We start from the raw sequence: 56,898 nt of genomic DNA, 5'->3' as shown, positions 1-56,898 counted from the left end.
CAGGAAGTCGATGTCCGAGACCCGGCTGAGCACCGAGCCGAAGATGATCAGCGCCGGGAAGGAGAGCGCCTCGGGGATCGAGATGAGGCGCAGCCGGTGCAGGGCGGTAGCGGTCTTGATGTCCACGAGGGCACCTTCGGTGGGAGGGTCGTGACGGCTTGTGAACGCGGGCACAAGCGCACCCCATTGTGGCATCGGCCCGAACGGCGCCCGGTGCCGGGGGCGTATGTATCCGGTCACGTTCCGCCCCCGTCCGGCCGGGCCCGGACGGGGGTCGTCCCGAGCCCGTCCCGGTCCTGTACCGGGTGTGCATCAAGGAGAGGTCCGGGGGCCGCTTCCGCCCCGGTGCCCTGTGCGGACCGGACATCTACGGATAGCGTCTGGCGGGTGGCGATGTTCCGACTCCAAGGCAGAACGCTGGCCGTCGACCTGAACGGCGATGCCGTCAGGGCGAAGAACGGCTCGATGGTCGCGTACGACGGCCGGATGACGTTCAAGAAGATGACCGGTGGCGGCGACGGTCTGCGCGGCATGGTGACGCGTCGGCTGACCGGGGAGCACATGGCGGTGATGCAGGTGTCCGGAAAGGGCACCTGCTACTTCGCCGACCGCGCGAGCGAGATCAGTCTCGTCCCGCTGTACGGCGACAAGCTCTACGTCGAGGCGAGCAATCTGCTCTGCACCGACGCGGGCCTGCGCACCGGCACCACCTTCACCGGCCTGCGCGGCGGGGCGAGCGGCAACGGGCTGTTCACCACCACCGTCGAGGGCACCGGCCAGGTGGCGATCATGTCGGACGGTTCGGCCGTGGCGCTGCGGGTCTCGCCGCAGTACCCGCTGTTCGTCGACCCCGGCGCCTATGTCGCCCATCAGGGCGATCTCCGGCAGCAGTTCCAGTCCGGGGTGAACTTCCGGACACTGATCGGCGAGGGGTCGGGCGAGGCGTTCCAGATCCGGTTCGAGGGCGAGGGGATCGTCTACGTCCAGCCCAGCGAGCGCAACACCCTCGGGGGCGATGTCTGATGCCGTTCCGCGAGATCAACGCGAAGATGGTCGAGGCGACGGTGGTTCCCGGCCAGAGGCTGTTCAGCCAGCGGGGCGCGATGCTCGCCTACCGCGGCGAGGTGTCGTTCACGCCGAACATCCTGGGCGGCCAGGGCGGTGTGATGTCGATGATCGGCCGACGGGTGGCCAACGAGGCGACGCCGCTGATGACGGTCGAGGGGAACGGCACGGTGATGTTCGGCCACGGCGGCCATCACATCCAGGTGATCGACCTGACCGGGGACACCCTGTACGTGGAGGCGGACCGGCTGCTCGCCTTCGACGGCTCGCTCCAGCAGTCCACGATGTTCATGGGCTCGCAGGGCGGCGTGATGGGGATGGTGCGCGGCCAGGTGACCGGTCAGGGGCTGTTCACCACCACGCTGACGGGGCACGGCTCGGTCGCCGTGATGGCCCACGGCGGGGTGATCGAGATGCCGATCGCCCCGGGGCACGAGGTGCACGTGGACCCGCAGGCGTACGTCGCCCACCGCGGCGACGTGCGCAACCGGCTCTCCGCCTCCGTCGGCTGGCGCGAGATGGTGGGGCGCGGCTCCGGCGAGGCGTTCCAGCTGGAGCTGAGCGGGAACGGCACGGTGTACGTCCAGGCATCGGAGGAGAAGCTGTGAGCACGCCCGTGGTCTTCGACGCGATGACGCTGCCGTCGGACGACAACGTCAACGCGTACACCTTCTGCGTGGAGCTGGCCGGGAGCCAGTGGCTGCTGCAGAAGGGCAAGATGATCGCCTACTACGGGCACATCCAGTTCGACGGCGTCGGCCACGGCCGGTTCGAGCACCTGCTGCGGACGAGCTTCCACTCGCCGTTGCACGCGGGCGAATGGGTGGTGGCCGAGGGCAGCGGCAAGATGCTGCTCGCGGACCGCGCCTTCGACGTGAACTCGTACGACCTCGACGACGGGAACCTGACGATCCGGGCGGGCAACCTGCTGGCGTTCCAGCCGTCGTTGGCGCTGAAGCAGTCGATCGTGCCGGGGTTCCTCACGCTGATCGGCACGGGGAAGTTCGTGGCGGCGTCCAACGGGCCCGTGGTGTTCATGGAGCCGCCGCTGCGGGTCGATCCGCAGGCGCTGGTGGGCTGGGCGGACTGCCCCTCGCCGTGCCATCACTACGACCACGGCTATCTGACCGGTGTGCTCGGCGGCCTGCGGTCGATGACCGGGATCGGCGGGACCTCGGGCGAGGAGCACCAGTTCGAGTTCGTCGGGGCGGGCACGGTCCTGCTCCAGTCGACCGAGACCCTGGTGCCCGAGCAGCAGCGGGGCGTGACGCCGCTGCAACCGGGCGTTCCGTGATACCACGGGTGCCCCGGGTGCCCCGGGTGCCGTGAGGGGCGTGTGCGACGTGGCCGGAAGTCGACGCGATCCCCGCCCCCGTCCGGTCAACTCGGCTCCTCGCGCCGTCCGGTCGGCGCAGGATCTCCGACATCGCTCCGGTTGGTGAGCGGTAGTCTGCGGAGTGTGACGTCGAACGTCTGCGCTTCGCTCCCGGGGCCGGACCCGGGCACGCGCCCGGCGTCACACCTCCCCACTTCGTCCGGCTTTCAACTTCTTAGGTAGAATCCATACATGGAGACCGAGACGGCCACCCGCTGGCTGAACGACGCGGAGCAATGCGCCTGGCGCACCCACCTGGACGTCAGCAGACTGCTGATGCACCAACTGGAGAAGGACCTCCAGCCGTTCGGCCTCACCAACAACGACTACGAGATCCTGGTCAACCTCTCGGAGTCGGAGGACCAGCGCATGCGGATGAGCGACCTCGCCACCGCGACGCTGCAGTCCAAGAGCAGGCTCTCGCACCAGATCACCCGCATGGAGAGCGCGGGCCTCGTCCGCCGCGAGAACTGCGAGTCCGACCGGCGCGGCCTGTACGCGGTGCTCACGGAGGAGGGCGCGGAGACGATGCGGAAGGTGGCACCGCACCACGTCGCCTCGGTGCGCAAGCACTTCATGGACCTGCTGACGCCGGAGTCCCTGGCGAATCTGCGCGCGGCGCTGGACCCGGTCGCCGAGCACCTGCGGGGGCGGCGCGGCAGGGCCTGACCCGCACCGCGGCGGCGACGGCCGTGCCCGCGAGGACGGCAGGCACCACGAGCTGGACGTGGACGCGAGGTCGGCGAAGGTCACGGCGGACCGGGACGGCGACGGCGACGGCGACGGCGACTGCGACTGCGACTGCGACTGCGACCACGGGAACGACCGGCACGACGACGGCGACTACGGGGACGACCGGCACGACCGGGACGACGGCTGAGAGCCTGCCGGGTGATCTCCGGTCGGGCGGCCGGAGGTGACGGCCCGGTGAGCAGCAGGGGGTGGACCGGGTTCAGGGCATGAAGGCCGACAGCACCGTCCCGTCCTCGAAGGACACGAACATGACGTTCCCGCGGGCGACGAACGAGGTGAGCGCCGGATCGGGCCCGTTCCCGCTCCGATCCGGCAGAGGCCATCCGGTCGGCGGTTCGCCCACGACATCCGGCTCGCCCTCGGCGGCCATGTCGACGGAGAGCACCTTCCTCTCGCCCACGACGAGGGCCTTGGAACCGGCCAGGACGGGTGTGCCGGTGATGTTCAGGTCAGGCGTCCCGGCGTCCTCGTACGTGGCCCAGTACTGCCGCCCGTCGGACAGACCGAACGCGTACGTCCGCGTCCCGCTGCTCACCACGACCTTGCCGTCGTCCGATACCGCGGGCGGGTGGGCGACGTCCACCCCGGCGGCGACCGACCGGCGGTTGCCGGGGTCCGTCGCATCGACGACCGTCAGGCCGTCCGGCCCGGAGCAGAGGAGCAGACTCCCCTTCAGGACCGGCCTGAGGCAGGTGACCTCACCTGCCTCGATGTCGCCCAGCCGACTGCCGTCCCCGCCCCGGAAGACGGTAACCCCGTCACCGGCCGCCACCAGCCGCCCGTCGGCGAAGGCCAGCGCGGCCCCGGCGGCCGGGTCGTCCCACTCCTCGTCCCACACGAGCCCGTGCGCGCCGGTGAGGCGACGGGCGAATACGTGGGCGGGGCCGGTGCCGTCGGACGCGGTCGCGTAGTACAGGACTCCGCCGGACTCGACGGAATCGGTCACCGGGCCGCCCTCGGGCAGCGGTTCCCGCCACCGCTCGGTGCCGTCGGTGAGACCGCGGGCGACCAGGGCGCCGTCCTCGAAGGCGTACACGGTGGATCCGGTGGCGGCGGCCACCGCGACCGGGCCGGCCTCCTCGCCGACCGGTTCGCCCTCCCAGCGCTTCCTCCCGTCGGCGGCGTCCAGCGCGGTGACGCGCCGCGGCCCGCCGCAGACCAGCGTGGCGTCCGCGAGGACGCACGGCGCCGGGCCGCCCTCGATCTCGGTCCGCCACGCCTTCCAGCCCGCCGGCCTGGCGGCGAGTTCCGTGGCGGCCGTACCGAAATCCCCGGTGCGACCGGCGTCCGCTCCGGGGACGACCACGGTTCCGGTCCGGGCGGCACCGGAGCCGCCCGCACCACCGCCGTCGCCGTTGCCGTTGCCGTCGCCGCCGTCGAGGAGGCCCGGCAGCAGGACCGTTCCCAGCGCCGCGCACACCGCCACCGCGACTGCCGCCACCCCGATCCGCAGCGCCCGCCGTCCGCCGCCCGGCGCGGCCACCGGCCCGCCGGGCGGCGCGACGAGAGTCGCGGGGTGCCGGGCCGGGGCGTCGAGAACCGTGGCGTCGTGGGCCGGGGCAACAAACGGTGCCGACGCCCGCGCGGCGGCCTGCGCCCCGGCCGCGTGCTCGTCGAGCAGCCCCCGTACCCCGTCCGTCCAGGGGAAGGCGCCCGGCGCCGTGACGGCGGCCCCCCGCCCCGGCAGCAGCAGGTCGGCGAGTTCCCGCGGCGTCGGCCGGTCCGCGGCCCCGGTGCGCAGACACGCCTCGATCACCCCGCGCAGCCGCGGCGGCACGCCGGACAGCTCGGCCTCGCCGCGCGCGATCCGGAAGATCACCGCCGCCATGTCCGAGTCGTCGAACGGTCCCCGTCCGGCCGCCGCGAAGGCGAGGACCGCCCCCAGGCAGAACACGTCGGACGCCGGAACGAGCGCGCGCGAGCCGTTGACGTGCTCGGGCGAGATGTAGCCGGGGCTGCCCACCACGACCCCGGTCCGGGTCAGCTGGGTCGCGTCGAATGCCTGGGCGATCCCGAAGTCGATCACCTTCGGGCCGTCCGCGCCGAGCAGCACGTTGCCCGGCTTGAGATCACGGTGGAGCACCCGCACGGCGTGCATGTCGGCGAGCGCGCGGGCGAGCCCGGCGCCCGTCTCGCGCACGACGTGCTCGGGCATCGGCCCGACGCGGGTCACCGCCTCGGCGAGCGAGGGGCCCGGCACGTACTCGGTCGCCAGCCAGGGCTGCGCGCCGCCCGCGTCGCCGCCGACTAGGGCCGCGGTGCGCGGGCTGCTGACGGCGCCCGCCGCGTCGATCTCCCGGCGGAAACGGATGCGGAAGCCGTCGTCGAGATCGAGGTCCGGGCGCACGGTCTTCAGCGCGACCAGCCCGGCGAACGGATCGGCCGCGCCCGCCGGGCGGGCCAGGTACACCTCGCCCATACCGCCCGCGCCCAGCAGGCCGAGCAGTTGGTACGGGCCGATCGTCCGGGCCCGGCCGGGCGGAAGCGGCTCGATCACGGTGCGGCTCCTCGGCCGGTCGTCGACGGTTTCATCGGGTCCACTCGCACTCGGGTCGCTCGTTCGGTCGGGTCGCTCGGCCCCGCCGGGCCGGACGGGGCACGGCGGTCACCCGGGGCGTTCGGTCGGCCGGTCCCGCCGGGCGGGCGGGGCACAGCAATCACCCGGGCAGGGGCACGGAGACGGTGGTGCCGTCGTCGTACACGACGTGGACGACGCCGCCGACGGGCAGCACCTGCGGGTCGAGCAGCTCCTTCTCCAGGTCGATGCCGTCGGGGACGGGGTCGTACGTCGGCGTCGGGCTCGGGCCGGGGGCGCCCGCCGGGCGCGTCCGGCCGAGGGACCCCAGGGTGCCGTCGGAGCCGATCGGGACCGTGTACAGGGTCGTGCTGTCCGCCCATATCAGCGTGTCGGCGACGATCATCGGGTCGGAGACCGGGTTGCTCATGCCCGGGGCCGTCTTCCCGCCGAGCGGGAACCTGCCGAGGGTCCGGCCGTCGTCCCGCCCCACGACGACGAGTTCGTCCGGCACGTCGGACGCGGAATCGCCACCCCGGCGCAGCGTGATCACCCGGTCGTCGAGTGCGGTCAGTCTCGCCCCGGCGGCCAGATCGCCGTCCAGCGGCACCCTCCCCCGGGCCTTGAGGGTCCCGGTCGCGTACCGCAGCACGATGGCATCGGTCCCGAAACCGGACGGGTCGTCGTTGCGGACGGAGGTGTCGCAGAAGGCCGAATCGCCCCGGACGCGCAGTGTCGCGCAGCCGCTGTTCGTCGGGTCGCCCGCGGACTGCACGGCCTCGCCCCCGGCCGTGCCCAGCAGGGTGCCGTCCTTGGGCCGGAACGCCTTCGGCGCGTCCTCGCCGATGGCGTACACCACCGAGCCGTCGGTGGCGACCGGCCAGAAGTTGCCCTTCTGGGCGTTGGAGATGGTCTGCGGGGCCAGCGGCTTCTCCCACTTCCGGGCGCCCGTGGCCAGGTCGTGGGCGGCCAGGGACGCACCGTCGGGGACGGCCGTGGTCGCGGCGAGGACCAGGCCGTCGAGGACGAGCGGCGCGCTGTCGAGGTCGTGCGCGCCGCCGGACGGGACCTCCCACCCGACCTTGCCGGTCTTCGCGTCCAGCGCCTGCAACCGGCCGCCCGCGGCGAGCAGCACGGTGTCGTCGTACACCGCGGGCCGGGTGGCGTCGGCCGGCATGAAGAACTGGCCGCGCGGCCCCCAGCCCGCGAAGCGCGAGCCCTGTCCGGTGTCCAGCGTCCACATCCGGTGGCCGTCGGCCGTCGACAGCGCCTCGTACGTGCCGTCGACGAGCCGGCAGACGAGCACCTCGCGCCCCGTGGCGCAACCGACCGGGGGCCGGGCGAACTTGGCCTTCCAGGATGCCTTCCACCCGGCCGGGCGGACATCGCGGCCGTACGGGACCGTGCCCGATCCGTCCGGGCCGCCGTTCTCGTCCACGCCCGCCACGATCCCGTCCGTCGCGGGCGCGGTCGTCCCACCGGGGGTGCTCCGGCTCTCGCGCCGGGCGAGGACGCCCCCGATGACCGCGCCCAGCACGACCAACGCGGCGAGCACCGCCACCGGGACACGGCGGGAACGGCGCCGGGGCGCGTCGCCGGGACCGGGTCCCCGGGTGGCCGCGACATGCAGACCGGGCGTGAAGTCGTTCCCCCGGGTGGGGAGTTGATGGGGAGCCGCGCGGACCCCGGTGGCGACCTCGGTGGGGGTGCGGCCGGGCAGCAGCGGTCCGTCGAGCGCGACGACCCGGGCCAGCTCGCGTTCGTGCTCGGCGATCTGACGCACCACCGGCTCCGGCCACCGCTCCCCGGCCCCGGCCGCCAGCCGCCCGGCGAGTTCCGCGGCGGTGGGGCGGGCGGCCGGGTCGGCCACCAGGCAGTCCGCCAGGACCGTCCGCAGCGCCTCGGGGACACCGTCGAGATCGGCCTCGACGTACTTGACCCGGTAGAGCACGGCCGCGACCGGCCCGTCCCCGAAGGGATCGCGGCCGGTGGCGGCGAAACACAGGACGGAGGCGAGGCAGAAGACGTCGGAGGCGGCGGCGACGCGTCCACCGCCCGCCACGTGTTCCGGCGACATGAAGGCGGGGCTGCCGACCATGCGGCCGGTGGTGGTGAGCGGGGTCGCGCCGACGTCCCGGGCGATCCCGAAGTCGATGAGGCGCGGCCCGTCGGCCGCGAGCATCACGTTGCCGGGCTTCACGTCGCGGTGGACGATCCCGGCCGCGTGGACGGCCGCCAGGGCGCGGGCGAGCCCGGCGCCGAGCAGCCGCACCTCGGCCTCGCCCATCGCCCCTCCCCCGCGCACGGCGGCGGACAGGGTGGGTCCCGCCACGTATCCGGTGGCGAGCCAGGGCACCTCGGCCTCGGCGTCCCCGTCGAGCAGCGGGGCGAGGTACGGGCCGGCGACGGACCGGGCGACGGTGATCTCGCGGCGGAAGCGGTCCCGGAAGCCGGGGTCCCCGGCCACGTCGCGGCGGACCGTCTTGACCGCGACCGGCACGCCGTCGCCGTCCCGCAGTCCGAGGAAGACCTCCCCCATCCCGCCCGCGCCGAGCCTGGCCCGTATCGCGTGGGGACCGATCCGTCCCGGCGAATCCTCGCGCAGCGGACCCAGCATGCGTCGCTCCCCCCGTCGGTACGCACGGAACACCGGTACGCACGGAGCGCCGCGGGCCCGTCGCGTGTGTCCGGCGGCAATCTTGCCACGGACACGACATCGGACGTGGTGTCGGGAGCGGCGGCGCGGACGCCCGTCGCGGCACCGGGCGACGGACCGGCGGCCACGACCGGCCGGATGCCCGCACCGGGGCCCGCACGCCTCCGTACCGGGCCCGCGCACCACCGCCGCGGAACGGCCGCGGATCGACGTCGCGAAACCGCCGGGCACTGCGGCGACGGCCGTCCGCACGTCGGCACACCGGCGCACCGGCGTCACCCGGGAGGGGCTGCGGCCGACCGGGCCGTGGCTCAGCTCTCGGTGAGGGAGGCCACCAGTTCGTCCGCCGCCGCGTACGGGTCGAGTCCCCCCGCGACGATGCGTTCGGCGAGCGCGCCGAGGTGGCGGTCGCCGTGCAGGTCGCCGATGCGCTCGCGCAGCCGCGTGACGGCGATGGTCTCGACCTCGCGGGCCGCGCGGGCCGTGCGCCGCTCGGCGAGGACCCCGCGCTCCTCCATCCATGCCCGGTGCTTCTCCAGGGCCTCGACGACCTCGTCGATGCCCTCGCCCCGGGCGGCGACGGTCTTCACGATCGGCGGCCGCCAGTCGCCGGGGCCGCGCGCCTCGCCGAGACCCAGCATGTGGTTGAGCTCGCGCGCGGTGGCGTCCGCGCCGTCCCGGTCGGCCTTGTTGACCACGTACACGTCGCCGATCTCCAGGATTCCGGCCTTCGCCGCCTGGATGCCGTCGCCCATGCCCGGCGCCAGCAGGACGACGGAGGTGTCGGCCTGGGAGGCGATCTCCACCTCCGACTGGCCCACGCCGACCGTCTCCACCAGGATCACGTCGCAGCCCGCCGCGTCCAGCACCCGGATCGCCTGCGGCGCCGACCAGGCGAGCCCGCCCAGATGCCCGCGGGTGGCCATGGAGCGGATGTAGACGCCCGGGTCGGAGGCGTGCTCCGACATCCGCACGCGGTCGCCGAGCAGCGCCCCGCCGGAGAACGGCGAGGACGGGTCGACGGCCAGGACGCCGACCCGCCTGCCCGCCTTGCGGTACGCCGAGACCAACGCCGACGTCGACGTGGACTTGCCGACGCCGGGCGAGCCGGTCAGGCCGACGACGTACGCGTTGCCCGTCAGCGGCGCCAGGGCCGCCATCACCTCGCGCAGTTGCGGCGATGCCCCCTCCACCAGGGAGATGAGCCGGGCCACGGCCCTGGGCCGGCCGGCTCGTGCCTGCTCGACCAGGGTGGGGACGTCCACCATCACCGCTCCGTTCACTCGCTGTGTGCTCCACGTGTACGACGTACGGCCCGTCCGGGCCGTTCCCGCTCGCGGCCCCGGGCCTTTCCCGCTCGCGGGCCGCGAGCGGGAAGGTACCGAGAGGGCCCGGGGACTACTTCGGGACGCGGATGATCAGCGCGTCGCCCTGGCCGCCGCCGCCGCACAGCGCCGCCGCCCCGGTGCCGCCGCCGCGCCGCTTGAGCTCCAGTGCCAGGTGCAGCACCAGACGGGCGCCGGACATGCCGATCGGGTGGCCGAGCGCGATGGCGCCGCCGTTGACGTTCACCTTCTCCGAGGTGACGCCCAGGTCCTTCATCGACTGGACCGCGACCGCCGCGAACGCCTCGTTGATCTCGATCAGGTCGAGGTCCCCAACCTGGATGCCCTCCTTCTTCACGGCGTGCGCGATCGCGTTGGAGGGCTGCGACTGGAGCGAGTTGTCCGGGCCCGCCACGTTGCCGTGGGCGCCGATCTCGGCGATCCAGTCCAGGCCCAGTTCCTCGGCCTTGGTCCTGCTCATCACGACGACCGCGGCGGCGCCGTCGGAGATCTGCGAGGAGGTGCCCGCGGTGATCGTGCCGTCCTTGGCGAAGGCCGGGCGCAGCTTGCCGAGGGACTCGGTGGTGGTCTCCGGCCGGATGCCCTCGTCCTTCGCGAAGAGGACCGGGTCGCCCTTGCGCTGCGGGATCTCCACCGGGGTGATCTCGGCCTCGAAGATCCCGTTCTTCTGGGCGGCGGCGGCGCGCTGGTGGGAGAGCGCGCCGATCTCGTCCTGGTCGGCGCGGGTCAGGCCCAGGCGGGTGTTGTGGATCTCGGTGGACTCGCCCATCGGGATGTTCTCGTAGGCGTCGGTGAGGCCGTCGTGGGCCATCGAGTCGAGCATCTCGATGGCGCCGTACTTGTGGCCCTCCCGGGACTTCGGGAGCAGGTGCGGGGCGTTCGTCATGGACTCCTGGCCGCCGGCGACGACGACGTCGAACTCGCCGGCCCGGATCAGCTGGTCGGCGAGCGCGATCGCGTCGAGCCCGGACAGGCACACCTTGTTGACGGTGAGCGCCGGGACGTTCATCGGGATGCCGGCCTTGACCGCGGCCTGGCGCGCCGGGATCTGGCCCGCCCCGGCCTGGAGCACCTGCCCCATGATCACGTAGTCGACCTGGTCGCCGCCGATGCCCGCCCGGTCCAGCGCCGCCTTGATGGCGAAACCGCCGAGTTCGGCCGCGGAGAAGCTCTTCAGCGAGCCGAGGAGACGACCCATGGGCGTCCGCGCGCCCGCGACGATCACTGAGGTGTTACCAGTCGTTCCTGACATGAGGCGCAGCCCCTTGGGATGAGGTGTGAACGAGGGTTTACTCGAATGTACTGAGCGGTACCCCGCCCGTCATCCGGCGGCGAGTGTGATCGCGCGCACGTTGCGTAACCATCGGCGGAGCGCTGCACTTGTTCCATGCTGACGCGAATCGACCACATCGGGATCGCCTGTTCCGACCTCGACAGGACCGTCGAGTTCTACCGCTCGACCTACGGGTTCGAGGTCTTCCACACCGAGATCAACGAGGAGCAGGGCGTACGCGAGGCCATGCTCAAGATCAACGATACGTCCGACGGCGGCGCTTCCTACCTCCAGTTGCTGCAACCGATCCGCGAGGACTCGCCCGTCGGGAAGTGGCTGGCGAAGAACGGGGAGGGCGTCCATCACATCGCCTTCGGCACCGCGGACGTCGACGCGGACGCGGCGGACATCCGGGGGAAGGGGGTCCGGGTGCTGTACGACGAGCCCAGGACCGGGTCCATGGGGTCCAGGATCACCTTCCTGCACCCCAAGGACTGCCACGGCGTGCTCACCGAACTGGTCACGTCCGCAGCGGAGCACTGACCTCCGCATACCTGGCCCGGTAGAGTGGGCAATTCCGGGCCGGGGCCGGGTCGGGGTCGTGCCGCGTCCCCAGCCGTTGATCTGTCACCATTCCCCGGGGGACCGTTCACCGGCGAACGGTACTCGTTGGAGAGTTGCGACCAGGGTTGGGGTCTCCCCTGCTCGAACAACGTTGAGAGCTCGGGGAAGGATGGGACCGCGCAGTGCGGGGCTACGAACGCCAGGAGAGCCACCGAGCTGACGACGACCATCTCTCGCGGTTCGAAGCCGAAATGGAGCGGCTGAAGACCGACCGGGAGAAGGCCGTACAGCACGCCGAGGACCTCGGTTACCAGGTCGAGGTCTTGCGCGCCAAGCTGCACGAGGCTCGGCGCAATCTCGCGAGCCGTCCCGCCTACGACAGCGCGGACATCGGCTACCAGGCCGAGCAGATGCTCCGCAACGCGCAGATCCAGGCCGAGCAGCTGCGCACGGACGCCGAACGGGAACTGCGCGAGGCCCGTGCGCAGACGCAGCGGATTCTCCAGGAGCACGCCGAGCACCAGGCGCGGCTCCAGGCGGAGCTGCACAACGAGGCGGTCCAGCGGCGTCAGCAGCTCGACCAGGAACTCGCCGAGCGCCGCCGCACCGTCGAGTCGCACGTCAACGAGAACGTCGCCTGGGCCGAGCAGCTCAGGGCCCGGACGGAGTCCCAGGCACGGCGGCTGCTGGAGGAGTCCCGGGCCGAGGCCGAACAGGCCCTCGCGACGGCGCGGACGGAGGCCGGCAGGCTCGCGGAGGAGACCCGGCAGCGGATGGGCTCCGAGGCCGAGACGGCCCGGGCCGAGGCCGAGTCGATCCTGCTGCGCGCCCGCAAGGACGCCGAGCGGATGCTGGACACCGCCTCCACGCAGGCGCAGGAGGCCACCAGCCACGCCGAACGGCTGCGCTCGACGGCGACCGCCGAGACCGAGCAGACACGGCAGCAGACCGCCGAACTGAACCGGCTCGCCGAGCAGCGCATGCAGGAGGCCGAGACCCGGCTGCGCGAGGCCCGGCTGGAGGCCGAGAAGGTCTCCGCGGAGGCGAAGGAGGACGCCGTCAAGCGGCTGGCCGCCGCCGAGTCGGAGAACGAACAGCGCACCCGTACCGCACGGTCGGAGATCGCCCGCCTCGTCGGCGAGGCGACCAAGGAGGCCGAGGCCCTCAAGGCGGAGGCCGAGCAGGCGCTCGTCGATTCCCGCGCCGAGGCGGAGCGGCTGAAGTCGGAGGCCGCCGAGAAGGCCCGGTCGGCCGCCGCCGAGGACGCCGCAGCACAGCTCGCCAAGGCCGCCAGGTCCGCCGAGGAGGTGCTGACCAAGGCATCCGAGGACGCGCGGTCCACCACCAGGACGGCGAGCGAGGAGGCCGAGCGGATCCGCCGCGAGGCGGAGGCCGAGGCCGACCGGCTGCGCGGCGAGGCCGCCGAGCAGGCCGACCAGCTCAAGGGCGCGGCCAAGGACGACACCAAGGAGTACCGGGCCAAGACGGTCGAGCTCCAGGAGGAGGCGCGCAGGCTGCGCGGCGAGGCCGAGCAGCTGCGTTCCGACGCCGTCGCCGAGGGCGAGCGGATCCGGGGCGAGGCCCGGCGCGAGGCCGTCCAGCAGATCGAGGAGGGCGCGAAGACCGCCGAGGAGCTGCTGGCGAAGGCGAAGGGCGACGCGGAGGAGCTGCGCACCACCGCGAGCACGGAGAGCGAGCGGGTCCGTACGGAGGCCGCCGAGCGGGCCGCCGCGCTGCGCAAGCAGGCCGAGGAGGCCCTGGAGCGCGCCCGTGCCGAGGCCGAGCAGCTGCGCGCCGAGGCCGAGGAGCAGGCCGAGGCCGCCACCACCGCGGCGGAGCGGTCGGCGGCGGAGCTGCGCGAGAAGACCGAGGGCGCGGTCGCGGCCCGGCAGGCCGAGGCCGCCGAGGAACTGACCCGACTGCACACCGAGGCGGAGACCAAGGTCACCACCGCCGAGCAGACGCTCACGGACGCCCGCGCCGAGGCGGAGCGCATCCGTCGCGAGACGAACGAGGAGTCCGAGCGGCTGCGCACGGAGGCGGCCGAGCGGCTGCGGACGCTGCGCGAGCAGGCGGAGGCCGAGACGGAGCGGCTGCGCGAGGAGGCCGCCGCGGACGCCTCGCAGTCGCGGGCGGAGGGCGAGGCCACCGCCGTACGGCTGCGCACCGAGGCCGCCACCGAGGCGGAGCGGCTCAAGACCGAGGCGCAGGAGACCGCCGACCGGCTGCGGTCCGAGGCCGCGGCCGCCGCGGAACGGGTGGCCGCCGAGGCCGCCGAGGCGCTGGAGGCCGCACGCGAGGAGGCGAACCGGCGGCGCCGGGAGGCCGAGGAGACCCTCGGCTCGGCGCGCGCCGAGGCCAACCAGGAGCGCGAGCGGGCCCGCGAGCAGAGCGAGGAGCTCCTCGCCTCCGCCCGCAAGCGGGTCGAGGAGGCGCAGACCGAGGCGCAGCGCCTGGTCGAGGAGGCGGACGGCCGGGCCACCGAGCTGGTCGCCGCCGCCGAGCAGGCCGCGCAGAAGGTGCGGGACTCGGTGAGCGGCCTCCAGGAGCAGGCCGAGGAGGAGATCGCCGGGCTGCGGTCGGCCGCCGAGCACGCCGCGGAGCGGACGAAGTCCGAGGCGCAGGAGGAGGCGGACCGGGTCCGCACCGACGCGTACGCGGAGCGCGACCGGGCCGGGGAGGACGGGGCCCGGATCCGCCGGGAGGCCCAGGAGGAGTCCGAGGCCGCGAAGGCGATGGCCGAGCGGACGGTCGCGGAAGCGATCGCCGAGTCGGAGCGGCTGCGCGCGGACGCCGCGGAGTACAGCCAGCGGATGCGCACCGAGGCGTCGGACTCGCTGGCGTCGGCCGAGCAGGACGCGGCGCGCAGCCGCGCCGAGGCCCGCGAGGACGCCAACCGGATGCGGTCCGAGGCCGCGGCGCAGGCCGACCGGCTGGTGGGCGAGGCCACGAGCGAGGCCGAGCGCGTCGGCACCGAGTCGACGCAGCGGGCCACCCAGCTCGTCGAGGACGCGACACAGCAGGCGGGACGGCTCGTCGAGGAGTCGACGCAGCGGGCCACCCAGCTCGTCGAGGACGCGACGCAGCAGGCGAAGGCGCTGTCCGACGAGGCGAGCCGGCGGGCCGCCCGGACGACGGGCGAGGCCGCGGACGAGGCCGAACGGCTGCGGGCGGAGGCGGCCGCCACCGTCGCGTCGGCACAGGAGCACGCGGCCCGCACCCACGAGGAGTCGGAGCGGGTCCGCACCGAGGCGGAGGCCGCGGCCGAGCAGATGCGCGCCCAGGCCCGTCAGGAGGCCGATCGGCTGCTCGACGAGGCGCGAGAGGCGGCGGCGAAGCGCCGCGCAGACGCCGCCGAACAGGCGGACCAGCTCGTCGCCAAGGCCCAGGAGGAGGCGCTGCGGGCCGCCACCGAGGCGGAGAAACAGGCCGACATCATGGTCGGCGCGGCGCGCAAGGAGGCCGTGCGGATCACGTCGGAGGCCACCGTCGAGGGCAACTCCCTGGTGGAGCACGCCCGTACGGATGCCGACGAACTCCTGGTCGGCGCGCGCCGGGACGCCACGGCCATCCGGGAACGGGCCGAGGAGCTCAGGGCCCGGATCGAGGGCGAGATCGAGGAACTGCACGAACGCGCCCGGCGGGAGACCGCCGAGCAGATGAAGACGGCGGGCGAACGTGTCGACAAGCTGATGAAGGCGGCGACCGAGCAGCGCGACGATGCCGAGGCGAAGGCCAAGGAGCTGCTGGCGAACGCCAATTCGGAGGCGAGCAAGGTCCGGATCGCCGCGGTGAAGCGGGCCGAGTCGCTGCTGAAGGAGGCCGAGCAGAAGAAGGCCACGCTGGTCCGCGAGGCCGAGAAGCTGCGGGCCGACGCCGCTGCCGAGGCGAAGCGTACGGTGGACGAGGGCAAACGCGAACTCGACCTGCTGGTGCGCCGGCGCGCGGACATCAACACCGAGATCTCCCGCGTCCAGGACGTGCTGGAGGCCCTGGAGTCGTTCGAGACGCCGTCGAACGGCAAGGGCTCGGGCGGTGGTTCCGGCAACGGCGTCAAGGCCGGGGCGGCGGCGGGTACTCGGTCGAGTGGCAAGTCGTCCGAGAAGTAGCGTTACGTCATGTCCGCGTCCAGGTAGGGAGGTTCAACCCTCCGAGTAGCAAGAGTTACCCGGGGCGGCCACTCAAAAGGGGTGTCATTCTCCAGACCAAACAGGCATCCACTCGATGACACGCCGTTCCGGCCCCTAGGATTCCCCCTAACACCTCACCGGTCTCATTCGACAGGAACCCCATGAGCGACCCTTCCTCCCCCTTCGGCTTCGAGCTCGTGCGACGTGGATACGACCGCGGTCAGGTGGATGACCGCATTACCAAGCTCGTCGCCGATCGTGATAATGCCCTCGCCCGCATCACGTCTCTGGAAAAGCGCATCGAGGAACTCCACCTCGAAACGCAGAACGCCCAGGCGCAGGTGAACGACGCCGAACCGTCGTACGCCGGTCTCGGTGCGCGTGTGGAGAAGATTCTCCGCCTGGCCGAGGAGGAGGCGAAGGACCTGCGCGAGGAGGCCCGTCGCGCCGCCGAGCAGCACCGCGAGCTCGCCGAGTCGGCCGCCCAGCAGGTGCGCAACGACGCCGAGGCGTTCGCCGCCGAGCGCAAGGCGAAGGCCGAGGACGAGGGCGTGCGCATCGTCGAGAAGGCCAAGGGGGAGGCCGGCTCGCTGCGCACCGAGGCCCAGAAGGACGCCGCCCAGAAGCGCGAGGAGGCGGACGCCCTCTTCGAGGAGACCCGCGCCAAGGCCGCCCAGGCCGCCGCGGACTTCGAGACCAACCTGGCCAAGCGCCGCGACCAGTCGGAGCGCGACCTCGCGTCCCGTCAGGCCAAGGCCGAGAAGCGCCTCGCCGAGATCGAGCACCGCGCCGAGCAGCTCCGCCTGGAGGCGGAGAAGCTCCGTACGGACGCCGAGCGCCGGGCCCGTCAGACGGTCGAGACCGCGCAGCGCCAGTCCGAGGACATCGTGGCCGACGCGAATGCCAAGGCCGACCGGATCCGCAGCGAATCGGAGCGCGAGCTGGCGGCGCTCACCAACCGCCGCGACTCGATCAACGCCCAGCTGACCAACGTCCGCGAGATGCTGGCGACGCTGACGGGTGCCGCGGTCGCCGCCGCCGGTGCCCCCGCCGACGACGAGTCCGCGACCCGCGGCGTCCCGGCTCAGCAGACGCGCTGACCCGTAGCGTCGAAGCCGTTCCGCTTCCACGCCCCGACGCGCCCGGCTCCACCTCTGTGGTGGCGCCGGGCGCGTGGCCGTTCTAGCGTGAACTCATGATCGAGCTCGATGGCCTCACCAAGCGCTTCGGGAACAAGGTCGCCGTGGACCGGCTCTCCTTCCGTGTCCGCCCCGGGATGGTGACGGGGTTTCTGGGCCCGAACGGGGCCGGCAAATCCACCACGATGCGGATGATGCTCGATCTCGACAACCCGACCAGCGGTTCCGTGCGCATCGACGGCAGGCACTACCGCGAGCTCGACGAACCCCTGAAGTACATCGGCGCGTTGCTGGACGCGAAATCGATGCACGGCGGGCGCAGCGCGTACAACAACCTGCTCTGCCTCGCCCAGAGCAACCGCATCCCGGCGAGCCGCGTCGCCCAGGTGCTGGACACCGTCGGTCTGACGGCGGTCGCCCGGAAGAAGTCGAAGGGGTTCTCCCTCGGCATGGGCCAGCGGCTGGGCATCGCGGCGGCCCTGCTCGGCGACCCGCGGGTGCTGCTCTTCGACGAACCGGTCAACGGGCTCGACCCCGAGGGCATCCACTGGATCCGCACCATGATGAAGGCGCTCGCCGCCGAGGGCCGGACGATCTTCGTCTCGTCCCATCTGATGAGCGAAATGGCACTGACCGCGGACCATTTGATCGTGATCGGACAAGGCCGGCTGCTCGCCGACACCTCGATGGCCGACTTCATCCAGCAGAACTCCCGCAGCTATGTGCGGCTGCGCTCCCCGGAGCACGAACGGCTGCGCGACGTGCTGCACGCGGAGGGGCTGGTCGTGGTGGAGGCGGGCGGCGGCACGCTGGAGATCGACGGCGCCACCAGCGAGGGTCTGGGCGAGCTCGCCGCCCGGCACCGGATCGTGCTGCACGAGCTGAGCTCGCAGCGGGCCTCCCTGGAGGAAGCGTTCATGCAGATGACGGCGGATTCGGTGGAGTACCACGCGCACGCGGAGGTCGGCGGGGCACCACCACCGTCGGCGGGGCCGCGCTGGGGCGAGCAGTACGACCGGCGGTCCGGTGCGCCGGATCCCGGCGGCACCCCCGGCACCACCACGGACATCACGGGCACCACCGGCAAGGGAGTGTGAGGGCGATGTCATCGGTACCCGCGGCCCTGACCTCGGAATGGACCAAGATCCGTACGGTCTCGTCGACCGTCTGGACCCTGATCTGCGCGTTCGGCGTCACCGTGCTGATGAGCGCGGCGCTCTGCGCCCTGATGAACGCCCAGTTCGACGACCTGCCGCCGATGGAGCACGCCACCTTCGACCCGACCTTCGTCAGCTTCTCCGGCATGGTCCTGGGCCAGTTGGCCATGGTCGTCTTCGGCGTGCTGGTGGTCGGCACGGAGTACAGCTCGGGCATGATCCGCACCTCGCTCGCGGCAGTGCCCCGGCGCGGCACGTTCCTCTTCAGCAAGATCGCGGTGGCCGGTGCGCTGGCCCTGGCGGTCGGCCTCGTCACCGGCTTCGTCTCGTTCTTCCTCGGACAGGCCCTGCTCGGCGCCCACCGCACGGACATCGGCGCACCGCATGTCCTGCGCGCGGTGGTCGGCGCCGGCCTCTACATGGGCCTGATCGGGATCTTCTCGATGGGTGTGGCGACGATGCTGCGCAGCTCCATGCTGTCGCTGGGCATCCTGATGCCGTTCTTCTTCCTGGTGTCCCAGATCCTGTCGGTGGTGCCGGGCGCGAAGAAGGTCGCCCAGTACTTCCCCGACCGGGCCGGGTCCAAGATCATGCAGGTGGTGCCCGACGCGATGAACAGCGGGCAGAGCCCGTACGGGCCGTGGGGCGGGCTCGGCATCCTGGTGGCGTGGGTGGTGGCCGCGCTGCTCGGCGGCTACCTCGTCCTGAAGAAGCGCGACGCGTGAACCCCGCCGGACCCGGGCGGCGGAACGAAGGGGCGTACCCGCCCCGAGGAACGCGCGAGGCGTGACCCCCCTCGCCCCGGGAGCGCGGCACCTCGACGGCGCGGCGCACCGGCGGCACGGCACGGGCACGGCGCGGGCACGGCGAGCGCCGACGACGCCCCGCACGCCCCGTCACGACGGCGACGCGCTGCGGAACGGCTTGGCACCCGCCGTCAAGGGCTCGATATCCTCGTACCTCTTACGGGGGTGTGCGGCCGGACGGCCCGGCCCCGACGACGTACAAGAGTCGATGGGGCTGAAGCATGATCGAGGCAGTCGGCCTGACCAAGCGCTACGGCGCGAGGACGGCCGTGCACAACCTTTCCTTCCAGGTACGGCCGGGCACTGTCACCGGATTCCTCGGTCCCAACGGGTCGGGCAAGTCCACCACCATGCGCATGATCCTGGGCCTGGACCAACCGACGTCCGGCCATGTCACGATCGGCGGCCACCCCTTCCGACTCCTGCCGAACGCCCCGCGACTGGTGGGCGCGCTGCTGGACGCGAAGGCGGTGCACGGCGGACGCAGCGCCCGCAACCACCTCCTCTCGCTCGCCCAGCTGGCCGGCATCCCGGCCGCCCGGGTCGACGAGGTGCTCGGCGTCGTCGGCCTGCACGAAGTCGCCCGGATGCGGACCAAGGGGTTCTCGCTCGGCATGGGCCAGCGGCTCGGCATCGCGGCGGCCCTGCTCGGCGACCCCCAGGTGCTGCTCTTCGACGAACCGGTCAACGGGCTCGACCCCGAGGGCATCCTCTGGGTCCGCAACCTGATGAAGACGCTGGCGGCGGAGGGCCGTACGGTCTTCGTCTCCAGCCACCTGATGAGCGAGATGGCGCTCACCGCCGAGCATCTGATCGTGATCGGCCGCGGGCAGCTGCTCGCCGACATGAGCGTCGAGGACTTCATCGCCGCCAACTCGGCGGGCTTCGCCCGGGTGCGGATCGCGGACGGCGCGCCGGAGCTGCGGGAGAAGCTCACCGCCGCACTGACCGAGGCGGGCGGCCAGGTCCTGCCGGAGCCGGACGGGGCGCTGCGGGTCACCGGCCTGACCCTGCCGCGGATCAGCGACCTGGCCCACGGGGCGGACATCCGCCTGTGGGAGCTCTCGCCGCACCGGGCGTCCCTGGAGGAGGCATACATGCGGATGACGCAGAGTGCCGTGGACTACCGCTCGACGGAGGACCAGAAGGCCGGGCTCCAGCAGCCCGTGCCCGGCGGGGAGGAGCCGCCACCGGTCCCCGAGATGCCGCAGCAGAACTGGTACGCCCCGCCGCCGCCCGGAAGGGACCGGAACGCGGCGGACGCGATCACGCCCGCAGACCTGACCAAGAGCGAGACCAGCGAGGACGCCCGATGACGACACCGCCGACCCCGCAGGCATCGGACCGGCGGCAGCCGTCGGCCGCCGGGCAGGACCGGCCGGCCGCGCCGGGCGAACTGCTCTACGCCTCCCCCATCCCGGTGCGCCCCGCCACCTTCACCGACGCGCTCGCCGCCGAATGGACCAAGATCCGCTCGGTGCGCTCCACCATGTGGACACTCGGCGTCATGGTCGTCCTGGTGCTCGGCATCGGTGTGCTGCTGAGCATCACGCTGAGTCTGACCCAGACCCGGATGATCGAGGTCCCGGAGCTCAGCTTCGGCTTCTTCGGGGTGCTCCTGGGCTCGCTCTGCGTGATCACGCTCGGCGTGCTGACCGTCACGTCCGAGTACGGCACCGGCCTGATCCGCACGACGCTGACGGCCTGCCCCGACCGTTCCCGGGTGCTGACGGCCAAGGCGGTCGTCTTCTTCCTGCTCACCTTCACCGTCACCACGGTGACGACCGCGATGGTCGGTGCCGTGCAGAGCGCGATGCTGGACGGCGTGGCGGCCGACGGGAACGACTGGCTGCGCGCCACGGTCGGCGTCGGCCTCTACCTCGCGACGCTGGGGCTGCTCTCGCTCGCCGTCGGCGCGCTGGTCCGGCATTCCGCCGGGGCCGTCACGATCATGATCGGCGTGGTGCTGCTGCCGCTCGTGCTGGGCATCTTCATGTTCGCGGACTCCCTGCTCGGCCTCCAGCGCGCGCTGTTCATTTACTCGATCCCCAGCCAGCTCAGCGTCTTCTACGACGCCTCGGTCACCAACTCCGGTCCGACCGGCTGGGACCCGTTGTGGATCATGATCGGGGTGACGGCCGTGGTCATGGCCGTCGCCTACGCAATGCTGAACCGCCGGGACGTGTGACCCGGGCGGCCGCCGACGGTTCGTCCCCGGAGGCCGTCCGGCCGGTGGGGAGCTCAGTACCGAGGGGCGTTCCTGGACCGCTGCACCTGTGTGGTGCGGCGGTCCTTCGCGTTCCAGCATGCCTTGTGCCAGTGCCTGCGGTCGTCGACCCCGCCGTACTCGGACCAGGCCACCAGGTGCGGAACGCCGGGCGGGATCTCCTGGTCGCAGCCGGGGCAGCGGTACCGCTTGCCGGCCGCGCTCGCGCCGCTCACGGGGCGGACCGACCACTCCTCCCCGCGCCACTCCTCGGTGCGTCCGCCGCCGCCGTACCGGTCCCCCGGCTCCGCTGCTCGCTCGTGAACACTCTCGCCGCCTCGGGGGCGGTTGCGGCGCGGGGACACAGGACACCTCACAGACAGACCGGGCAGTTCCCGTCCAGGGTAGGGCCATTCGGCCGATCGGTGCGTGCCGCAGAGTACGGGAACGGCGCCTCCGACGGAGTGAGTTACCGGAAAATCGCACCACCCTGACGGCAGACCGTGCCCTTGGCACGTGTCAGACGTTGTTGCCCGTAGGGGAAACCGCGTAGGCCGCAAGGAGGCAATTGGCGATGCGCGTGGGAACGTTCGTACTGGCAGCCCAGTTTCCGGGGCAGGCTCCGGAGGAGGCGTTGTATCGCGCGATCCGGTCCGCCGAGGTCGCGGAGGAGTCGGGGCTCGACTCGGTCTGGCTGGCGGAGCACCACTTCGTGCCGTACGGGGTCTGCCCGTCCGCCGTCACTCTGGCCGCGCTGCTGCTCGGCCGCACCCGGCGGATCCGGGTCGGCACGGCGGTCAGCGTGCTGCCGACCCAGCACCCGGTCGCGCTCGGCGAGCAGGCGGCGTTGCTCCATCTGACCAGCGGCGGCCGTTTCACGCTCGGCGTCGGCCGGGGCGGGCCCTGGGTGGACCTGGAGGTGTTCGGGGGCGGCCTGGAGGCGTACGAGAACGCCTTCCCGGAGTCGCTGGAACTGCTGCTCGACTGGCTGACCCGGGCGCGGGTCGCCGGGAAGGGCCCGCGGTACGACTTCCGCGAGGTCGCGGTGGTCCCCCGCGCGGACGAACCGCCGGCCGGGGACGCGGGCGACGGGCCCTGCGGCCCCGAGGTGGTCGTCGCGTGCACCTCGCCGAAGACGGTGCGGCTCGCCGCGGCGAACGGCCTGCCGATGCTCCTGGGAATGCACTGCGGGGACGAGGAGAAGGCGGAGATGATCACCCTGTGGCGCTCCGCCGCCCTCGCGGCCGGCCGTTCGCCCGAGAGCGTCCGGGCGGCCGGGCACGTGTCCGCGGGCGTGGTGCAGATCGCCGACCGCCCCGAGGAGGCGGTGGAGACCCTCGTCAAGGCGATGCCCGGCTGGCTGCGGCAGGGTCTGGACGCCCATGTGACGGTCGACGGCCGGCACCGGATGATGCGCGACCCGGTCGCCTACACGGAACTGCTCTGCGGCCTTCATCCGGTGGGTCCGCCCCGGCTCGCGGCGGACCGGCTCGCCGCGACCGCCGAGCGGACGGGCATCACCCGCTTCGCGCTCCTGGCGGAGGGTTCGGGGGATCTGGCGGCCACGGAGGAGAACGTGGCGCGACTGGGCACCGAGGTCCTGCCGCTCCTCGCCTGAGACCTGGGAAGGGACCGGCGCGGGGAGTCCGCCGGGCGTGCGGGGCCGCGGGACGCGACCACGGCCGTTGCAGGTGCCGGGCCGCAGCTCCGGAGCCGATCGCGCCTCCCCGGTCCGGAACAGCGGTGGCGTTCGGGGGCTGTTCGGCGGATCACGACCGAACAGCCCGCGATCCGCCGAACAGGTTTCAGCAGTCCCGGAGTTCGGGCGACTGATTGAGCAACTGCCCCCTCACCGAGGTGAATCGGGCCAGCCGCTCGTCCGACGAGGCATCGAGCGGGAACACGGCGACGCGGTGGCAGTTCTGGAAGGCCAGACGCACCCCGAAGTGCCGCTGCAGGGCACCGCGAATCGCATCACTCGCGAGGGCGCGCAGCAGCTGGCCACGGGCCTGCTCGTCCGGCGGGGGCGTCTGGTTGTCGGCGAACTCTCCGCCGTCGACCTTCAACTGGGCCACCAGCGAGCTGATCATCTCCCAGGCGTAGGGCAGGGAGGTCCGGACGCAGTCGACGAAATCCGCTTCGTCGACTTCGCCTCGCTCGGCCTGTTCCAACAGCGCCGGTGAGACGTCGAGCGACATGGGTTCTCCTCTCGCGACCCCGACGCCGGGCCGGGGCCTTACGGGCAGGGCAGGAGGACGGCGACGCGGCGTGCACGCACGGCGACCTCCTGATTACACGGTAAGGGTGCGGTCCATACGGCACCAGGAGATTGGGAACACAACCGGCCATCGGCGAAGCCGAGCAAAGAGGGGCAAGACCGAAAACGTCCGGTTCGGTCCGTGCCCGGGGGTCGAGGGCCGCGGGGGGAGAATCGCGTGGAACACCCGTCGTCGAGTAGCGTTGCCGACCATGCGTCTCGTCATCGCCCGCTGTTCCGTGGACTACGCCGGCCGGCTCACCGCCCACCTGCCCTCCGCCCCCCGCCTGATCCTGGTCAAGGCGGACGGGAGCGTGTCGATCCACGCCGACGACCGGGCGTACAAACCGCTCAACTGGATGTCGCCGCCCTGCACCCTCAAGGAGGGCGCCGACGACACCGCGGGCGTCTGGACCGTGGTGAACAAGGCGGGCGAGAAACTGATCATCACGATGGAGGAGATCCTCCACGACTCGTCCCACGAGCTGGGTGTCGACCCGGGTCTCATCAAGGACGGCGTCGAAGCGCATCTGCAGGAACTCCTCGCGGACCGGATCGAGACACTCGGCGAGGGCTACACCCTGATCCGCCGCGAGTACTTCACCGCGATCGGACCGGTCGACATCCTCTGCCGGGACGCGGACGGGGGGACCGTGGCCGTGGAGCTGAAGCGGCGGGGCGACATCGACGGCGTGGAGCAGCTGACCCGCTATCTGGAACTGCTCAACCGCGACCCGCACCTCGCCCCCGTCAAGGGCGTCTTCGCGGCGCAGGAGATCAAGCCGCAGGCCCGGGTACTGGCGACCGACCGCGGTATCGACTGCGTGGTCCTCGACTACGACGCGCTGCGCGGCATCGAGGACGACAAGCTCCGCCTGTTCTGAGCTCTCCCCTCCCCCTCCCTGTTTCCCGCGTCCTTCCGGACGCCGAACGGCGGACGCCGGACACCCACGAGGTGTCCGGCGTCCGCCGTTCCGGGGTCGCACGGCATCCGGCCCACGGCCCCCGGCCGCTTCGCGGCGTTGCGGGGCCGACCGCGCCCTCCGGCGCGGCTCTCAGGCCGCCACCGGGTCGCCGTCCGTGCTCTCCTGCGACGCCGAGGACGAGGACGGCCCGCTCGCCGAGTCGGAGGTGTCCGGCGAGGACTCCGGGGGTTCCTCCGTGGTGGGGTCCGTCGGGTCGGGCGTGCCGCTCTCCGTATCGCTCGGGCTCGGGCTCTGCGAATGCGTCGGCGTGGGCGGCTTCGTCGGGTCGGGCGTTCCCGTCGACGGGCCGGAGGGCGACTCCTCGTCGGAGGGCGTGCCCGACGAGGGGCCGGAGTCCGGGTCCGTCGGATCGGCGGACGGCGTGCCGCTCCCGCTCGGCGCGTCCTGGCTGCCGGACGGACCGGGCGTCGCCACATCGCCGCCGGACGAGGTGTCCCGCGGCCCTGATCCGCTCTCCGTCCCGTCGTCCGGGTCCCCGTTCCCGCTGTCGTGACTCGCCGACTTCTCGGTCGTGACACCGGGATTGCCCCGGGGTTCGCCGTCGGACGTGAGGCCCAGCACCACCACGGTGCCGAGGACGGCGGCGAGGAGCGTGCCAGCCCCCACCGCGACGAGATTGCGCCGGGCCGTCGTGACCAGCCCGAACGGGCCCCTGCGCGCGCCGCGGGCGGCGGCCGGGGCACCCTGCCGGGAGATCACCGCGGTGGTGTCCGCGTCGTACCCCGGTCCCAGCCGCTGCGTCACCGCCGCCGGCCCGATCGGCGGCGTCGGCTTCTCGTACCGCTCGGCCGGCGCCTCCTCGATCGTCGTGACGGGGCCGCCCGGCAGCGGACCGGCGGACGGCGCCCCGCCGGGGAGCGGTCCGCCGGAGAGGTCGGCGACCAGAGCGAGCGCCCGGCGTCCGGCCACCGCGCCCGTCTTGTCGGCGAGCGCCCCGCGCATGCCGATCGACGTCTCCAGCTCCGCCCTGGCCCGGTCCGGGTTGCCCGCGCAGAGCGCGAGGACGCCCAACTCATGGTGGAAGTACGCCTCTTCGGCGACCTCCCCGGCGATCCTGGCGGCCTCCTGTCCGATCCGCAGGGCCTTCTCCCAGGCGCCCCAGTGCAGCCCTGCGGCGAACGCGGGGGCGGCGCTGCGGGCCAGCAGCACGGCCGCGCTGGTCTGCCCTGCCCCGTCACCGGGGACGAGCCCCGCCATGGCGGCGACGAGGGCGTCCGCCTCGGCCACCGCGCGATCCGGGGTGACCGAGGGGTGGCCGGCCCACCAGGCGTAGTGCTGGGCAGCCGTCCGGGCCCGTTCCGCGCCGGCCTCGCCGTATCCGGCCGCCTCCAGTTGGGTGAGTGCCCCGGCCGCCAGCCGGTAGCGGGAACCGGCCGGGGAGAGCAGCCCGCAGCCGGCCAACTCCCCCAGCGCGGCGTCCGCGTGGGTGTCCCCCACCAGGGCCGGCAGATGCGCCTGGTGCGGCACCTCTCCGCCGAGCGCGACCGCGAAGCGCAGGGTGTCGCGGGCGGGTCCGCTCAGCCGCGACGCGAGCAGCGCGGCGGGCGCGGCCCCCTCGCCGAGGCTGGGCAGCGGCACATGCGCACCGTCGGTGGCCTCGTCGTGTCCGAAGGGCGGTTCCGCCGGGCGATCGGCGGGGGCGTCGTGCGGGTCACAACGGTCGTGGTCGCCTGGCTCGGCGCGCAGCGCGTCGCGCTGGCGCAGCAGGGCACCCGCCTGGACGAAACGCAGCGGCAGCCCCTCGGACTCGAACCAGAGGTCCCCCGCCCAGTTGGTCTCCTCCTCGGTGAGCGGACGCTCCACCACCCGCGTCAGCAGGTCGATGGAGCAGTCGCGGCCGAGCCCGGCGAGGAAAACTTCTTCGAGCTGCGACTCCGCGGTGGGCGCGGCGATGTCCGGGGTCGCCGCGAACAGGAAGGCGCACTCCGGTGTGACGTCGAGGAGTTCCTCCAGGGCCGCCCCGCCGAACTCCAGGTCGTCGAGGACGACGACGGCGCCTATGCGTCGGACGTGGTCGAGGAGGTCCGGGCGGTCGGGGCGGTGCAGCGGGGCGTCGTACACGGCCTCGAAGAGCGCGTGCAGCAGATCGGTGGCGGTCCGCCGGTGTCCGGAGAGCCGTACGACGCCGTCCGGTGCGAAATCGGCGCAGTCGGCGGCGACGGCGTCCAGCAGCGCGGTGCGTCCGGAGCCGGCCGGCCCGGTGAGCCGCACGGAGCGTCCGCGGGCCAGCAGGCGCACCAGCCGTTCGCGTTCTTCCGTGCGCTCCAGCAGGGGCGGCTGGGGGGCGGGCGGACCCGGCGGCACGGGGGGTGCGGTGGCGCGCTCGCGGTCGGCGCGCTCGGTCGCGGTGCGCCGGCGCGGGGGCGCGGGCTGCTCGCCCGGCGGGCACAGTTCGACCTCGCTGCCGTCGACCGGGTTGACGGTCAGGAGGTAGTCGCCCGATATGACCCGGACGACACGGGCCGGGTGCGAGGTTCGCCGGCCGAATTCCGGGGTCATGGTTTCTTCCCTGCTCGGGCGGGGCCGGGGGCTCCCGGCCGGATCAGCGGGGAGACGCGGTCGCTCGGTCGCCCCGCCGGGGCCGTCGCCGTCCGGTCCGTGTTCTTCCGTTCCCCGGTGTGTCGGGTCCATCGCCCAAGCCCCCCAGACGCCTCGCGCACGGTTCTCCCTCCCGGCCTCGCACGCCCTGCTGTGGCTTCCGGTCCGGTGTCCGCCCGGTGGGTCCCGTCAATCGGCGGACGGGCCGAACCCTAGACCGTCGACCGGTGGCCCCACGCAGTCGGGGGGCCGTGCCGTCCGATGCGCACATTCTCGCGCGGAATATGCCGTTCGTGCGCATCGGGCGCCCCGGAAGGCGGGAGCCGGAGAGATACGGACGGGTCGCGCCCGTACGGCCGGGCCGGGGTGCCGCACCGGCGGCCGGGGTACTACACGCGCGGCAGGGAGTCCGCGGCGATCCCGCCCTCGATGGCGAGGATGCGGTGCAGCCGGGTCGCGACCAGCAGGCGCTGCATCTGCGGCGGCACGCCCCGGAGAACCAGTCGGCGTCCGGCCCGCCCGGCCCGGCGGTGCACCCCCATGATGACGCCGAGTCCGGTGGCGTCCCAGGAGTCCAGCTCGGTCAGATCGAGCACCAGGTCGCCGACTCCGTCGTCGAGCGCCGAGTGCAGGGCCGTACGGGCGTCCGCCGCGCTTCGGACGTCGAGGCGGCCCCCGACGACCAGTTCGGCGTGATCGCCCCTGATGTGCATATGCGCTCCCCGGGAATGCTCCGTTGCATTTTCGTCTGTCTGTTCTGTCTCTCCCACAACTGACTGCGGCGGAGACAGGGAAGTTGCCGTCTGTAAGCGAACCGGTGCCGAATTCACTCCGCAGAGTGACTCGGCCCGGACGGGCCCGCATGGACCCGGCCGTTCCGGAGGAAACCCCCGGTCCTCCGGTCCCGACCGACGGCATATCGGGCGGCCGGAGGACCGAAAAAGATCAGTACGTGTAGAAGCCCTGCCCACTCTTGCGGCCGATGTCACCGGCATCCACCATCCGGCGCATCAGCTCCGGTGCGGCGAACTTCTCGTCCTGCGACTCGGTGTAGATGTTGCTCGTGGCGTGCAGCAGGATGTCGACGCCGGTCAGGTCCGCCGTGGCGAGCGGACCCATGGCGTGTCCGAAGCCCAGCTTGCAGGCGATGTCGATGTCCTCGGCCGTGGCGACGCCGGACTCGTACAGCTTGGCGGCCTCGACGACGAGCGCCGAGATCAGCCGGGTGGTGACGAAGCCCGCCACGTCACGGTTGACGACGATGCAGGTCTTGCCGACGGACTCGGCGAACTCCCGCGCGGTGGCGAGGGTCTGGTCGCTGGTCTTGTAGCCGCGTACGAGTTCGCACAGCCCCATCATCGGAACCGGCGAGAAGAAGTGCACACCGACGACGCGCTCGGGGCGCTCCGTCACTGCCGCGATCTTGGTGATCGGAATGGCGGACGTGTTGGAGGCGAGCACGGCGTCGTCCCGGACGATCTTGTCGAGGGACCGGAAGATCTCGTGCTTGACCTCAAGCTTCTCGAAGACGGCCTCCACGACGACATCTGCGTCGGCGACCGCGTCGAGGTCGGTGGTGGTGGTGATGCGGGCGAGCGCGGCCTCGGCGTCGGCCGCCGCCAGCTTCCCCTTGGAGACGAACTTGTCGTACGAGGCCTCGATGCCGTTCAGCCCACGGGTCAGGGCCTCGTCGGTGACGTCGCGCAGCACCACGTCCCAGCCCGCCTGGGCGGAGACCTGCGCGATGCCGGATCCCATGAGTCCGGCTCCGATGACGGCGAGCTTCCTGGCCACGTGTGCACCCCTCGGTTTCTGTTCGCCTCTGCAGCTGTCCCTGCACGGCCCCGGTCATAACGGTTGTTCACATGCTCTTCGGCGGACACTAGTACTCGCGGGAGGTCCTGTGACCGCTAAGAGATGCGCGTCACGTCTCACATGACGGACATCACACCGGCATGCCCCACGCGGCGGCGTGTCGGGCCCAGTTGAGGGGTCCGCCCGTCCCGCGCACCGCGTCCCGCGGCCCGGTGGGCGAACGGCCGGGCCCGGCCTCCGGCCGGACGACGCACGCTCCGGCAAACCGGCCTACGCTGACGGCATGGTCAATCTGACGCGCATCTACACCCGCACCGGCGACAAGGGCACCACCCACCTCGGTGACATGTCCCGGACCGCCAAGACCGATCTGCGGATCGCCGCGTACGCCGACGCGAACGAGGCCAATGCCGTCATCGGTACGGCGATCGCCCTCGGCCGGCTGCCCGAGGACGTCGTGAAGGTTCTCGTCCGCGTGCAGAACGACCTGTTCGACGTGGGTGCGGACCTGTCGACGCCGGTCGCCGAGAACCCCAAGTTCCCGCCGCTGCGGGTGGAGCAGGGCTACATCGACAAGCTGGAGGCGGACTGCGACCACTTCCTGGAGCAGTTGGAGAAGCTGCGCAGCTTCATCCTGCCGGGCGGCACACCCGGGGCCGCGCTCCTGCACCAGGCATGCACGGTGGTCCGGCGCGCCGAGCGGTCCACCTGGGCGGCCCTGGAGGTGCACGGCGAGGTGATGAACGCGCTGACCGCGACGTACCTGAACCGCCTCTCCGACCTGCTGTTCATCCTCGCGCGGACGGCGAACAAGGAGGTCGGCGACGTGCTGTGGGTGCCGGGCGGGGAACGCTAGCCGTCCGCCGGGACCGCGTCCCGCCGAACGGGCCGCCCGGCGGGGTCACCGCTTCGAGGCGGGCTCCCGCCCCTGTGCCGGTTCCTGCTTCGGGAACAGCGTGTAGCTCCCCGCGATGACCACGTTGATCCCGATCACCAGCAGCATCTTCTGCTGCCACGCCTGCAACGACGACACGTCGCCGTCCCCGCCGACGTACCAGACCGCCGCCTGGAGCAGCGCCAGCGCCGTCACCGCGGCGACGGTCCACCGTGCGGCGACCCGCCACTCGTGCGCGGCACGCGCCGCGCCGTACTTCGGCGGCTTCACCGGCGGCGGACCGCCCGCGAAGCGGTGGGCGACCCGGGCGTCGACCCAGCGGATCGTGGAGTGGCCGAGCCCGACCGTGAAGCCGATGTAGACGGCGGCGAGCCCGTGTTTCCAGTCGGCCTGGGCCCCGTTCCTCAGATCCATCGCGGTCACCACCAGCAGCACGACCTCCAGCAGCGGCTCGCACAGCAGCACGGCGGCACCCAGGCGGGGCTTCCTCGCCGGGTACCGCAGCACCAGCCCCAGGGCGAGCAGCACCCAGAAGGCGACCTCGCAGAGCACGATGAGCGTGACGATCACGACTGTTCTCCTTCCTCCTCCTCCAGCCTCCCGGCCGCGCGCCGCGGAATCGTCGTCTGCGGTGACGACAGCCGACTGCATCCTTCGATGTACGGGGACATCACTCCCCGCACGGAGGCCCCGGGCCGGACCGGCGTGTTGGATGGAGGCGTGCTCCCCTTCCCCCGCCCGCACCGCCACGACGTGCTCATCGCGGTCATCGGCCTCCTCGGCGGTCTGCTGATGTGGACGCTGGGGCTGCACACCCAGGGCGAGGGGCCGCTCGCCCCGTCCTGGGCGTCCCTGCTGCCGCTCGCCGTCGTGTGCGGCCTCGAACTGGTCCGCAGGACCGCTCCGCGGACGGCGCTGGCCGTCGGCACGCCCGCCCTGGTCGCGGACCAGTTCACGACCGGGAACATGGCAACCGTCGTGCTGTTCACCGACCTGGTGTACGCGGCCGTGGTGTACGGGACGCCGTCCGCCGCACGCCGCATCCCGGTGGCCGCGTTCCTGATCACGGTCGCCACCACGATCGGTCTCCTGGCATGGTTCCGCACCCCTCAGGCGCTGATCGTCGGGGTCGTCATCGGTGTGATCTCCTTCGGTCCCGCCATCACCGGCGTCAGCGTGCGCAACCACCGCGACGCCGCCGAGGCGGCCCGGCTGCGCGCCGAACAGACCGCGCTGCTGGCCGAGATGGACCGCACCCAGGCGGTGGCGGCGGAGCGGGCCCGGATGGCGCGCGAGCTGCACGACATGGTGGCGAACCACCTCTCGGCGATCGCCATCCACTCCACCGCCGCGCTCTCGATCGACGACCCGGGCACCTCCCGCGACGCGCTGGCGGTGATCCGGGAGAACAGCGTCGAGGGTCTCGCCGAGATGCGCCGGCTGATCGGTCTGCTGCGCACCGGCGACAAGGCCGGGCCGAGCGCCTCGCCAACCCTCGGCTCGCTGGACGCATTGGTCGAACAGGCCGCTGCGAATGCCGGATCGAGCGGGCTGACCTGCACCTTCGAGGACACCCGTACGGAGCCGGGGCCCGTGCCCGCGCCGGTCGAACTCGCCACGTACCGGATCGTCCAGGAGTCCCTGACGAACGCCTTGAAGCACGCCGCACCCGGCCCGGTCGCGGTGCGCCTCGGCCGGTCCGGACAGTCGCTCACGGTGGAGATCAGCAGCACGTACGCGGACCGTCCGGAGCCGCGTGCGCCGGGATCGGGGGCCGGCCTGGTGGGAATGCGGGAGCGGGTGGCCCTGCTGGACGGAGTGATCGAGACGGGGCCCTCGGACGGTGTCGACGGTACGAGGATCTGGCGAGTGCGGGCGGAACTGCCCGTGGACGAAGGGTATATGACGTCATGACGATCCGTGTGGTGGTCGCCGAGGACCAGTCCGCCGTACGCGCCGGACTGGTGCTGATCCTGCGCAGCGCCGCGGACATCGAGGTGGTCGGCGAGGCCGCGGACGGCGAGGAGGCCGTGCGCCTGGCCCGCGAGCTCCGGCCGGACCTGGTGCTGATGGACGTTCAGATGCCGCGCCTCGACGGGGTCTCGGCGACCCGGCAGGTGACGGGCGAGGGACTGGCCGACGTGCTGGTGCTCACCACGTTCGACCTGGACGAGTACGTCTTCGGCGCGCTGCGGGCCGGAGCGGCCGGCTTCCTGCTGAAGAACACCGACGCGCGCGACCTGCTCGACGCGGTGCGCACCGTGGCGCGCGGCGAGGGCCTGATCGCCCCGGCGGTGACGCGCCGCCTGATCGCCGAATTCGCCGGTGCGACGTCCGCGCGCTCGGCGCACACGCCTGATCCGGCGGTGCTGGCCCCCCTGACCCGACGGGAACGCGAGGTGCTGGGCTGCCTCGGCGCGGGGCTGTCGAACGCGGAGATCGCGGTGCGGCTGTCGATGGCCGAGGCGACCGTGAAGACGCACGTCAGCCGGGTACTGGGCAAGCTGAAGCTGCGCAGCAGACTTCAGGCGGCCGTGCTGGCACAGGAGTTGAATGTCTGACGTTCACTCGTGATCTTTGGTCTGGACCTCTTGACGATTGGTCCAGACCTTCCTAATCTCGCCGCACACACACTGCGGTGAGTGCGCCATGACAAAGCGTGCTCTGGGCGGCGCAGGGTTTGCAGTCCACGGACCACCCCGATGTCCGGACCTCGACCGAGGAGCACCGTTGAGCACTGAAACCCCCCTACGCCGGACCCGATTCAGACTCGGGACCGGGAGAGCCACCAGATCCAGAGCGGTCGCGGGCGTCACCGCGCTGCTCCTTCCGCTCGCCGCGATGGTCGGCCTGGCCTCCCCCGCCGAGGCCGCCACCTCGGCGACCGCCACCTTCCTCAAGAAGTCCGACTGGGGAGGCGGCTTCGAGGGCCAGTGGACGGTGAAGAACACCGGAACCACCGCCCTGTCCTCCTGGACCATCGAGTGGGACTTCCCCTCGGGCACCGCGGTCGGCTCGGCCTGGGACGCCACCGTCACCAGCTCCGGCACCCACTGGACCGCCAAGAACCTCGGCTGGAACGGCTCGGTCGCACCGGGCGCCAGCGTCACCTTCGGCTTCAACGGCACCGGCACCGGCGCCCCCACCGGCTGCAAGCTCAACGGAGCCTCCTGCGACGGCGGCAGCGTCCCGGGCGACAACGCCCCCTCCGCGCCGGGCACCCCCACCGCGAGCGCCATCACCGACACCTCGGTCAAGCTCAGCTGGTCCGCCGCGACCGACGACAACGGCATCAAGAACTACGACGTCCTGCGCGACGGCGCGGTCGTCGCCACGGTCACCGGCACGACGCACACCGACACCGGTCTCACCGCGGGCACCGACTACTCGTACACCGTGCGGGCCCGGGACACCGCAGACCAGACCGGCCCGGTCAGCGGCGCGGTCAAGGTCCGCACCACCGGGGACGGCGGCACCCCGCCCGGCCCGGGCACCGGCGGCAAGGTCAACCTCGGATACTTCGCCGACTGGGGTGTCTACCAGCGCAACTACCACGTCAAGAACCTCGACACGTCGGGTTCCGCCGCGAAGATCACGCACATCAACTACGCCTTCGGCAACGTCCAGGGCGGCAAGTGCACCGTCGGCGACTCCTACGCCGACTACGAGATGGCGTACACCGCGGACAAGTCCGTCGACGGCGTCGCGGACACCTGGGACCAGCCGCTGCGCGGCAGCTTCAACCAGCTGCGCAAGCTCAAGGCGAAGTACCCGCACATCAAGGTCCTGTGGTCGTTCGGCGGCTGGACCTGGTCCGGCGGCTTCGCCGACGCGGCGAAGAACCCGGCCGCGTTCGCCGATTCCTGCTACAACCTGGTGAAGGACCCCCGCTGGGCCGATGTCTTCGACGGCATCGACGTCGACTGGGAGTACCCCAACGCCTGCGGCCTGACCTGCGACACCAGCGGCCCGAACGCCCTGAAGGCCATCACCACGGCCCTCCGCGCCAAGTTCGGCAGCAACAACCTGGTGACCGCCGCCATCACCGCCGACGCCTCCGAGGGCGGCAAGATGGACCTCGCCGACTACGCCGGTGCCGCCCAGCCGCTGGACTGGTACAACGTGATGACGTACGACTTCTTCGGCGCCTGGGACGCGAAGGGCCCGACCGCCCCGCACTCCCCGCTGACCTCCTACGACGGCATCCCGCAGGCCGGCTTCAACTCCGCCGACGCCATCGCCAAGCTGAAGGCCAAGGGCGTCCCCGCGTCCAAGCTGCTCCTCGGCATCGGCTTCTACGGCCGCGGCTGGACCGGCGTCACCCAGGACGCCCCCGGCGGCACCGCCACCGGCGCCGCCCCCGGTGCCTACGAGGCCGGCATCGAGGACTACAAGATCCTCAAGACCAGCTGCCCCACCACCGGAACCGTCGCGGGCACCGCGTACGCGCACTGCGGCACCAACTGGTGGAGCTACGACACCCCGGCCACCATCACGTCCAAGATGAACTGGGCGAAGAGCCAGGGCCTGGGAGGCGCGTTCTTCTGGGAGTTCAGCGGTGACACCGCCGACGGCGAGCTGGTCGGCGCGATCAACAGCGGTCTGAAGTAACCCACCGCGCACTGCGCACACCCCTCCGGAAAGCCACCGGGGAGACAGGTCCGCCCCCTGTCTCCCCGGTTTTCGTGCGTGAGCACCCGCTCCCGCGGCCGGGCCGCAACCGTCCCGGCCGCCCCAGGAGGCCCGGGGGGCCGGGAGGCCCGGAAGGCCCGCTGCTCGAAGGGGTCCACCGGATACCGGCCGGGCACTCGGATCCGTTTCGGCCCGCCGCCGACGTGCAGGCTCGAACCGGTGATGAAGCCGCTCCGCCCCGACGCAAGGAAAACCACGGCGTCGGCGACCTCCTCCAAAGACCGGTCCGGGACTGCCGGCCCGCTGCGCAACCACCTCGGCATCCGGCATCGCGGTGCGAGCCGCGAACGGTGTCGGCCGCGACGAACTCCGGAGCATGGCCGACGCCGCCCCGCGCAACCGGCCGCTCCCCCGAGAACCCGCGGACGGCCGCTCAGGCCACGTTGACGCGCTGGCCGGGCGGAGCCGCCTCCAGCCAGGCCAGGAAACCGGTAAGTGCGTCCTCGCTCATGGCCAGCTCAAGGCGGGTCTCCCGATGGAGACAGCCGAGCACCACGGCGTCCGACAGCAGCGCCAGTTCCTCCTCGCCCTCGGGCATCCGGCGGCCGATCACCTCGATCGCGGAACGCTCCAGGGTCCGGCGCGGGCGGGGCGCGTAGGAGAAGACCCGGAACCAGTCGATCCGGTCACCCCTGTACCGGGCGACCCCGTACACCCAGCCCTTGCCCGAGAGATCGGGCTCCTCCGGCACGTTCCACCGCAGACTGCAGTCGAAGGTCCCGCCGGAGCGCTGGATCAGCCTTCGGCGCAGGCCGAAGACGAAAAGTCCGATCAGGACCAGTGCGACGACCAGCCCGCCCACCCACAGCGCGAGGAACATCTCCACCGACCTCCTCGCGTCGTCGAGTAACGGAAAACACCAGAACTTCTCGTGCCCACCTGCATCGCCTCAGCCGCGGCACGGTCCGGAGGGGTCTCCAGGCCGTGCCGCGGCTGAGGGTAAAGCTACGTCGTCGCGGTGCGCTAGCGCACCGCCACCGCGCGCAGTCGCACTTCGGCGCGCCGCTCGGAAGCGGCGTCCGTGTCCGCCTTCGCACGCTCCAGCGCACGCTCGGCGCGCTGGACATCGATCTCGTCCGCCAGCTCGGCGATCTCCGCGAGCAGCGACAGCTTGTCGTCCGCGAACGAGATGAAACCGCCGTGCACCGCGGCGATCACGGTGCCGCCGTCGCTCGTGCGGATCGTCACCGGGCCCGATTCCAGCACACCCAGAAGCGGCTGGTGACCGGGCATGACGCCGATGTCGCCGGACGTGGTGCGCGCGACGACCAGGGTGGCCTCGCCGGACCAGACACTGCGGTCCGCGGCGACCAGCTCGACGTGCAGCTCAGCAGCCAAGGGTGGCTCCTCGGGTCACCACCCGGCCGGGGCCGACCGGGTGTTGGGTCAATTCTACGGGGCGTGGTGAGGGGGACGGGACGCGCCCGTCCCCCTCGGTGAGCCGTCGGCTCAGGAAACGCCGAGCTCCTTGGCGTTGGCCTTGAGGTCCTCCAGGCCACCGCACAGGAAGAACGCCTGCTCGGGGAAGTGGTCGTACTCGCCGTCGCAGATCGCGTTGAACGCGGCGATCGACTCGTCGAGCGGGACGTCCGAACCGTCCACGCCGGTGAACTGCTTGGCGACGTGGGTGTTCTGCGACAGGAAGCGCTCGACGCGACGGGCACGGTGGACGACCAGCTTGTCCTCCTCGCCCAGCTCGTCGATACCGAGGATCGCGATGATGTCCTGGAGGTCCTTGTACTTCTGGAGGATCCCCTTGACACGCATGGCCGTGTTGTAGTGGTCCGCGGCGATGTACCGCGGGTCCAGGATGCGGGACGTCGAGTCCAGCGGGTCCACGGCCGGGTAGATGCCCTTCTCGGAGATCGGACGGGAGAGAACCGTCGTCGCGTCGAGGTGGGCGAACGTGGTGGCCGGGGCCGGGTCGGTCAGGTCGTCCGCGGGGACGTAGATCGCCTGCATCGAGGTGATCGAGTGACCGCGGGTCGACGTGATGCGCTCCTGCAGCAGACCCATCTCGTCGGCAAGGTTCGGCTGGTAACCCACCGCGGACGGCATACGGCCGAGCAGGGTGGACACCTCGGAGCCGGCCTGGGTGTACCGGAAGATGTTGTCGATGAAGAAGAGCACGTCCTGCTTCTGCACATCGCGGAAGTACTCCGCCATGGTCAGACCGGCCAGCGCGACGCGCAGACGCGTGCCCGGCGGCTCGTCCATCTGACCGAAGACGAGCGCCGTCTTGTCGATGACGCCGGAGTCGGTCATCTCCTCGATGAGGTCGTTGCCCTCACGGGTGCGCTCACCGACGCCCGCGAACACCGACACACCGTCGTGGTTGTTGGCGACGCGGTAGATCATTTCCTGGATCAGCACGGTCTTGCCGACACCGGCACCACCGAACAGACCGATCTTCCCACCCTTGACGTACGGGGTGAGCAGGTCGATGACCTTGACGCCGGTCTCGAACATCTCGGTCTTGGACTCGAGCTGGTCGAAGTTGGGCGCCTTGCGGTGGATCGCCCAGCGCTCGGTGACCTCGGCCTCGGCCTCCGGCTTGTTCAGGATCTCGCCGAGGGTGTTGAAGACCTTGCCCTTGGTGATGTCGCCGACCGGAACCTTGATGCCGTCGCCGGTGTCCGTCACCGGGGCCTGGCGGACCAGACCGTCGGTGGGCTGCATGGAGATGGCACGGACCAGGCCGTCACCGAGGTGCTGCGCGACCTCGAGGGTCAGCGTCTTGAGCTTGCCCTCCTCGGCCGGGTCGGCGACCTCGACGGTCAGCGCGTTGTAGATGTCCGGCATCGCGTCGACGGGGAACTCCACGTCGACGACCGGGCCGATGACCCGGGCGACGCGGCCCGTGGCAACGGCCGTCTCAACTGTCGTCGTCATTACTTGTCACTCCCCGCGGTCGCGTCGGCCAGCGCGCTGGCACCACCGACGATCTCGCTGATTTCCTGGGTGATTTCGGCCTGGCGGGCCGCGTTGGCCAGCCGGGAGAGCGTCTTGATGAGCTCACCGGCGTTGTCGGTCGCCGACTTCATCGCACGGCGACGGGCGGCGTGCTCGGAAGCGGCGGCCTGGAGCAGCGCGTTGTAGATGCGGCTCTCGACGTACCGCGGAAGCAGGGCGTCGAGGACGTCCTCCGCCGACGGCTCGAACTCGAACAGCGGCAGGATCTCGCCCTTGCCGTCCTCGTCCTTCGCGGAGCCGAGGCTGAGCGGCAGCATCCGGTCGTCGACCGGGTTCTGCGTCATCATCGACACGAATTCCGTGAAGACGATGTGCAGCTCGTCCACGCCGCCCTCGGCGGTCTCCTTGGACACCGCCTCGATCAGCGGGGCGGCGGCACGCTTGGCATCCGCGTAGGTCGGGCTGTCGGTGAAGCCCGTCCACGAATCCTCGATCTTGCGCTCGCGGAATCCGTAGTAGGCGACACCCTTGCGGCCGATCACATAGGTGACGACCTCCTTGCCCTCACCGCGCAGCCGCTCGGTCAGCCGCTCCGCCGCCTTGATGGCGTTGGAGGAGTAACCGCCGGCCAGACCGCGGTCGCTCGTGACGAGCAGGATCGCGGCCCGGGCCGGGCTGTCGGCCTCGGTGGTCAGCGGGTGCTTGGTGGTGGAGCCGGTCGCCACCGCCGACACCGCGCGGGTGAGCTCGGTGGCGTACGGCGTCGACGCCGCCACCTGACGCTGCGCCTTGACGATGCGCGAGGCGGCGATCATCTCCATCGCCTTGGTGATCTTCTTCGTGGCGGTGACGGAGCGAATGCGGCGCTTGTAAACGCGAAGCTGAGCGCCCATCGATCAGCCCTCGCCCAGGAGCTTGCCGTCCGAGGTCTCGAACTGCCGCTTGAAGTCGGCGACGGCGTCGGCGATCGCCTGCAGCGTGTCGTCGGACATCTTGGCGCCCTCGCGGATGCTGGTGAGGAGGTCCTTGCGCTCGCGGCGCAGGTACTCCAGCAGCTCCGTCTCGAAGCGGCGGATGTCCTCGACCGGGACGTCGTCCATCTTGCCGTTGGTGCCGGCCCAGATGGAGACGACCTGCTCCTCGACCGGGAACGGGCTGTACTGCGCCTGCTTCAGCAGCTCGACCATGCGCTTACCGCGCTCCAGCGACGCCTTCGAGGCCGCGTCCAGGTCGGAACCGAAGGCGGCGAACGCCTCCAGCTCGCGGTACTGGGCGAGGTCGACACGGAGACGGCCGGAGACCTGGCGCATCGCCTTGTGCTGGGCGGAACCACCGACGCGGGAGACCGAGATACCGACGTTCAGGGCCGGACGCTGACCGGCGTTGAACAGGTCGGACTCCAGGAAGCACTGGCCGTCGGTGATGGAGATGACGTTGGTCGGGATGAACGCCGACACGTCGTTCGCCTTGGTCTCGACGATCGGGAGGCCCGTCATCGAACCGGCGCCCATCTCGTCGGAGAGCTTGGCGCAGCGCTCCAGCAGACGCGAGTGGAGGTAGAAGACGTCGCCCGGGTATGCCTCGCGGCCCGGCGGACGGCGCAGCAGGAGCGACACGGCACGGTAGGCGTCGGCCTGCTTCGAGAGGTCGTCGAAGATGATCAGGACGTGCTTGCCCTGGTACATCCAGTGCTGGCCGATGGCCGAACCGGTGTACGGCGCGAGGTACTTGAAGCCGGCCGGGTCGGACGCCGGGGCGGCGACGATGGTCGTGTACTCCAGCGCACCGGCCTCTTCCAGGGCACCGCGCACGGAGGCGATGGTGGAGCCCTTCTGACCGATGGCGACGTAGATGCAGCGCACCTGCTTGTTGACGTCGCCCGAGCGCCAGTTGTCGCGCTGGTTGATGATCGTGTCGACGGCCAGCGCGGTCTTGCCGGTCTGACGGTCACCGATGATCAGCTGACGCTGGCCGCGGCCGATCGGCACCATGGCGTCGACGGCCTTGTAGCCGGTCTGCATCGGCTCGTGCACCGACTTGCGGACCATGACGCCGGGGGCCTGCAGCTCGAGGGCGCGGCGGCCGTCGGTCGCGATCTCGCCGAGGCCGTCGATCGGGTTGCCGAGCGGGTCGACGACGCGGCCGAGGTAGCCCTCGCCGACGCCGACGGAGAGCACCTCGCCGGTGCGCTGCACCGACTGGCCCTCTTCGATGCCGCTGAACTCGCCGAGGACGATCGCACCGATCTCGCGCTCCTCGAGGTTGAGGGCGAGACCGAGGGTGCCGTCCTCGAACTTCAGCAGCTCGTTCGCCATGGCCGAGGGAAGACCCTCGACCTTCGCGATGCCGTCGCCGGCAACGCTGACCGTACCGACCTCCTCGCGCGAGGCCGCGTCCGGCTTGTACGACTGGACGAAGTTCTCCAGTGCGTCCCGGATCTCCTCCGGCCGGATCGTGAGCTCCGCCATCTGGGTTCCCTGCTCTCCTTGTTGGGCCCGAAGTTTCTTAAGGGGGTCTGGGGGCCGACCCCCAGGAATCTTCTGCAGTTTCTGCACGGCCCAACCGGGCCGCTGGTCTTGCTCTGTTCTGTTGCTGCGTCCGTCAGCCGGCCATGCGGCGGGACACCTCGGCGAGGCGCTCCGCGACGGTGCCGTTGATGACCTCGTCACCGACCTGCACCGCGATCCCGCCGAGGACCTCGGGGTCCACGTCCAGGTTCAGGTGCATGGGCCGACCGTAGATCTTCGCCAGTGCGGCACCGAGGCGCTGCTTCTGCCGGTCGCTCAGCGGCACCGCGGAGGTGACCACGGCGACCATGCGCTCCCGGCGCTCGGCGGCGAGCTTGGACAGGGACTCGAGTCCCGCTTCCAGGCTACGTCCACGCGGCTGGGTGACGAGCCGCACGACGACGCGCTCGGTGGCGGGCCGTACCCGGCCGCCCAGCAGGCTGTGCAGCAGCTGGCCCTTGGCGACGGCGGACGCGGACCGGTCGGTCAGCGCGGCGCGCAGTTCCTTGTCCGAGGCGACGATCCGGCCGAACCGGAACAGCTCGTCCTCGACGTCATCGAGGTCCCCGTCGCGCTGGGCGGCGGTGAGGTCCGCGATGTTCGCCAGTTCCTCGACCGCGTCGACCAGGTCGCGCGACTGCGACCAGCGGGAACGGACCATGCCGGAGACCAGGTCGACGGTCTCGCCGCCCACCTGACCGCTCAGCAGCCGTCCGGCCAGCTCGGCCTTGGCCTCGCCGGCCTGCGACGGGTCGGTGAGGACCCGTCGCAGGGAAACCTCGCGCTGGAGCAGCGCCGTCACCGCGGCCAGCTCGTCGGCGAGCTTCGCCGCGTCGACCGACGTGCTGTCGGTCAGCGCGTCGAGACGCTCACGGGCGGCAGCCAGTGCCTCGCGGCTCGCGCCGTTCATCGGACGGCCTCGGCCTTCGCGTCGGCCTTCGCCTCGAGCTCGTCGAGGAACCGGTCGACGGTGCCGCTCTGCCGGGCGTGGTCCTCCAGGGACTCCCCGACGAGCTTGCCGGCCAGTTCGGTGGCGAGCTTGCCCACGTCCTGGCGCAGCGCGGCGGCCGCGGCCTTGCGGTCGGCCTCGATCTGGGCGTGGCCGGCAGCGATGATCTCCTCGCGCTGCCGCTGGCCCTCGGCCCGCATCTCCTGCAGGATCACGGCGCCCTGCTCCTGCGCCTCCTGGCGCAGGCGCGCGGCCTCGTGGCGGGCCTCGGCGAGCTGAGCCTTGTACTGCTCAAGGACGCTCTGGGCCTCGGTCTGGGCCGCATCGGCCTTTTCGATACCGCCTTCGATGGCCTCGCGGCGCTCGTCCAGAACCTTGTTGATGTTCGGGAGGAGCTTCTTGGCGAGGAAGCCGAAGACGATGAGGAAGGCGATGAGGCCGATGACGAGCTCGGGGATCGGCGGAATGAGAGGGTTTTCCGTCTCGGCCGCGATCGTAAGCATCTGGCTCACGTCATTGCCTTTCGTCTAGTGGACTGGTCGTGGATCCGAAGATCACTGGCCGTAGACGAACGGCATGACCAGACCGATGAGGGCGAGCGCCTCACAGAAGGCGAAGCCGAGAATCTGGTTGGCGCGGATGAGACCGGCGGCCTCGGGCTGACGAGCAAGAGCCTGGGTGCCGTTACCGAAGATGATGCCGACGCCGACGCCGGGGCCGATGGCGGCGAGGCCGTAACCGATGGAGCCGAGGGAGCCGCTGACGGCAGCAAGGGTCTGGGACATGCCAGTTCTTCCTTCTCTTTCACGGACCGGTGGGGGTTGGCCACCGGACGACTAAGGGTCGGGTGCGGGATGCTCAGTGGTGCTCGGCGAGCGCGCCCTGGATGAAGGTGCAGGTCAGGAGGACGAAGACGTACGCCTGAAGCGCCTGGATGAAGAGCTCGAAGGCGGTCATCACGATGACCATCACGAAGGAGACGCCCGCGTAGGCGATTCCGATGCCGTTGAGCAGGTACCAGCTGGCGATCGTGAACAGCAGCAGCAGGGTGTGGCCTGCGAACATGTTCGCGAAGAGTCGCACCGCGTGGGTGAAGGGCCGGACCAGCAGGTTCGAGAAGAACTCGATCAGCATGGCCAGCGGCAGCACCGGACCGAGCGACTTGTCGTACCCGGTGAAGTTCTTGAAGGCGCCGACGAAGCCGTGGCGCTTGAAGGTCAGGCTGACCCACAGGATGTAGACGATCAGCGCCAGCACGATGGGGTAGGCGATGATCGACGTCACCGGGAACTGGGCGACCGGGATGATCGACCAGAGGTTCATCATCCAGACGAAGAAGAACAACGAGACGATGAGCGGGACGTACTTCTCGCCCTCGCGCTTGCCGAGCGTCTCGTAGACGATGCCGCGGCGGATGAAGTCGTAACCGGTCTCGGCGACCATCTGCAGCTTGCCCGGAACGACCTTGGGCTTGCGGAAGGCGGCCCAGAAGAAACCGACGACGATGAGCGACCCGAGCAGGGCCAGCAGCATCGGCTTGTTGAAGTACAGGTTGCTGTCCGCGTCGCCCCAGAGGGGTTCGAACAGGAACGAGTGCAAGCCGGGTGCCGGGAAACCACAACCGTCGAAGATGTGGCAATCGGTCTCGAAGGCGAGCACCTGTGTCGGGTCAGCACTCACCGCGGGCTCCTTCAGCGTGGCGCATAGGTACGGCAACCTCGTTGTGTCGGCGCGGCGCGCAGCCGCGGTTCGGCACTGGACTGGTGTTACGGATGTGTGAGCGGCAGTCAGGCAATGAGCCTCGCGATCGAGCAGGCGTCAGCTCACATGCCCGCGCCCGCAATGCCGCAGTTGGAACCGGACGATAGCAGGGTCTTGAACCCTCGCTTATCCCGCCCCTACCCTTCACGACTTCGACCCGGCGTTCTGGGGCTTCTCGCTCTTGTCGGACTCGGGTTCGACGTAGAGGATCTTGGCCTTCATGTGCGCACGCGCCTGTGCGCCGATCCACACCAGAGTCGCCGCGACCAGGGTGATCGCGAAGGACTTCGGGTTGAACACCGTGGTGTTCTTGAATGCGGCGACGAAGATGAACAGCAGGAGAAGTTGGGCCGTGTACAACATCAGCCCCATCGCCTGGAACAGGTGGGGCAGCGACCGGGCGGTCCGTTGCAGGACCACGAGCCCGATCCCCATGAAGAGGATCACCACGAGCGTCCCCACGACCGCGCCCAGGGCTCCCTTGCCACCCGCGACAACGCCGCTGATCACAGCGGCGACGACGCCGGCGGCAGCGGTGGGTACGGCGGTCTGGAGGAGAGTCCGGGCGTCGTTGGACGGCATGGGGCAGCTCCGCTTGCAGGGGATGGTCGGTACGTCGTCAGGGACGAGCATGACCCGGTCCGAGTCGATGCCTCGGGCTGCTGGACCGTGGTACTCAAGTCCTTCAACTCCGTCACCGGGCTTAGTGAACGGTATCACAAACTATTTGATGAGGTCTTTACTCTGACCTGTGCTTGCTGTCACACATGAGAGTGAATATGCGCGTGTGAGCAAGGCAACTCGTCATCTTGCCTGGTATTGCCCACCGATATCCGAATAGTCAGCGGGGCGAATCGGCCGCACGTCTGTCCGAAAAACGCGAACGAGTGCCCACTGCCGTTGCCCCATTGACGCCGGACACACCCATGACGACGGTCTGCGCGCGCTCCTGGTGACCTGGCCCATTCTGCCCCATCTCCGCTGCCGTGGAGCCCAGTTGGGCCTCTCCCCCGGGTGCCGCGGGGTCCCCGCCGCCACCCCTGCGACGCCGGTAGCGCGGCGGAAGAAAGCGTTCCGCCCAGTACGGCGCCTTCGGAGTGAACCGAGGCATCAGCAGGAGAACGAGCCCCAGTGCGCTGAGCCCCATCACCACCAGCACGATCCACAGCGATGTCGAGTGCACGGAATATCCGACCGCCCCGAACGCGATCAGCGCCGACCAGAAATACATGATCAGCACGGAGCGGCTGTGCGAGTGGCCGATCTCCAGCAGCCGGTGGTGCAGGTGGCCGCGGTCCGCCGCGAACGGCGACTGACCGTTCCAGGTCCTCCGCACGATCGCCAGCACCAGGTCCGCCGCCGGGATCGCGATGATGGTCAGCGGCAGCAGCAGCGGGATGAAGACCGGCAGCATCGCGTGGGTGGCCTCGCGCTCGCTGCCCGCGAACAGCTTCATCGTGTCCGGGTCGACCTGCCCGGTGACGGAGATCGCGCCGGCCGCCAGCACGAGGCCGATCAGCATCGACCCCGAGTCGCCCATGAAGATCCGGGCCGGGTGCATGTTGTGCGGCATGAAGCCGAGACACATGCCCATCAGGATGGCCGTGAACAGCGTGGCGGGTGCCGCCTCCTCGATCATGTGCCCGTACCAGAGCCGGTACGTGTAGAGGAAGAACGCCGCCGAGGCGATGCACACCATGCCCGCCGCGAGGCCGTCGAGCCCGTCGACGAAGTTCACCGCGTTGATGGTGATGACGACCAGGGCGACCGTGAGCAGCGTGCCCTGCCACTGGGTGAGGGCGACCGTGCCGATGCCGGGGATCGGCAGCCACAGGATCGTGAGGCCCTGGAGCACCATGACCGCGGCGGCGATCATCTGCCCGCCGAGCTTGATCAGGGCGTCGATCTCGAACTTGTCGTCCAGGACACCGATCAGCCAGATCAGGGCGGCCCCGGAGAGCAGCGCCCGCGGTTCGCTGGAGGACTGGAAGATCCAGTCCAGGTTGGAGAGGTGGGCGGCGACGATCAGCCCCGCGCACAGCCCGCCGAACATGGCGATGCCGCCGAGCCGAGGTGTCGGTTCCCGGTGGACGTCGCGCGCGCGGATCGCGGGCATCGCCCCGACCATGATGGCGAACTTGCGCACCGGACCGGTCAGCAGATAGGTCACGGCAGCCGTGACACAGAGTGTCAGCAGGTAATCACGCACAGGCTGCCCCAGAGTCTTTCGCCGACCATCTCAGCCCTCAACCTTAGACGCTCCGAAAAATTCGCCCCTTTGTGCAGGACACCGGGCACCATCGCGTGGTTCCATGGTCGGTTCGACGGAAGCAGCCGTCGGACGTGGCCGTGCCGGGTCCCGGTCCCGGCGCCGGATCAGGCCCGGCCGGTGGACGGACCACCTCCCGCGACACCGCCCGGAACGCCGTGCCCCGGGTAGGGCGGATGGGCACGCGCCAGTTCCCGGACCTCCGCCCGGACGTTCTCGCCGCTGCCCCGCACCGCCGCCCCGAAGAGCACCGCCAGCCGGGCCATGTCCGCCTCGTCCAGCCCCTGCGTGGTGACGGCCGCGGTGCCGAACCGGATGCCCCGGGCGTCGTCGTGGGGAAGCGCGCAGACGTCCAGCACCAGCCCCGCCGCCGCCAGCCGGTCCCGGGCGGTCCGCCCGTCGACGCCCAGCGGGGCCGGGTCCGCGACGATCAGGTGGGTGTCCGTGCCGCCCGTGGTGATCTCGAAGCCCTCCGCCTCCAGACCGGCGGCCAGTGCGCGGGCGTGGGCGACCACCCGGTGGGCGTAGGCGGCGAACGCCGGAGCGGCGGCCTCGCCGAACGCGACGGCCTTGGCGGCGACCGTGTGCATCTGCGCGCCGCCCTGGGTGAACGGGAAGACCGCCCGGTCGATGCGCTCGGCCAGCTCCGCGCCGCACAGGAGCATCCCGCCGCGCGGCCCGCGCAGCACCTTGTGCGTGGTCGCGCAGACCACGTCGGCGTACGGGACCGGGTTCGGCGCCGCTCCCCCGGCGATCAGCCCCATCGGATGCGCGGCGTCGGCGATGAGGTAGGCGCCCACCTCGTCGGCGATCTCCCGGAACACCTCGTGATCGGGGTGCCGGGGGTACGCGATCGAGCCGCTGACGATCGCCTTGGGCCGGTGTCTGCGGGCCAGGGCACGCACCTGCGCGTAGTCGATCAGGCCGCTCTCCGGGTCCACCCCGTACCCGACGAACTCGAACCAGCGGCCGGAGAAGTTGGCGGGTGAGCCGTGGGTGAGGTGGCCCCCGTACGGGAGCCCCATCGCGAGCACCGTGTCCCCGGGGCGCAGCAGCGCCGCGTAGGCGGCGAGGACGGCGGAGGAGCCGGAGTGCGGCTGCACGTTGGCGTGCTCGGCACCGAAGAGGGCGGTGGCGCGGCGGCGGGCGATGCGTTCGGCGGCGTCGGCGTGCTCGCAGCCGCCGTGGTAGCGGGCGTCGGGGTAGCCCTCGGCGTACTTGTTGGCGAGCGGCGAGCCGAGGGCGGCGAGGACCGCGGGAGAGGTGAAGTTCTCGGCGGCGATCAGTTGCAGGGTGTCCGACTGCCGGTTCAGTTCCCCCAGCAGTACGGCGGCGATCTCCGGATCCTCCCGGAGCAGGGCGCCGAAGTCCTGCGGGAGGGTCGTGCCGGGGGCGGAGGAGGGAGCGGCGGGCGTGGTGACCGGCATCGGGGGCTCCGGGCCTGGAGTGGGTGCGCTGGCGTCAGCACCAATGTAGGCCCGTGCCGGGCCCCCTGCCCGCCGTGCGGCGCCGGGGGTACGCCCGTTGGGCCCTGCCTCGCACCCCGTTCGCGTGCGGCCGTCGGAGCGGTTCCCGGCGAGGCCGGCCCGGTCGCGGGCGGGCGCCGGTCAGTGCGGGGCCGGTACGCCGGTCAGTGCGGTGACGACCGGGTCCAGGGCCTGGTTGATCTCGTCGCCGACGGACCGGAAGAACGTGATCGGGGCGCCGTACGGGTCGTACACCTCGTCGGCCTCGACGGTGGGCGCGAGCAGCCAGCCGCGCAGCGCGGCGGCGGCCCGGACCAGTGCGCGGGCGCGCGCGACGACGCCCTCGTCGCGCGGGTCGGGCAGGGTGGCCGGGTCTATGGCGCGGACCAGCCGGGTGAACTCCTTGAGGGTGAAGGTCCGCAGGCCCGCCGAATGGCCCATGGAGATGACCTGCGCCCGGTGGTCGCGGGTGGCGGTGAGCACCAGGTCGGCGCGGATCACGTGCTCGTCGAGGAGCTCCCGGCCGACGAAGCCGGTGGGGTCGGCGCCGAAGTCGGTGAGGACGGCCTCGGCGTTGTCCTCCATGGGCGCGCCCTCGTGGCCCCAGGTGCCCGCGCTCTCCACGATCAGTCCGCCCTGCAGCGGATCGCCGAGGCGGTCCACCAGGGCGTGCCGGGTCAGCCGCTCGGTGATCGGTGAGCGGCAGACGTTGCCGGTGCTGACGTGGAGGATGCGGAAGGTGTCGGTCCGCGCCGCTATGCCACGCCCCTCGGGGGCGGTCAATTCGCCACCTCGAGGTCGGGTACCACCTTGCGGAGTTCCTCGACCGAGAGTGCGCCGGCGCGCAGCAGCACGGGGACCTTGCCGGTCACGTCGACGATGGACGACGGCACGATGCCGGGTGTCGGTCCGCCGTCGAGATAGACGGAGACGGAGTCGCCGAGCATCTCCTGGGCGGCGTCGCAGTTCTCGGGGGCCGGGTGCCCGGTGAGGTTGGCGCTGGAGACGGCCATCGGGCCGAACTCGGTGAGCAGTTCGATGGCGACCGGGTGCAGCGGCATCCGGATGGCGACGGTGCCGCGGCTGTCCCCGAGGTCCCACTGGAGCGACGGCTGGTGCTTGGCGACGAGCGTGAGGGCGCCGGGCCAGAAGGCGTCGACGAGCTCCCACGCCTGCTCGGAGAAGTCGGTGACCAGGCCGTGCAGGGTGTTCGGGGAACCGATCAGGACCGGCGTCGGCATGTTGCGGCCACGGCCCTTGGCGGCCAGCAGGTCGGCGACGCCCTCGGTGCTGAAGGCGTCCGCGCCGATGCCGTACACGGTGTCCGTGGGCAGCACGACCAGTTCGCCGCGGCGGACGGCCGACGTGGCCTCGCGCAGACCGGTGATGCGGTCGGTCGCGTCGTTGCAGTCGTATCGCCGTGCCATCAGCCGGCCTCCTGGAGCGTGTACGGGTACGGGGCGTGCGGGTGGGGACCGCCGGTCACGGCATGGCCTTGCGGGCCGTGGCGAACCGCGGTCGGTTGTTCAGATCGGGGTGGTCGGCGGCGTCGGCCCAGCCCTGTTCCTCGGCGAAGATCCACGGCACCTGGCCGCCCTGGGTGTCGGCGTGCTCGATGACGACGAGGCCGCCGGGGCGCAGCAGGCGGTGGGCGGTGCGCTCGATGCCGCGGATGGTGTCGAGGCCGTCCTCGCCGGAGAAGAGCGCCATCTCCGGGTCGTGGTCGCGGGCCTCGGGCGCCACGTACTCCCATTCGGTGAGCGGGATGTACGGCGGGTTCGAGATGACCAGGTCGACCTGGCCGTCGAGCTCGGGCAGCGCCGTCAGGGCGTCTCCGTGGTGGACCGTGACCCTGGACCCCTCGGCGTTCTTCCTGGTCCACTTGAGGGCGTCGTCGGAGAGTTCCACGGCGTGCACCCGCGAGCGGGGCACCTCCTGGGCCATGGCCAGGGCGATGGCGCCGGATCCGCTGCACAGGTCGACGACGGTCGGTTCGACGACGTCCATCGCGCGCACCGCGTCTATCGCCCAGCCGACGACCGATTCGGTCTCCGGGCGGGGCACGAAGACACCGGGGCCGACCTGGAGCTCCAGGTAGCGGAAGAAGGCGCGGCCGGTGATGTGCTGGAGCGGTTCGCGGGCCTCGCGGCGGGCGACGGCCTCCCAGTAGCGGGCGTCGAAGTCGGCGTCCGGCACACGGTGCAGCTCGCCCCGCTTGACGCCGTGCACGAACGCGGCGAGCTCCTCCGCGTCGAATCGCGGTGACGGCACACCGGCGTCGGCCAGCCGTTGGGTGGCCTGGGCCACCTCGGCGAGCAGCAGGTTCATCGCGTACTCCGTACGGGGTTACGGGCGGGGCGGGCTTGGCTCGGACCGGCCGGTGGGTGCGGGCGGTCCTACGCGGCGGCGAGCTTGGCGGCGGAGTCGGCGTCGACGCATGCCTGGATCACCGCGTCCAGGTCGCCGTCGAGCACCTGGTCCAGGTTGTACGCCTTGAAGCCGACGCGGTGGTCCGAGATCCGGTTCTCCGGGAAGTTGTACGTACGGATCTTCTCGGAACGGTCGACCGTGCGCACCTGGCTGCGGCGCACGTCGGACGCCTCCTGTTCGGCGGCCTCCTGGGCGGCGGCGAGGAGCCGGGAGCGCAGGATGCGCATGGCCTGCTCCTTGTTCTGGAGCTGGCTCTTCTCGTTCTGGCAGGAGGCGACGACGCCGGTCGGCAGGTGGGTGATGCGGACCGCGGAGTCCGTGGTGTTGACGGACTGGCCGCCGGGGCCCGAGGAGCGGTAGACGTCGATGCGGAGGTCGTTGGCGTGGATCTCGATGTCGACCTCCTCGGCCTCGGGGGTGACCAGCACACCGGCCGCGGAGGTGTGGATGCGGCCCTGGGACTCGGTGGACGGCACCCGCTGCACGCGGTGCACGCCGCCCTCGTACTTCAGCCGTGCCCAGACGCCCTGGCCGGGCTCGGTGGCACCGTTGCCGCCCTTGGTCTTCACGGCGACCTGGACGTCCTTGTAGCCGCCGAGCTCGGACTCGGTGGAGTCGATGATCTCGGTCTTCCAGCCGACGCGCTCGGCGTAGCGCAGGTACATCCGCAGCAGGTCGCCGGCGAACAGGGCGGACTCGTCGCCGCCCGCGCCCGCCTTGATCTCCAGGAGCACGTCCTTGTCGTCGCTGGGGTCGCGCGGGACCAGCAGGAGGCGGAGCTTCTCGGTGAGCTCCTCGCGCTGCTGCTCCAGCTCCTTGACCTCGGCGGCGAAGTCGGGGTCGTCGGCGGCGAACTCGCGGGCCGTCTCGATGTCGTCGCCCGCCTGCTTCCAGGAGCGGTACACGGCAACGATCGGGGTCAGCTCGGCGTAGCGCTTGTTGAGCCGGCGCGCGTTGGCCTGGTCGGCGTGGACCGCCGGGTCCGCGAGCTTCTTCTCGAGATCGGCCTGCTCGCCGATCAATTCCTCGACCGCCTCGAACATCTTCGGGCTCCTGGTTCCTTCACTCGAACGTGCCTGCTGGGCGACGTGATGCCGTCCGGGCTGGGACCCGGGGCACGTCCTCCGTGCCCCGAGTCCGAAAAACGCCGGCCTCGGCGCCCCCGGGAAGAGGGCGCCGAGAACCGGCGCAGTGGCTCGCTACTTGCTGGCGGAGCCGGCAGCCTTGCCGAAGCGGGCCTCGAAGCGGGCCACGCGGCCACCGGTGTCGAGGATCTTCTGCTTGCCCGTGTAGAACGGGTGGCACTCGGAGCAGACTTCGGCGCGGATGGTGCCGCCGTCGATGGTGCTCCGCGTGGTGAACGACGCGCCACAGGTGCAGCTGACCTGCGTCTCGACGTACTCGGGGTGAATGTCGCGCTTCAAGGGTTTCTCCTAGGTTCGGGAGGGCGCCGGGTCGCACGCGCGGGATGCGCGTCCGTGAACCGGGGCCGACGTACCAGTCTGCCAGGACCGGCCGCATCTCCCAAAACCGGGGGCGGGGCGCAGCTATTCCCGACCCCTTCCCGGGCGCCCCGGCCTCACCGCATGCGACGGGCCGTCGCGGAACGTCACGCAGGGCGCGAGGTCCGCGCGTCCTGCGGCCGCGCCGCGCGCCTCACCGGACGATGCCGCCCGCGGAACCCTTGTCGCCCGCCGACTTCTCGGTGGCGGAGGCCGGTATCGGCCGGTCCGCCCGGAGCGCGTCCCAGACCTGCCGGGCGGAATCCTCCAGCGGGACGACGCGGTTCGGGGAGACCGGGTCGTAGCGCACGGGCAGGGTCACCATGTGGACGTTCTCCGCGCTCAGCCCCTTGAGGCCGTTCGCGAAGCCGGTGAGTTGGTTGACCGAGCCCAGGTCGGAGTCGGTGGTGACGGCCTTGGTCGCGGTGTCGGCGAGGTCGAACAGCTTCTTCGGGTTGGAGAACACCCCGACGGTCCGTACCTGTTCCATCAGCGCCTTGACGAACGCCTGTTGGAGCTGGATGCGGCCGAGGTCGCTGCCGTCGCCGACGCTCTTGCGGGTGCGGACGAGGCCCAGGGACTGTTCGCCGCCCAGGACATGGGTGCCGGGTTCGAGGTCCAGATGGCTCTTGGCGTCGTGGATCGGCGCTGTGGTGGTGATCTCCACGCCGCCCAATTCGTCGATGAGCTTCTTGAATCCGGTGAAGTCGACTTCGAGGTAGTGGTCCATGCGGATGCCGGACATGGATTCGACGGTCTTCACCGCGCAGGCGGGTCCGCCGACCTCGTACGCGGTGTTGAACATGGCGCGCTCCTCCCCCGCGACGGTGCGCCCGGTGGTGTCGCCGACGCAGTCGGGGCGGGTGACGAGGGTGTCGCGCGGGATGGAGACCACGGAGGCCGTCCGGTGGCCCTTGTCGACGTGCAGGACCATCGCGGTGTCGGAACGGGCCCCTCCGTCATCGGCGCCGTACGCGGCGTTGGCGCCGGAGCGCGAGTCCGAGCCGAGCACGAGGATGTTCTGGGCGCCGTTGTCGACCTTGTCGGGGCGGTTCTTGCCGAGCGCCGCGTTGATGTCGACGGCCTTGAGGTTGCCTTCGAGCTTGAAGTACGCGAAGGCGATCCCGCCGCCGCCGAGTGCCACGGCACCGGCCAGCGTCCAGGCCGCGACCACTGTCGCCCGGCGACGGCGGGAAGGCTTCTTCCGGCGTTTGCCGGTGGGGCGTATCCGGGCGCCGCTCCCCTTCTGCCCGCTCATCCTTCTCCTCCGGTCCTCGGCTTCTGCCGGCTCTCCCCGGCAGCGGTGTGCGCACACCGGTTTGATCGGCTTTGACGGCTTGTCGCCACTTCGTACGACGTCGCGGCATGAAGAAGGGTTGCACAGCGTTCTGTCGCATCCGCGTGAGTGCCGGGTGCTCCCAGCGGGGATGCCGCGCGGCCACGAACGGCGGGTGACACCGCGCCCACCTGCGGTTTCCTTCCCCGTACGGCCATCGCCCCGGCGGTCCGCCGCCGCGTGACGGTGTGGCGAAGGTCTCGATTCGACACGATTCGATGAATTCGACGCCATTCGACGAGATTCGAAGGAGAGGTACCGGATCGCCCGTCGGCCCACGGAACGGGGCCGCCCCCGTCACCTTCGTGGTGACGGGGGCGGCCCCGTGGTCCTGCCGTTCCGGATGCGACGTCAGTCGTTGCCGTTGCCCGGGGCCGGTGTCGTCTTCTGGATCTGGAGCAGGAACTCCGCGTTGGACTGGGTCTTCTTCATCCGGTCCAGGAGGAGCTCGATCGCCTGCTGCTGGTCGAGCGCGTGCAGCACCCGGCGCAGCTTCCAGACGATGGCCAACTCCTCGCTGCCGAGCAGGATTTCCTCCTTGCGGGTGCTGGACGCGTCGACGTCCACCGCCGGGAAGATGCGCTTGTCCGAGAGCTTCCGGTCGAGCTTGAGCTCCATGTTGCCGGTGCCCTTGAACTCCTCGAAGATCACCTCGTCCATGCGCGAGCCGGTCTCGACGAGCGCGGTGGCCAGGATGGTCAGCGAGCCGCCGTCCTCGATGTTGCGCGCGGCACCGAAGAAGCGCTTCGGCGGGTAGAGCGCGGTCGAGTCGACACCACCGGACAGGATGCGGCCGGAGGCGGGGGCCGCGAGGTTGTACGCGCGGCCGAGACGGGTGATCGAGTCCAGCAGGACGACCACGTCGTGCCCGAGCTCGACGAGACGCTTGGCGCGCTCGATGGCCAGCTCGGCGACGGTGGTGTGGTCCTCGGCGGGGCGGTCGAAGGTCGAGGAGATGACCTCGCCCTTCACCGACCGCTGCATGTCCGTGACCTCTTCCGGACGCTCGTCGACGAGGACGACCATCAGGTGGCACTCGGGGCTGTTGACCGTGATCGCGTTGGCGATCGCCTGGAGGATCATGGTCTTGCCGGTCTTCGGCGGGGCCACGATCAGACCGCGCTGGCCCTTGCCGATCGGCGCGACCAGGTCGATGATCCGCGTCGTCAGGACGTTGGAGTCGGTTTCCAGGCGGAGCCGGTCCTGCGGGTAGAGCGGGGTCAGCTTCTGGAACTCCGGTCGGCCGCGGCCGGTTTCGGGCGCCATGCCGTTCACCGAGTCCAGGCGGACCAGCGCGTTGAACTTCTCGCGCCGCTCGCCGTCCTTGGGCTGGCGCACCGCACCGGTGACGTGGTCGCCCTTGCGCAGGCCGTTCTTGCGGACCTGGGCGAGCGAGACGTACACATCGTTCGGGCCCGGCAGGTAACCGGAGGTCCGGATGAACGCGTAGTTGTCGAGGATGTCCAGGATGCCCGCGACGGGGATCAGGACGTCGTCCTCGGAGACCTGGACCTCGCCCGCGAAGTCGTCGCGGCCACGACGGCCGCGGCGGTCCCGGTAGCGGCCGCGACGACCCCGGCGGCCGCCCGCCTCGTCGTCGTAGCCGTCGTCCTGCGGGCCGCCCTGGCGCTGCTGGCGCTGGCCGCCCTGCTGGCCCTGGCCACCGCCCTGGTCGTCGCCCTTGCCACGGCGGTCGCGCTGACGGTCGCGGCGCTCGCCGCGCTCCTGGCGGTCGCCGCGCTGGCCGCGCTCCTGGCGGTCGCCGCGACGGCCCTCGGCCGTGTCGGCGGCCTCGGCCTTCGCGTCGGAGCGGTCCTCGCCCTTCGGCTCGGCGCTCCTGGCGTCGGTCTGCGGCTGGGCCTTGGCCTCCGCGGCCGTCTTGCTCTCCGCCTTGGTCTCCGGGCTCCCCGCCTGGGCCGTGGCACGGCGCCGACGACGCTCGCCCGCGGGCTGCTCGTCGCTGGCCGGCTGACCGGGGATGTCGATCTGCTGCTGGGCGGCGGCCTTCTCGGCGGGCGCGGCGGCGGCCTTGGACTCCTCGCCGGTGCGCGCCTTGGACGTGGCACGACGCTTCGGCTTCGTCTCGGCGTCCGCGGCGGGCGCGGCGGCCTTGGGCGCGGCGTTGCCCGCCTGCGCCTCCTTGATGACCTCGATCAGCTGGCCCTTGCGCATCCGCGCGGTGCCCTTGATACCGAGGCCGGACGCGACCTGCTGCAGCTCGGCCAGGACCATGCCCTCAAGGCCGGTGCCGGAGCGGCGGCGCCGTGTGGTGGTGCCAGTGGCAGCACCTTCGGCGGGCGCGGCGCTGTCGACGCTCTTGTCGGCAGTCACGCCCATCAGATCGGTGGTGTCGCTCACGAAGGGTCCTTCCCTGGAGCGGACGTCGGCCTTCTGGCTCGGCGACCGGTTGTGCTGTCCGACTGCGGTCTGTTTTCTTGCGGACCGTGCCGGGGCGGTGGTCCGCCGGGTACGGCGGAGAGATGAAAGTGTGCAAGGGTCCGGCGCGAGCATCCCCCTGCTCGGCCCACTCCTGAACGAGCGAGGGGTGTCGTGCCGGTTCCGGAGCGTGCACGAAACTGCTCAGGCGGGCTGCTCAGGCAGTTGAGGAGGCTCCCGGAGAAATGGTGGTCCCGGAAAGGGACACGAAGCAACGCGCCTCATGGACGTCGATTGCAGACTTGAGGTTAACACTACCGGCTCCAACAAACATTCCCCCTCTCACGCACCGGCAATCACTTCTCTGCTACGGGGCGAGCGGCAGCACACTCGCGCCGTGGGCGTCGAGCGCGAGCCGGTTGGCGGCCCATCCCTCGCCCGCCAGCTGTGCGACCTTGTCGGCCGCACCGTCCTCGGCCAGTGCGAGCACGGTGGGCCCGGCACCGGAGATGACCGCGGGCACACCCTCGGCGCGCAGTCGGTTCACGAGTTCCGCGCTCTGCGGCATCGCCGGGGCGCGGTATTCCTGGTGGAGCCGGTCCTCGGTCGCGGTGAACAGCAGCTCGGGGTGGTGGGTCAGGGCCTCGACGAGGAGCGCGGCACGACCGGCGTTGAAGGCCGCGTCGACGTGCGGGACCGTGCGGGGCAGCAGCCCGCGGGCGGTCTCGGTCAGGACCGGCCGGTCGGGGACGAAAACCACCGGAACGATGGAATCCGCGGGATCCATCCTGATCGCGCGGGCCGATCCGCCGTCCATCCACGCCAGAGTGAATCCGCCGAGCAGACAGGCGGCGACGTTGTCCGGGTGCCCCTCGATCTCGGTGGCGAGGTCCAGCAGCGCGGCGTCGTCGAGCCGGGTGTCGCCGCCGGTCGTCACGGCGCGGGCGGCGACGATGCCGGCGCAGATGGCGGCGGAGGAGGAGCCGAGACCGCGCCCGTGCGGGATGCGGTTGGCGCAGACGATTTCCAGGCCGCGCGGCTGCCCGCCGAGCAGATCGAATGCGGTGCGCAGGGAGCGCACGAGGAGATGCCGCTCGTCGCGGGGCAGGGTGTCGGCGCCCTCACCGGCGATGTCGATGTGCAGTCCGGAGTCGGCCACGCGGACGACGACGTCGTCGTACAACCCCAGCGAGAGGCCGAAGGCGTCGAACCCCGGGCCCAGGTTGGCACTGGTCGCGGGGACGCGCACCCGGACGGCGGCGGCTCGGAAGGCGGGAGGGGCCATCGGTCGGACGACTCTCCTTGTGAGACAGCGGGGGTGGTGAAGCGTTTTCTCGGCGGGGACCGAAGTCGCGGCGGCGGGGAGTGGGATTCCCGGGGAAACCGACGGCCGCAACGGCCCTTGCACCGCGGCATATGCGACGGAGCGGGTTGACCACAGCTTATCGAAGGAAGGTTCTGTGGCGACATAGGGCGCACGGGAGGCGCACGATGCGTGTCGCCCGCCTCCTATGCGCTCTCCGCCCCGAAAAGGAATGGTTGAGCTGGGTTCCTGCCCGACTGGGGCGGGTTTCCGCACGAAGGCGGACGATCTTGTCGGCGGCGGCGGCCCGCGCCCCGCCGGAACGGCCCATGCGCCGGTCGGGCGCCCCGGCGGGGCCGGTGCGGAGCAGGAGGGAACGGACTCCCGAGGCCCTCCTGCTCCCCGGGTCGTTACACGAGGCCCAGCTTCTCGGCGGCGACGGCCGCGTCGACCGGGACCGTGACCGGCTGCGGGGCTCCCGCGACGGCCCAGTCGGGGTCCTTGAGACCGTTGCCGGTGACCGTGCAGACGATCCGCTGCCCCGGGTCGACCTTGCCCTGCTCGGCGGCCTTCAGCAGACCGGCGACGGAAGCCGCCGAGGCGGGCTCCACGAAGACGCCCTCCTGGGAGGCCAAGAGCCGGTAGGCGGACAGGATCTGACGGTCCGTCACCTCATCGATGGAACCGCCCGACTCGTCCCGCGCCTCCAGCGCGTACTGCCAGGAGGCGGGGTTGCCGATCCGGATCGCGGTGGCGACGGTCGACGGGTCCTTGACGACCTCGCCGCGCACGATGGGCGCCGAACCCGACGCCTGGAAGCCCCACATGCGCGGGGTGTGCGTGGCCGGCCCGTCCCCGGCGTACTCCTTGTAGCCCTTCCAGTACGCGGTGATGTTGCCCGCGTTGCCGACCGGGAGGACATGGATGTCCGGGGCGTCGCCGAGGGCGTCGACGATCTCGAACGCGGCGGTCTTCTGGCCCTCGATGCGGGCCGGGTTGACCGAATTGACCAGCGCCACCGGGTAGTTGTCCGAGAGCGAGCGGGCCAGCGTGAGGCAGTCGTCGAAATTGCCGTCGACCTGGAGGATCTTGGCGCCGTGCACGAGCGCCTGCCCCATCTTGCCGAGCGCGATCTTGCCCTGCGGCACGAGGACGGCGCAGACCATTCCGGCCCGCACCGCGTACGCGGCGGCGGAGGCGGAGGTGTTGCCGGTGGAGGCGCAGATGACGGCCCGCGCACCCTCCTCCTTGGCCCGGGTGATCGCCATCGTCATCCCGCGGTCCTTGAAGGACCCGGTCGGGTTGGCGCCCTCGACCTTGAGGTGGACTTCGCAGCCCGTGCGCTCGGAGAGGACCTGGGCGGGGACGAGCGGCGTCCCGCCCTCACGAAGCGTGACGACCGGCGTCGTGTCCGTGACCGGGAGGCGGTCCCGGTACTCCTCGATGATGCCGCGCCACTGGTGGGTGCCCTTGCTGGTCATGGGTCCTTACTCCCCTTCAACACGCATGATGCTGGCGACACCGCGCACGGTGTCGAGCTTGCGCAGCGCCTCGACGGTCGCCGAGAGGGCGGCGTCGGGCGCGCGGTGGGTGACGACGACGAGGGATGCCTCGCCGCCGTCCTGCGCGGCGGCGGCAGCGTCGGCGCCGCTCGCGTTCCTGCTCTGCTGGCGGACGGTGTCGATCGATACGCCCTGTTCGGCGAAGACCGTCGCGACCTGGGCGAGCACGCCGGGCCTGTCGGCCACGTCGAGGCTGATGTGGTAGCGCGTGACGACGTCGCCCATGGGGCTGACCGGCAGGCGCGTGTACGCGGACTCGCCGGGCCCGGTGGCCTCGTTGAGCTTGTTGCGGCAGACCGCGACCAGGTCGCCGAGGACCGCGGAGGCCGTCGGCGAGCCGCCCGCGCCCGGCCCGT

At 71.5% G+C, this 56,898-nt stretch carries 50 protein-coding genes and 1 pseudogene (2 of these 51 running past the window's edge); 18 read left to right on the top strand and 33 right to left on the bottom strand.

All coding sequences use genetic code 11. The annotated features are described in order from the left end of the window. Positions 1 to 126, bottom strand: the start of a protein-coding gene (locus tag ACFC79_RS02985; RefSeq protein ID WP_376234340.1) for a DUF3817 domain-containing protein. It extends 225 nt beyond the left edge of the window; the window shows 126 of its 351 coding nt (coding positions 1-126); its start codon is at positions 124 to 126; its stop codon lies off the left edge, out of view. Positions 127 to 393: 267 nt separating this feature from the next. On the opposite strand from ACFC79_RS02985, the gene ACFC79_RS02980 reads away from it, so the two are divergent. The 5 genes and pseudogenes from ACFC79_RS02980 (at position 394) to ACFC79_RS02960 (ending at position 3,320) form a co-directional block, all read left to right on the top strand. Then, the gene (locus ACFC79_RS02980) at positions 394 to 1,023 is read left to right on the top strand and encodes an AIM24 family protein (protein ID WP_376234906.1); all 630 of its coding nucleotides are present in this window, start codon (positions 394 to 396) and stop codon (positions 1,021 to 1,023) included. Continuing rightward, entirely contained in the window at positions 1,023 to 1,673 is a 651-nt protein-coding gene (locus ACFC79_RS02975) for an AIM24 family protein (RefSeq protein ID WP_376234338.1), read from the top strand. Before ACFC79_RS02980 ends, ACFC79_RS02975 begins: the two co-directional genes overlap by 1 nt. Further along, positions 1,670 to 2,356, top strand: a pseudogene (locus ACFC79_RS02970) (AIM24 family protein); the annotation flags it as partial. The gene ACFC79_RS02975 and the pseudogene ACFC79_RS02970, both read left to right, overlap by 4 nt. 276 nt (positions 2,357 to 2,632) lie before the next feature. Then, positions 2,633 to 3,109 carry a MarR family winged helix-turn-helix transcriptional regulator gene (locus ACFC79_RS02965; RefSeq protein ID WP_376234336.1) on the top strand — a complete coding sequence of 159 codons (477 nt, stop codon included), beginning with the start codon at positions 2,633 to 2,635 and terminating at the stop codon, positions 3,107 to 3,109. A gap of 58 nt (positions 3,110 to 3,167) precedes the next feature. Beyond that, positions 3,168 to 3,320, top strand: coding sequence for a hypothetical protein (locus ACFC79_RS02960; protein ID WP_376234334.1), 153 nt, complete (start codon positions 3,168 to 3,170; stop codon positions 3,318 to 3,320). A gap of 72 nt (positions 3,321 to 3,392) precedes the next feature. On the opposite strand, the gene ACFC79_RS02955 is transcribed toward ACFC79_RS02960, so the two are convergent. The 4 genes from ACFC79_RS02955 to ACFC79_RS02940 all read right to left on the bottom strand — a co-directional run bounded on the left by ACFC79_RS02955 (position 3,393) and on the right by ACFC79_RS02940 (position 10,962). Next, positions 3,393 to 5,690 (bottom strand): protein kinase, encoded by a 2,298-nt coding sequence (locus tag ACFC79_RS02955; protein WP_376234331.1) that lies wholly within the window; start codon positions 5,688 to 5,690, stop codon positions 3,393 to 3,395. 160 nt (positions 5,691 to 5,850) lie between these two features. After that, a complete protein-coding gene (locus tag ACFC79_RS02950) occupies positions 5,851 to 8,325 on the bottom strand; it encodes a protein kinase (RefSeq protein ID WP_376234328.1) in 2,475 nt (824 codons plus the stop codon). Between the two features lie 350 nt (positions 8,326 to 8,675). Further along, a complete protein-coding gene (meaB, locus tag ACFC79_RS02945; RefSeq protein ID WP_376234326.1) occupies positions 8,676 to 9,632 on the bottom strand; it encodes a methylmalonyl Co-A mutase-associated GTPase MeaB in 957 nt (318 codons plus the stop codon). 130 nt (positions 9,633 to 9,762) lie between these two features. Further along, positions 9,763 to 10,962, bottom strand: a complete 1,200-nt coding sequence (locus ACFC79_RS02940) for an acetyl-CoA C-acetyltransferase (RefSeq protein ID WP_376234323.1) — start codon at positions 10,960 to 10,962, stop codon at positions 9,763 to 9,765. Positions 10,963 to 11,097: 135 nt separating this feature from the next. On the opposite strand from ACFC79_RS02940, the gene mce reads away from it, so the two are divergent. The 7 genes from mce to ACFC79_RS02905 all read left to right on the top strand — a co-directional run bounded on the left by mce (position 11,098) and on the right by ACFC79_RS02905 (position 20,967). Continuing rightward, complete coding sequence (mce, locus tag ACFC79_RS02935; protein WP_376234321.1) at positions 11,098 to 11,526, top strand: methylmalonyl-CoA epimerase; 429 nt, start codon at positions 11,098 to 11,100, stop codon at positions 11,524 to 11,526. 203 nt (positions 11,527 to 11,729) lie between these two features. After that, positions 11,730 to 15,656, top strand: coding sequence for a polarized growth protein Scy (scy, locus tag ACFC79_RS02930; protein WP_376234319.1), 3,927 nt, complete (start codon positions 11,730 to 11,732; stop codon positions 15,654 to 15,656). A 182-nt stretch (positions 15,657 to 15,838) separates the two neighbouring features. Continuing rightward, positions 15,839 to 16,777, top strand: coding sequence for a cellulose-binding protein (locus tag ACFC79_RS02925; RefSeq protein ID WP_376234317.1), 939 nt, complete (start codon positions 15,839 to 15,841; stop codon positions 16,775 to 16,777). Between the two features lie 95 nt (positions 16,778 to 16,872). Beyond that, positions 16,873 to 17,913, top strand: a complete 1,041-nt coding sequence (locus ACFC79_RS02920; protein WP_376234315.1) for an ATP-binding cassette domain-containing protein — start codon at positions 16,873 to 16,875, stop codon at positions 17,911 to 17,913. 5 nt (positions 17,914 to 17,918) lie between these two features. Next, positions 17,919 to 18,698, top strand: coding sequence for an ABC transporter permease (locus ACFC79_RS02915; RefSeq protein ID WP_376234312.1), 780 nt, complete (start codon positions 17,919 to 17,921; stop codon positions 18,696 to 18,698). Positions 18,699 to 19,000: 302 nt separating this feature from the next. Then, positions 19,001 to 20,095, top strand: a complete 1,095-nt coding sequence (locus ACFC79_RS02910; protein ID WP_376234310.1) for an ABC transporter ATP-binding protein — start codon at positions 19,001 to 19,003, stop codon at positions 20,093 to 20,095. Then, a complete protein-coding gene (locus ACFC79_RS02905; RefSeq protein ID WP_376234307.1) occupies positions 20,092 to 20,967 on the top strand; it encodes an ABC transporter permease subunit in 876 nt (291 codons plus the stop codon). Before ACFC79_RS02910 ends, ACFC79_RS02905 begins: the two co-directional genes overlap by 4 nt. A 53-nt stretch (positions 20,968 to 21,020) precedes the next feature. Here ACFC79_RS02905 and ACFC79_RS02900 read toward each other — a convergent pair whose 3' ends face one another. Then, positions 21,021 to 21,350: an ATP/GTP-binding protein gene (locus ACFC79_RS02900; RefSeq protein ID WP_376234304.1), complete on the bottom strand. Its 330-nt coding sequence runs from the start codon at positions 21,348 to 21,350 to the stop codon at positions 21,021 to 21,023. 209 nt (positions 21,351 to 21,559) lie between these two features. On the opposite strand from ACFC79_RS02900, the gene ACFC79_RS02895 reads away from it, so the two are divergent. After that, on the top strand, positions 21,560 to 22,603 hold the full coding sequence (locus ACFC79_RS02895) for an LLM class flavin-dependent oxidoreductase (protein ID WP_376234302.1): 1,044 nt from the start codon (positions 21,560 to 21,562) through the stop codon (positions 22,601 to 22,603). 187 nt (positions 22,604 to 22,790) lie between these two features. Here the strand turns inward: ACFC79_RS02895 and ACFC79_RS02890 are convergent, their stop codons facing one another. Next, the gene (locus tag ACFC79_RS02890; protein ID WP_365238713.1) at positions 22,791 to 23,183 is read right to left on the bottom strand and encodes an SCO5389 family protein; all 393 of its coding nucleotides are present in this window, start codon (positions 23,181 to 23,183) and stop codon (positions 22,791 to 22,793) included. 271 nt (positions 23,184 to 23,454) lie between these two features. On the opposite strand from ACFC79_RS02890, the gene nucS reads away from it, so the two are divergent. Continuing rightward, positions 23,455 to 24,126 (top strand): endonuclease NucS, encoded by a 672-nt coding sequence (gene nucS / locus ACFC79_RS02885; RefSeq protein ID WP_376234299.1) that lies wholly within the window; start codon positions 23,455 to 23,457, stop codon positions 24,124 to 24,126. Positions 24,127 to 24,297: 171 nt separating this feature from the next. Here the strand turns inward: nucS and ACFC79_RS02880 are convergent, their stop codons facing one another. From ACFC79_RS02880 to ACFC79_RS02870, 3 genes are all read right to left on the bottom strand, one after another. After that, complete coding sequence (locus tag ACFC79_RS02880; protein ID WP_376234297.1) at positions 24,298 to 26,859, bottom strand: ATP-binding protein; 2,562 nt, start codon at positions 26,857 to 26,859, stop codon at positions 24,298 to 24,300. Between the two features lie 296 nt (positions 26,860 to 27,155). After that, positions 27,156 to 27,479, bottom strand: coding sequence for an STAS domain-containing protein (locus tag ACFC79_RS02875; RefSeq protein WP_376234295.1), 324 nt, complete (start codon positions 27,477 to 27,479; stop codon positions 27,156 to 27,158). Between the two features lie 232 nt (positions 27,480 to 27,711). Beyond that, entirely contained in the window at positions 27,712 to 28,560 is an 849-nt protein-coding gene (locus tag ACFC79_RS02870) for a 3-hydroxyacyl-CoA dehydrogenase family protein (protein ID WP_376234293.1), read from the bottom strand. A gap of 304 nt (positions 28,561 to 28,864) precedes the next feature. On the opposite strand from ACFC79_RS02870, the gene ACFC79_RS02865 reads away from it, so the two are divergent. Then, on the top strand, positions 28,865 to 29,437 hold the full coding sequence (locus tag ACFC79_RS02865) for a cob(I)yrinic acid a,c-diamide adenosyltransferase (protein ID WP_376234290.1): 573 nt from the start codon (positions 28,865 to 28,867) through the stop codon (positions 29,435 to 29,437). A gap of 45 nt (positions 29,438 to 29,482) precedes the next feature. Here the strand turns inward: ACFC79_RS02865 and ACFC79_RS02860 are convergent, their stop codons facing one another. Further along, complete coding sequence (locus tag ACFC79_RS02860) at positions 29,483 to 30,046, bottom strand: hypothetical protein (RefSeq protein ID WP_376234288.1); 564 nt, start codon at positions 30,044 to 30,046, stop codon at positions 29,483 to 29,485. Positions 30,047 to 30,196: 150 nt separating this feature from the next. Between ACFC79_RS02860 and ACFC79_RS02855 the strand changes: the two genes are divergently transcribed. The 3 genes from ACFC79_RS02855 (at position 30,197) to ACFC79_RS02845 (ending at position 34,087) form a co-directional block, all read left to right on the top strand. Next, the gene (locus ACFC79_RS02855; RefSeq protein ID WP_376234285.1) at positions 30,197 to 31,390 is read left to right on the top strand and encodes a sensor histidine kinase; all 1,194 of its coding nucleotides are present in this window, start codon (positions 30,197 to 30,199) and stop codon (positions 31,388 to 31,390) included. Further along, on the top strand, positions 31,387 to 32,037 hold the full coding sequence (locus ACFC79_RS02850; RefSeq protein ID WP_376234282.1) for a response regulator: 651 nt from the start codon (positions 31,387 to 31,389) through the stop codon (positions 32,035 to 32,037). The genes ACFC79_RS02855 and ACFC79_RS02850 overlap by 4 nt, the downstream gene beginning before the upstream one ends. Positions 32,038 to 32,206: 169 nt before the next feature. Further along, a complete protein-coding gene (locus tag ACFC79_RS02845) occupies positions 32,207 to 34,087 on the top strand; it encodes a glycosyl hydrolase family 18 protein (protein WP_376234279.1) in 1,881 nt (626 codons plus the stop codon). A 454-nt stretch (positions 34,088 to 34,541) separates the two neighbouring features. Here the strand turns inward: ACFC79_RS02845 and ACFC79_RS02840 are convergent, their stop codons facing one another. The 22 genes from ACFC79_RS02840 to ACFC79_RS02735 all read right to left on the bottom strand — a co-directional run. Then, positions 34,542 to 34,988 (bottom strand): DUF2550 domain-containing protein, encoded by a 447-nt coding sequence (locus ACFC79_RS02840; protein WP_376234903.1) that lies wholly within the window; start codon positions 34,986 to 34,988, stop codon positions 34,542 to 34,544. Between the two features lie 143 nt (positions 34,989 to 35,131). Further along, complete coding sequence (locus ACFC79_RS02835; protein ID WP_376234277.1) at positions 35,132 to 35,506, bottom strand: F0F1 ATP synthase subunit epsilon; 375 nt, start codon at positions 35,504 to 35,506, stop codon at positions 35,132 to 35,134. A gap of 111 nt (positions 35,507 to 35,617) precedes the next feature. Further along, positions 35,618 to 37,060 carry a F0F1 ATP synthase subunit beta gene (gene atpD / locus ACFC79_RS02830; RefSeq protein ID WP_376234275.1) on the bottom strand — a complete coding sequence of 481 codons (1,443 nt, stop codon included), beginning with the start codon at positions 37,058 to 37,060 and terminating at the stop codon, positions 35,618 to 35,620. Continuing rightward, on the bottom strand, positions 37,060 to 37,974 hold the full coding sequence (locus ACFC79_RS02825; protein ID WP_376234272.1) for a F0F1 ATP synthase subunit gamma: 915 nt from the start codon (positions 37,972 to 37,974) through the stop codon (positions 37,060 to 37,062). Before ACFC79_RS02825 ends, atpD begins: the two co-directional genes overlap by 1 nt. A gap of 3 nt (positions 37,975 to 37,977) precedes the next feature. Beyond that, positions 37,978 to 39,549, bottom strand: coding sequence for a F0F1 ATP synthase subunit alpha (atpA, locus tag ACFC79_RS02820; RefSeq protein ID WP_376234270.1), 1,572 nt, complete (start codon positions 39,547 to 39,549; stop codon positions 37,978 to 37,980). Positions 39,550 to 39,682: 133 nt separating this feature from the next. Next, the gene (locus ACFC79_RS02815) at positions 39,683 to 40,498 is read right to left on the bottom strand and encodes a F0F1 ATP synthase subunit delta (RefSeq protein ID WP_376234268.1); all 816 of its coding nucleotides are present in this window, start codon (positions 40,496 to 40,498) and stop codon (positions 39,683 to 39,685) included. Further along, the gene (locus tag ACFC79_RS02810; protein ID WP_376234900.1) at positions 40,495 to 41,040 is read right to left on the bottom strand and encodes a F0F1 ATP synthase subunit B; all 546 of its coding nucleotides are present in this window, start codon (positions 41,038 to 41,040) and stop codon (positions 40,495 to 40,497) included. Before ACFC79_RS02810 ends, ACFC79_RS02815 begins: the two co-directional genes overlap by 4 nt. A 51-nt stretch (positions 41,041 to 41,091) precedes the next feature. Then, positions 41,092 to 41,322: an ATP synthase F0 subunit C gene (gene atpE, locus ACFC79_RS02805; protein ID WP_030915976.1), complete on the bottom strand. Its 231-nt coding sequence runs from the start codon at positions 41,320 to 41,322 to the stop codon at positions 41,092 to 41,094. 73 nt (positions 41,323 to 41,395) lie between these two features. Then, positions 41,396 to 42,217 (bottom strand): F0F1 ATP synthase subunit A, encoded by an 822-nt coding sequence (gene atpB, locus ACFC79_RS02800; protein ID WP_376234265.1) that lies wholly within the window; start codon positions 42,215 to 42,217, stop codon positions 41,396 to 41,398. Between the two features lie 225 nt (positions 42,218 to 42,442). Further along, on the bottom strand, positions 42,443 to 42,880 hold the full coding sequence (locus ACFC79_RS02795; RefSeq protein WP_376234262.1) for a hypothetical protein: 438 nt from the start codon (positions 42,878 to 42,880) through the stop codon (positions 42,443 to 42,445). 259 nt (positions 42,881 to 43,139) lie between these two features. Then, positions 43,140 to 44,519, bottom strand: a complete 1,380-nt coding sequence (locus tag ACFC79_RS02790) for an MraY family glycosyltransferase (RefSeq protein ID WP_376234898.1) — start codon at positions 44,517 to 44,519, stop codon at positions 43,140 to 43,142. 155 nt (positions 44,520 to 44,674) lie between these two features. After that, positions 44,675 to 45,994, bottom strand: a complete 1,320-nt coding sequence (glyA, locus tag ACFC79_RS02785) for a serine hydroxymethyltransferase (protein WP_376234259.1) — start codon at positions 45,992 to 45,994, stop codon at positions 44,675 to 44,677. A gap of 180 nt (positions 45,995 to 46,174) precedes the next feature. Next, the gene (locus tag ACFC79_RS02780; RefSeq protein ID WP_376234256.1) at positions 46,175 to 46,816 is read right to left on the bottom strand and encodes a protein-tyrosine-phosphatase; all 642 of its coding nucleotides are present in this window, start codon (positions 46,814 to 46,816) and stop codon (positions 46,175 to 46,177) included. Further along, complete coding sequence (locus tag ACFC79_RS02775; protein WP_376234253.1) at positions 46,813 to 47,460, bottom strand: L-threonylcarbamoyladenylate synthase; 648 nt, start codon at positions 47,458 to 47,460, stop codon at positions 46,813 to 46,815. Before ACFC79_RS02775 ends, ACFC79_RS02780 begins: the two co-directional genes overlap by 4 nt. 55 nt (positions 47,461 to 47,515) lie before the next feature. Then, positions 47,516 to 48,361 carry a peptide chain release factor N(5)-glutamine methyltransferase gene (prmC, locus tag ACFC79_RS02770; protein WP_376234250.1) on the bottom strand — a complete coding sequence of 282 codons (846 nt, stop codon included), beginning with the start codon at positions 48,359 to 48,361 and terminating at the stop codon, positions 47,516 to 47,518. Positions 48,362 to 48,429: 68 nt separating this feature from the next. Then, the gene (gene prfA / locus ACFC79_RS02765; RefSeq protein ID WP_376234247.1) at positions 48,430 to 49,506 is read right to left on the bottom strand and encodes a peptide chain release factor 1; all 1,077 of its coding nucleotides are present in this window, start codon (positions 49,504 to 49,506) and stop codon (positions 48,430 to 48,432) included. A gap of 156 nt (positions 49,507 to 49,662) precedes the next feature. After that, entirely contained in the window at positions 49,663 to 49,887 is a 225-nt protein-coding gene (gene rpmE, locus ACFC79_RS02760; RefSeq protein WP_376234244.1) for a 50S ribosomal protein L31, read from the bottom strand. A gap of 232 nt (positions 49,888 to 50,119) precedes the next feature. Then, the gene (locus ACFC79_RS02755; RefSeq protein WP_376234241.1) at positions 50,120 to 51,223 is read right to left on the bottom strand and encodes an LCP family protein; all 1,104 of its coding nucleotides are present in this window, start codon (positions 51,221 to 51,223) and stop codon (positions 50,120 to 50,122) included. A gap of 429 nt (positions 51,224 to 51,652) precedes the next feature. Continuing rightward, on the bottom strand, positions 51,653 to 53,659 hold the full coding sequence (rho, locus tag ACFC79_RS02750; RefSeq protein WP_376234239.1) for a transcription termination factor Rho: 2,007 nt from the start codon (positions 53,657 to 53,659) through the stop codon (positions 51,653 to 51,655). Positions 53,660 to 54,044: 385 nt separating this feature from the next. After that, complete coding sequence (gene thrB, locus ACFC79_RS02745; protein WP_376234236.1) at positions 54,045 to 54,962, bottom strand: homoserine kinase; 918 nt, start codon at positions 54,960 to 54,962, stop codon at positions 54,045 to 54,047. A 428-nt stretch (positions 54,963 to 55,390) separates the two neighbouring features. Continuing rightward, positions 55,391 to 56,461, bottom strand: a complete 1,071-nt coding sequence (gene thrC / locus ACFC79_RS02740) for a threonine synthase (RefSeq protein WP_376234233.1) — start codon at positions 56,459 to 56,461, stop codon at positions 55,391 to 55,393. Between the two features lie 6 nt (positions 56,462 to 56,467). After that, positions 56,468 to 56,898 carry the 3' portion of a homoserine dehydrogenase gene (locus ACFC79_RS02735; protein ID WP_376234229.1) on the bottom strand. The gene runs 901 nt beyond the window's last position, so 431 of the gene's 1,332 nt are visible here — the last part of the coding sequence; its start codon lies off the right edge, out of view; the stop codon is at positions 56,468 to 56,470.

The organism is Streptomyces sp. NPDC056061 (genome assembly GCF_042266885.1).
GTDB lineage: Bacteria > Actinomycetota > Actinomycetes > Streptomycetales > Streptomycetaceae > Streptomyces.
This window is presented reverse-complemented; position numbering and strand designations above follow the sequence as displayed.

Bases quoted from the DNA above. Each gene is read 5' to 3' on its own strand.
- ACFC79_RS02980 (WP_376234906.1), top strand. From the start codon at position 394: ATGTTCCGACTCCAAGGCAGAACGCTGGCCGTCGACCTGAACGGCGAT.
- ACFC79_RS02975 (WP_376234338.1), top strand. From the start codon at position 1,023: ATGCCGTTCCGCGAGATCAACGCGAAGATGGTCGAGGCGACGGTGGTT.
- ACFC79_RS02965 (WP_376234336.1), top strand. From the start codon at position 2,633: ATGGAGACCGAGACGGCCACCCGCTGGCTGAACGACGCGGAGCAATGC.
- ACFC79_RS02950 (WP_376234328.1), bottom strand. From the start codon at position 8,325: ATGCTGGGTCCGCTGCGCGAGGATTCGCCGGGACGGATCGGTCCCCAC.
- meaB (WP_376234326.1), bottom strand. From the start codon at position 9,632: ATGGTGGACGTCCCCACCCTGGTCGAGCAGGCACGAGCCGGCCGGCCC.
- ACFC79_RS02940 (WP_376234323.1), bottom strand. From the start codon at position 10,962: ATGTCAGGAACGACTGGTAACACCTCAGTGATCGTCGCGGGCGCGCGG.
- mce (WP_376234321.1), top strand. From the start codon at position 11,098: ATGCTGACGCGAATCGACCACATCGGGATCGCCTGTTCCGACCTCGAC.
- ACFC79_RS02925 (WP_376234317.1), top strand. From the start codon at position 15,839: ATGAGCGACCCTTCCTCCCCCTTCGGCTTCGAGCTCGTGCGACGTGGA.
- ACFC79_RS02920 (WP_376234315.1), top strand. From the start codon at position 16,873: ATGATCGAGCTCGATGGCCTCACCAAGCGCTTCGGGAACAAGGTCGCC.
- ACFC79_RS02915 (WP_376234312.1), top strand. From the start codon at position 17,919: ATGTCATCGGTACCCGCGGCCCTGACCTCGGAATGGACCAAGATCCGT.
- ACFC79_RS02910 (WP_376234310.1), top strand. From the start codon at position 19,001: ATGATCGAGGCAGTCGGCCTGACCAAGCGCTACGGCGCGAGGACGGCC.
- ACFC79_RS02905 (WP_376234307.1), top strand. From the start codon at position 20,092: ATGACGACACCGCCGACCCCGCAGGCATCGGACCGGCGGCAGCCGTCG.
- ACFC79_RS02895 (WP_376234302.1), top strand. From the start codon at position 21,560: ATGCGCGTGGGAACGTTCGTACTGGCAGCCCAGTTTCCGGGGCAGGCT.
- ACFC79_RS02890 (WP_365238713.1), bottom strand. From the start codon at position 23,183: ATGTCGCTCGACGTCTCACCGGCGCTGTTGGAACAGGCCGAGCGAGGC.
- nucS (WP_376234299.1), top strand. From the start codon at position 23,455: ATGCGTCTCGTCATCGCCCGCTGTTCCGTGGACTACGCCGGCCGGCTC.
- ACFC79_RS02880 (WP_376234297.1), bottom strand. From the start codon at position 26,859: ATGGACCCGACACACCGGGGAACGGAAGAACACGGACCGGACGGCGAC.
- ACFC79_RS02875 (WP_376234295.1), bottom strand. From the start codon at position 27,479: ATGCACATCAGGGGCGATCACGCCGAACTGGTCGTCGGGGGCCGCCTC.
- ACFC79_RS02865 (WP_376234290.1), top strand. From the start codon at position 28,865: ATGGTCAATCTGACGCGCATCTACACCCGCACCGGCGACAAGGGCACC.
- ACFC79_RS02850 (WP_376234282.1), top strand. From the start codon at position 31,387: ATGACGATCCGTGTGGTGGTCGCCGAGGACCAGTCCGCCGTACGCGCC.
- ACFC79_RS02840 (WP_376234903.1), bottom strand. From the start codon at position 34,988: ATGTTCCTCGCGCTGTGGGTGGGCGGGCTGGTCGTCGCACTGGTCCTG.
- atpD (WP_376234275.1), bottom strand. From the start codon at position 37,060: ATGACGACGACAGTTGAGACGGCCGTTGCCACGGGCCGCGTCGCCCGG.
- ACFC79_RS02825 (WP_376234272.1), bottom strand. From the start codon at position 37,974: ATGGGCGCTCAGCTTCGCGTTTACAAGCGCCGCATTCGCTCCGTCACC.
- atpA (WP_376234270.1), bottom strand. From the start codon at position 39,549: ATGGCGGAGCTCACGATCCGGCCGGAGGAGATCCGGGACGCACTGGAG.
- ACFC79_RS02815 (WP_376234268.1), bottom strand. From the start codon at position 40,498: ATGAACGGCGCGAGCCGCGAGGCACTGGCTGCCGCCCGTGAGCGTCTC.
- ACFC79_RS02810 (WP_376234900.1), bottom strand. From the start codon at position 41,040: ATGCTTACGATCGCGGCCGAGACGGAAAACCCTCTCATTCCGCCGATC.
- atpE (WP_030915976.1), bottom strand. From the start codon at position 41,322: ATGTCCCAGACCCTTGCTGCCGTCAGCGGCTCCCTCGGCTCCATCGGT.
- ACFC79_RS02795 (WP_376234262.1), bottom strand. From the start codon at position 42,880: ATGCCGTCCAACGACGCCCGGACTCTCCTCCAGACCGCCGTACCCACC.
- glyA (WP_376234259.1), bottom strand. From the start codon at position 45,994: ATGCCGGTCACCACGCCCGCCGCTCCCTCCTCCGCCCCCGGCACGACC.
- ACFC79_RS02775 (WP_376234253.1), bottom strand. From the start codon at position 47,460: ATGGCACGGCGATACGACTGCAACGACGCGACCGACCGCATCACCGGT.
- prmC (WP_376234250.1), bottom strand. From the start codon at position 48,361: ATGAACCTGCTGCTCGCCGAGGTGGCCCAGGCCACCCAACGGCTGGCC.
- prfA (WP_376234247.1), bottom strand. From the start codon at position 49,506: ATGTTCGAGGCGGTCGAGGAATTGATCGGCGAGCAGGCCGATCTCGAG.
- ACFC79_RS02755 (WP_376234241.1), bottom strand. From the start codon at position 51,223: ATGAGCGGGCAGAAGGGGAGCGGCGCCCGGATACGCCCCACCGGCAAA.
- thrB (WP_376234236.1), bottom strand. From the start codon at position 54,962: ATGGCCCCTCCCGCCTTCCGAGCCGCCGCCGTCCGGGTGCGCGTCCCC.
- thrC (WP_376234233.1), bottom strand. From the start codon at position 56,461: ATGACCAGCAAGGGCACCCACCAGTGGCGCGGCATCATCGAGGAGTAC.